Raw genomic sequence first — 51823 nt, 5'->3', positions numbered from 1 at the left:
CGGGTTCATCAAATTGGAAGACGGCGACCGCGCCACGCTTCTTCGCGTCGCCTCTGAGGTCAAATGCGTCTTGAAGGACACCGTGCACAAACAACTTATACCGCTCGGATGAAACATCGCCACCGTCTGTGTTGGGCCACGCCCCGGCGCTGAGCAATATTTCTCGAATGACCGGCGCGCCGCAATCCTGCCGTTGGCGCCCTGCCCTTCAATCCGGCACGCCTGCGCCGTAAACAGACTTTGACGGTCCGCATGTGCACTGCTACCTCCCAGTAATGGTGCAATCTAAGAGGCTTTCGAGAATAGGCGTAGCCTTGTTCGCGCTGCTGCTGGCCGCGACATGGATCATGCACTTGGGAGCGATTAGAGACCACGGAGCGAGTTACACATACCTCGAATTGGCGATGTTCACGGTATCCTTGGTGGCTGGTTCATTTCTGGCTATTCAATCTTGGGGACCGGCAGCGACGAATTTCGTCGTAGGTTCGATCGGCGCAGTCCTGTCCGCCACAATGCTTCACATCGCCTTTGATTGGTTTCTTTTCTCAGCCTCATGGAATGCGTCTTGGGCGGTTCATGCTTCAGGAGTTGTGATCGCCAACCTTCTTGGTGCGCTCACCGTTTACGCCCCCATTTTTCTAGCGCTGCTCGCTGGAGCTGCGTGGATATCACATCGCCTCTCGGTTTGGCATTTTGGCGTCTTCGCGCTGGCGGGCTCGGCCGCAATGATCGTGCCTTACTTCGCGTGGGGGATTGATATCGATTCATTGGCGTTGGCTTGGTGGCCATTCCGGGCGGCAGACGTTGCCTTCGGAGCGGTCGCGGGTGTCGCCTTCTGGCACCTTGCGCGTCCAACAAAGAGCGCGCCGCCGGTGTCCGCTTAGGGCAAGCGCCAGGCCAATCGCAATTTTTCTAGAATGACAGGCGCGCTCTAAACCCGTCACTCGTGCCCAACCTGTCAGTTCGGCGCGCTCTCGCCGATCGCCGACATTGCAAGTCTCTGACAGAATATCGAAGTGAGGGTCGTCAAAGAACTAGAACCCCGTTGAGTTCGCGCGCGCCATGCACCCGCTTTGCCGTGATCTATCCCCGCTAACTCAGCCTGGAAAAAAGTGTTTTGCGTTAGCGAGGTAAATGTTTCAGGGCAACAAGATGAGCGAACTCATCATTTGGACTTTGGACTGGGTGCCCGAGGGGCCCCGTGGCTTTGTGCGTGATCTTCGCCTGCGATGGGCGTGCGAAGAAGCTAACCTAAAATACAAGATCGCAACTGTCGCGTTCGACGATCGCGAGACCAATCATCTGGGGCATCAGCCCTTCGGTCAGGTTCCCTTCCTTCAAGATGGCGCCTTGGAAATATTCGAAAGCGGCGCTTGCTTACTGCATTTGGCGCGGAAGAGCGTACAGCTGATGCCGCCTGATCAAGTTGGCGAAGCACAAACGACGCAATGGGTGATCGCAGCACTCAACTCGATAGAAATGGTTTCCGTGCCGTGGTGGTTCTTGGACATGACCGGGGCGAAGGAGAATGGACTCACTGACTGGATGGAGAGTCGACTTAGTCACATCGAGCGCGTCCTGACCGAGCGGGAATGGCTGGCCGCTGACCGCTTCACCGTGGCGGATCTATTGATGGCAGACGTTCTGCGTATTCCGAAAGTTCGCTCTCTCGGAAATCGTCCGGCGACAGAGTCTTATGTCACCCGCGTCACGGCGCGACCAGCATTCAAGAAAGCGTACGCCGAGCAATTGGCGCACTTTGCCGCCGCCGACGCGGGGCGCGCCTAGCCCAATCGACTGACTGCTTTGGGCCAGCGCCTGTCCATTCGTAATATTTCAGGAGTGGCTTGGCCGCTCAACTCCTGTCGCCGGTAATGTTGCGGGCGCTTAGGCAGGCCGTCGCCGGGAGCGGTCACTTCTCAGTTGCACCACCCTCTTCTGCGGGCGCTCGCAATGGAAAAGCTCTGCGGGCCAAAAGCACCGCCCCGCAGAGCAGCGCACAAACGGCTGCGATGACAGGTGTGTAGATAAGAATGATAGAGATGGATGCACCATTCCAAATCGCGCCGAACAGCCAACACGCGACGGTACTACCTACAGCTACGTAGAAACCGCGCAACTTAGGCCAGACCCAAACAACTATCGCCGGTGTCGAAAAGAAACCTATGAGCGTGATCCAGTTTTGCGGCGTCATTTCCTGAAGCAGCGATCGTATGTCACCAAATAAAGCTGCCATGCCGCGCCCCCGAAGCCACCGGGTCGACGCTATCGAAATGTCTTTTGGCGAGTCAACGGAATGTCCGCTGCGGGCCAAGGCCCGGCGCTGAGCAGTATTTCTCGAATGACCGGCGCGCCGCAATCCTGCCGCTAGCGCCCTGCCCGTCAATTCGGCGCGCTCTCGCCGAATTCAGACCGTCGTCAGGTAAGCTCGGATGTCCTCTACCAGCTGCTTCGCGCCAACCGAGTTCAGCAGGAGGTTCGTGTCGGTGCTATTCCACGCGGCAGCAATCGTTTCCGGGCGCCTCAGCAGGAAGTCACAATAGCGGTGAAGCTCGGCTCGTTGTTCACGGGGCTCCTCGGAAAGAAAATCTATCAAGCCCGACATCAGATCGGGGAACTGCAGGAGGAAATCTTGATGGACGTAAGCGCCCATTCGCCCCCAGATTTCGGGTGCCTTCACGTCTCTTCTCACTCAAGCTGAAAGCAAATGGGGCACAGGCATATCTGCCCAGTCAACGACTGCAATGGGCCAGCCTAGGCCGTAGCGACAATTTCCGCGACTGACTTGACCTCTCCATTCCTGCCATCCTGAAGATTGGTGTTAAAAGGGACGCCATGAACAAGGACAAGATCGACGAGGCGGTCCTGGCGCTGCTCTATCTGAACCACTGGCTGGAGAAGCCAACCGACGTGACGCACGCTTGGAAATCACTCGACTGGGAGACCATGGAACGCCTGCATGAACAGGGATTGATTTCTAACCCGGTCTCCAAATCGAAGGTGGTCGCATTCTCCGACGAGGGATTGCGCAAAGCGAAAGAGGCGTTTGCCAAGTTGTTCGAGGACTAGAGCCGCTTGCAAACGGCGAGTTCGCTCGGAACCAGTCAGCCGCGCCCCGCCCGCGGATTCGGCTCACGCTCGCCGATTAACGACACTCACCCATCAAGCACCAACGCGGTCTGGCCAATCAAGGAGCGAAGCTCTGCCGCTGTCGCACCCGCAAGCAGAACACCGACGGATGTTGCAGGCGGACCGTGCTCTTGACCTACGACCTGCCATTCGCGCGAGCCGATGCGAACGATCTGTCCGCTCGCGATCCTGCCGGGTTCATCAAATTGGAACACGGCGACCGCGCCACGCTTCTTCGCGTCGCCTCTGAGGTCAAATGCGTCTTGAAGGACACCGTGCACAAACAAACTATACCGCTCGGATGAAACATCGCCACCGTCTGTGTTGGGCCAGTGGTGCGCCATTCGTTAATTTTTCCGAATGGCGGCCCTGCTCCAATGCAGCCGCTCGCACCCTATCCGTCAAATCGGCGCACGATCGCCGACAGCGGACGTGTTTTTCTCAGGAGATGGGCTAGTATCCAGCGATGCTAAGAGTCCTTGCAAGCTTGGCTGCATTCATGGCCATCGCTCACACGCCCGCGTTCGCCTGTCGGGTTGCGCCTCGAAATCCGCCCACAATAATCTTCGAACAAGCCCCCAGCGGCGTCCGCGCCGACTTAATTGTCCTGCAAGTTGTGTTCGAAGACGTAGATGCGTTTCCCTCGCGCAGTAGGCCGCGCGTGGGAAGAGCAAGAATAGAAAGGGTCTTGCAGGGTACCTTTCGTCCCGAGAGCGAGATACTTGTGCGACCAATGCCCTTTAGCGGCGCTTGCCAAGCGGAAGTGAGTGTCGGCCAACGTGGCTACATCGTCGGCAGGGTGCAGCGGGTCCTTATCACTGAGAAGCGACCGTTCGCGGAAGACTCTTCGCAGGACCCTGATGTCATTATCGCCCTTGAGCCCTTTTGGGTGGGCTCACCGGAAACATGGCGGCAGCTCGAATAGAAGACAAACGCAGGGTGCTTGGAAAGTCCGCATGGGGCCAGTCGTGCGCCATCGGTGAAATTTTTCGAGTGGCAGGCCCACCCCAAACAAGCCGTTGGCGCCCTACTCGTTAATTCGGCTCACGATCGCCGATTGCAGCCATTGGGGTGAATCGGCACTGTTTGCAGATGACGCCAAGAAATACCTTCAGGCTCGGCGCGCACGACGCGTCTTATTACCTCCGCCTTTTCGACTTAGCGCCGATTTCCTCGGTTCGACCGGAATTGTGTCGGCGGTTTGGATGGTCAGATCAGGCAAGTGCAAAGGTGGGCGAAGGCGATTTGGAGTTCGACATCTACATGAACGCCGCCAATGGCGTTGTCGCTCCCGACCAACTAGATGCTGCGAGGTCAGTTCTCTCGCAAATAGTGGAGATAGACGACGCGGCACGCGCTATTCCCACCGACCTCGATCACGATGAAGTCCTTGCCCGCATCAAATTGATCGACGCGAACAAAGTTCGCTTTCGATACTTCGCAACAGCCGTCAACACAGAGTGGGACGTGGACTTCACGCTGAACGCCAACGGCGCTTGGGAGTGCGCAGGTATCGTACCCGCAAAGCAATGACCGGATTGGGCCACGGCCCGCGCCTGTGGCGATTTTTCTCGAATGACCGGCGCGCCACAAACCAGCCGTTCCCGCCCTACCCGTCAATCCGGCACGCCGTCGCCGAATTCAGACGTTTGATCAGCCCGGACAAACACCAATGGAGTCGAAGGCTTCTCCAAGCCCGTCTACTCGCGCGGTGTATGTGCCCCAAGCAAACGCCCATCGAAGCGTTGAAGCCTCCATGACTCGCCGTTCCAGCTCAGGATCGTCGATGCGCATCAACACGAGCGGACCGACGGGATAACCCGTCAACGAAATCGGTTCGGTTCCGTCGATCGAAAGCGTCAAGGGAACGGAGCTTCCAGAGAGACTTTCAGGCGAATTTCCAACCATTAGCCCAATGTGATCATCGTTCGTTCGCACCAAGTAGACGTTTATCTCGGGCCCGGACATGACGGCTCGACAGGGCGGTGCACCTTCGCTTGGACTACGAAGCGTCCAACCGACGGTGTCATCTGCGAACGCTGCTCTCGGCACGGACCAGAAGGCCACAAGGCAAAACAGAAGTGAAACAGTGGCCTTCAACACGCAACTATCCCCGCGCTCGCGCCGACTATAGTGAACAAGGTGAATGTCGGAAATGGGCCAATCGTAGTCTGCTGGACAAATTGTTGCGAACGGCAGCCGTCCGGCGCGAACGGGCCACAGCCAATTCCGTGCAGCCGTGCCGGTGGTCGACATCTCTACGTCTGTCGCCGCGATGGCTCGCTTTAGCCGAACAAGTCGGGCTGCGCTCCGACCGGCTCCTGAATCGGCATTCGCCGAGCCTTTAAGCGGTCTAGGTAGTCCGCCCACCATTGCATCATCGTGACGCGCTCGTCCCAGTACTGAGAGCGATTATACGCCCGGCGGACCTTATCGGGCTCACCGTGAGCGAGCGCGCGTTCAATTGCTTCGGATGAGAAGGCGGAATGTTCGTTGAGCAGCGAGGACGCTGAACTGCGAAATCCATGCGCGACATGTACGCTGCCATCGATGCCCATCGCCCGCAACGCCGCATTTAGGGCGCCGTCGCTCAAAGGATTATCGAGTGACCGGATTGAGGGAAAGCACAGCCGACCTCCCCCAGTGATCTCGCGAAGCGCCTCAAACTTCTCGACCGCCTGGCGCGAGAGGGGAATGCGATGCTCGCGCCGCATCTTGGTGCGATGCGCCGGGATGATCCAAAGCGCCGCCTTGGTGTCCACCTCCGGCCATTCCGACTGACGAAGCTCGCCGGGACGCGGAAACGTCAACGCCAGCAATTGGAGCGCAAGCTTGATGGTTCGGTGGCCCTCATAGCCGTCGATCGCCCGCAATAGTGCGCCGAACGCTTCGGGATTGGTAACCGCCGATTGGTGCCGTGTTTCGGGGGGCAAAAGCGCGCCCTTAAGCGGGGCCGATGGATCAACCTGGATCACATCTTCAATGACCGCGAGGCGAAAGACGGAGGACAGCACCCCGCGCATGCGACGGGCGGTTTCGCGGTTGCCCTTGGCCTCCACGACCCGGAGCACACGCAGAACATCGCGAGGCGTAATATCAGTGAGCTGCTGAGACCGAAGGTCCTTTGCCAGGACCTCGACGATCCATCTCGACTTCTTGAGCGTGGGTTCCGATCGCCCCGCTTTGGCGAGCCGGTCGAGATAGATGTCGGCGTAAGCGGCGAAGGTGGTTTCTTCACGTTGCGCCGCCGCGACTTCTTCCGCCCTCTTCTCGGCCGCAGGGTCTTTCCCCTCAAGCAGCAGCTTGCGCGCCGCGTAGCGTTTTTCTCGGGCCTCAAGCAGGCTCACCAGCGGGTACGGGCCAAACGGCATGTCGCGCTGTTTGCCGGCGTGGCGATAACTCATGCGCCAGAGCTTCTTGCCGTTCGGATAGACGTGCAGAAAGAGCCCATCGCCGTCGCTCAACTTTATGAGCTTCTCTCCAGCTTTGGCCTTTCGGCATTTGAGATCGGACAGTTTCATCGGCGAACCAGTGAATCTGGAGGTGTTGGGAAAGCGCCGATCCCCTCCTTCGCTTGCGACTCTGTACGGGTCACAAGGTGGGAATCGAATGATCGGGGCTCGGCACGGGGAAAATCTCGGCTCGCGTTGAGAAAATGACTCCGTGTTGGGAAATCCAAATCCGGCGTTTTTCTTCCCAACGATTTCCCAACATGGCGTTGAAAATCAATGAGACGCCCCGCTTCGGGACGCCACGGGCGCAAGCACACCGCAGAGGCGCAAAAATCTTTGTGGTTCAAGGAGTTCGAGACGATTTGCGACGCCCTGAGACGCTCTGCAAATTTGCTCGAAAAAGAGGGGATGGTGCCGCCTAGGTGACTCGAACACCTGACCTACGCATTACGAATGCGCCGCTCTACCGGCTGAGCTAAGGCGGCTTCCGATCCCGGGCAAAGCCCGTTCAGGAGCGCGGTTCATTACGCGCGGTCGGGCGGGAGGGCAAGCGCCAAGGGCGGGATTTGGCGCCGGATTCCTAGGAGGACGGCGGGAGCGCGCGCTCTGGAATGGCGTCTAGCGGCACGCCTCGGGGCATGGCGCGGATCACCCACCCCCAAAACAGCGGCAGCATCAGTAGAATTACGCCCAGTTTCACGAGATTGGCGAAGGGCAGCGCGTCGAGGGGGGTCCGCACCGCCACCAAGGCGAACGCCAGCATGCACAGGCCAATCAGAGCCAGCAGGAGAAGGAAAAAATAGCGCTTCGGCGTCTCGCCGATCAGCGCTTGGACCTTGGGGTTTTCCACAGCCAGCTGGGCCAGCGCGGCTCGGACGAAAGGCGTGTAGGTCGCGGAGCGATCCTCAAATTTGCCCCCGCCGAGAAAGTGGCCGTTGTCGATCTCGATCTTGCGCTCATGTTTGGGCTGAAGCTCAAACACGTACCGCCACGGTTTGGCGCGCGTGGGCTCATGGCAGAGGCGCACGCTGACGATGTTGCGCCAAGGGTAGCGCCGCTCGTGACCTGATGCGCCGCGCGTCACCAAGGCGTCAGGTTCGACACGCCATTCGCGCTCGCCGCGCGACATTTGCCCCCACCGACTGACATAATTAGCTGATTGCATTCTAGGGCGATGGCCTCGTCATGGATCGTCCAATGCTCAAGAACCGCGCTTCGACGAAAGATTCAAGGAATCTCGCTTCATTCGTTCAGTGCAATGCGTTGCCTCGCGCGCCGGTTCGGTTCCATGGTCGCGCGACATGACGCTCGTTCACTTCGCCACAACGCTTTTGGCGGCGCTCTTGACGCTGGTGACGATCATTGATCTGCGTACGATGCGTATTCCGGATGTGCTTAACGCCGCACTGGTTGTGTCCGGTTTGGCGGTCAATTGGATATTGCACCGCACGATCGTAGACGCGTTGGTCGGCGCGGTTGCGGGCTATGCGGCGATCTATGCGTTGAACGCCGTTTACCGCGCGCTGCGCGGCGGCGACGGCATAGGCATGGGCGACGCGAAATTGTTGGCAGGCGCTGGCGCCTGGCTCGGCTGGGTGGGGCTGCCGTTTGTGGCGTTGCTCGGCTCGGCTGTGGGCATCATTTTCGTGGCGATCCAGCGCCTCCGCGGACGCACGTTGCACGCACGGGACGCCCTCGCCTTCGGGCCGTTCCTATGCGTCGGCATTTTCGTGGTGTGGCTGGCGCAGGCTTATGCCTAGCGCGGCGCGCATGCCGCCAGACCGCCGACGGGAATCACTGTCTCCCAGCCATTGTCATCGCGCACGCGGACAATCGCGCGGCGAACAATAGCGCCATCACGCATCGGACGGGCGTCATCGAACGTGACGTCGAGGCTAAGCGTGAGGCGCCCATCGGAGAAGGTTTGCTCTTCGAAAATGCCGCTGACGCGTTGACCGCCGAATTCTGTGCGCGGCAGGATTCTGTCGCGGCCATTGGGGCGCACCACCAGCTGCGCCGGATTGTCATAGGCAGCCATGATGAAGCGCGGTTGTTGATCGCCGGCGGCCCAGAGCGAAAGACTGCATTGGCCGGGATTGAGCTGCTGCGGCTGCAGCACGTCGAAACGGATCTCATCGGCAGGTCCACGCGGGGCGCGGCCATTGCCGCCGCCGCTGGCGCATGCGGTGAGCGCGATGGCGGCAAGTGCAAACGCGATTCCGCGCGCGAGCTTCAATTTGGAAACCATCTCAGTTCCTCATTCCGTACCAATTGGCCCGTGCCTGCATCGGGCTGAAACCCCGCGACCGCCAGGGCGGCTTGTACTTCGGGGCTGGCGCTCAGGATAGCAAAACGCCATTCGCCGCCACCATCGCCGCGCAACCGCATGACGATATTCACCTGATCGGCGCCTGGATTCTGACCGACCAGCGTAATCAGCGCGTCCTCGCCGTCGCAGCGCGCTTCGCCGGCGAGCGGCGGGCCGTTGATGCGAAGCGCTTGGCTGGATTGCTGCAGCACGTAGGAGCGAATGGTCCCGGTCGCTTGGCGGCAGGCGCCGCCGACGAAGAAGATGTCGAGCGCTTCGATCTCGGTCGTGCCAGCGAGCACCACATTGTCGAGCGGCAGGCCGTTGATGCGCAAATGGTCCGACATCAAGCGTCGGTCTTCCATGTTGGCGAGCAGGCGCATATCGCCTTCGACATCGCCGGTGAGTTGGAGCGGCGCAATCACCCTGCCCTGCAGCAGATCGAATGGCGAGATACGCCAACTGAGCGTGGTGATCTGCAAGCCGCGTGTGCGCACGCCTTCCAGACGCCCATTCCATACACTGCCTTGCGCGCGGGCGTAGGTGAATTCGGGCGGTGCGAATGAGGCGACGAACGCCGCCGGCGCGCTCGCCAGCGCAAAGCCGATCAGCAGCACGAGGAAGACCACGACATGCCAGATGCGAATTCTCATGGACCTTCGACCAATTCGAATTCGGCGTTGACCTGATCGCTGGCGCCAACGCGGGTGATGGTGGTGCGCGCCACCGCGGCGCCGCGGCGGCCCGCCGCTTCGATCCAGCGATAGATCGCCACGGAGTCCGCGGCTTCAAACACGATGCGCAAACGCCCGGCGCCAGCGTCCTCCAAGCGCGCTGGCGTGAGGCTGACGGCTTGCGCTGCCGCGAGTGCGCGTTCGCGTATCGAGCCTTGCGCGCCGCCGCCTTGGGCGCGCAGCGTCTCGGCAAGCTGCGAGACTTGCGCGCTGACTTGGCGCGCGTTGACGAGATCGGCGGCGGAATCTTGCCGGAATTTGGCGGCGGTCATGTAAGCCCAGCCGGGTGCCAGAATCGCGAACACCAGCACCGCCGCGATCTGCACTAAGAGACGTTCGCGCGACGTGCGGGCGCGCCACCAAGCCGCGAGCTGCGTCATTGCGGCGCCTCCACGACCAGTTCCAGGACGAAACGACCGTCGCGCAGCGGCAGATCATGCGAGTCGAGCGTGAGGCCGTTGCCGCGCAAGGTCGCCGCAACGGCTTCGAGCGAGGCGGCGTCCGGCCCGGACAATTGCACGCGCACGCTACGACCAGGCGCTTGATGGCGCACATCATCGATACGAACGAGTGGTTGCCGGCGCAACGCGGCGACGATGGGCTCGGACACCGCGAGCACCGGATGATGCGCGGATTGCTCCATCTGGTTGGTGAGCGCAGCGACTTGCGCACGAAGATTTACGACGCGCGTATTCGGATTGGCCTCGCGGAAGTCGCGTTCGGCCATTTGCATGATTTGCGCGGCGGCTTGTTGATCACGGATGCCGGAAATGGCCTGCGAGCCAATTTGCAGCAGCAAGGCGGCGGCGGCGAGAAGCGCCGCAAAGCGCCAGAGTTTTAGGGGAGCCGCGCGGCGCGAGGCGACGGCGAACTCGCCCTGGCGCAAATTTGGAATTGTCGACGCCGCCTCCACCGCGCCCTTGGCAAGCATCAGCACCGGATCGACTCCAGCGCCCACGTCGAGCGCATTCGCGTATTGGCCGAGTGCTGCGCGCCACGTCGTTTCATCGCCGCCAAACAAGGTCACGCGCGTGGGTGCGATGGCGGTGTCGCGGAGCCATTGCGCAAACACGGGCGGAGCGAATGCGGGTTCGATCGAGAAACCGCCAGCGGCGCCGGCGGCGACGATCACGCGATTGGGAAACGAAGCGATAACGACTTCGTCGGGCGCGACGGGCCAGATGGCGCAATCGAGCACAACGAGATGCGGATCGGCGCCCAGGGTTCGGCAGCGCTCCAGCCAGGCCTGCAGCCGCTGCGACGAGATCGCCGCGACCAGACGTAGGCCGGCAGCGTCCTGCGCGTCGCCGACAGCGAAGTGCGTGTCCTGATCGTCGGCGAGCACGCCTTCAAACAGGAACGGCGCACCCGCGCGCGCTTGCGCTTCGGTCCGCGCCGGCAGCTCTAGCCGCTTCAGGCGCGCTTCGGCGCCAGGCAAAACCAAGATCGTGCGTTGCGGCGGCATGGCCGGCGGCGGCGTTTGATGCGCAGCACCTTGCGCCACGACCCTGCCGTCAGCGCTTATACGCGCCCAAACGATCTGCGCGGCCGGATTGTCGCCAGCAATGAGGACGAGGAACTCGCTCAAAGCGGATGCTCCGCGTCACCTACGCCGAACAAGCGCCGCACGACGGCGCCGGACTCGCCTCGGACATGGATCAGCGCCGCTTCCGACTCGCTGCCCCCTTCCCGTTCGACGCGGGCCTGCATGACGTAATAGCTCGTTTCCATCGTAAAGCTCGCCCGGCGGTATTCGTTCATCTCGAGCCCGACAAGCCGGGGATGTGCAAAAAATGCATCCAGATCTTCCCAGCCGCCGCGCGGCCGGTCGCGGATGATGGCGCGAGCATCGTCCACGCTAATGTCCGGGATGATCGTGGCCAGTAGCGGCGCTTGGTCAGACAGAAGCGTGTTGGGGTTCAGCAGATTGGGCGCGCTGGTGGGGCGGACGCAGGTGTAGCGCGCGATCTGCGTGATGATGTCGTCATTGAAACCCAGCACGCGGCGAAGTTCACCGAAATCGGCCAAGAGCGTATTGGCGGGAAGATAGGGCGCGCCGTTGGCGTAGACGCCGTCTTCCAGTCCGCCGGGCGACGGCAGCGTGTCGCGATCGATCCAATCGGCCAGCGCAGCGCCAAGCGCAACGCGATCGGAGCGGACGCCGACGAGATCAAGCAAGCGGGCGAATTGCATGACGGCGCCGGCATTGGCTGCGCCGGATTCGGTTTCGTCCTGCTGCACGAGACTATTCAGATTGAAGCAATTGCCGCCGTCGCGCAGCGTGACCTGCATGAGCCCATCATCGAGCGGGAACGAGAAGGTGCGGCCCTGCCATTCGGATTGATCGACGCGGGTGGTTTCGGCGCGCTCGGCCAGTTCGCCGAGCTTGGACCGGGCGTAAGCCTCGGCGCCCATCAGATACCAACGCGTCTGCTCCATACCGGTCTGATTGGCGGTGCGGCGGATACTGGTGCTGGCCGCATCGACCGCGACGATGGCCAGCGCCGACATGATCGAGACCATCGTCAGCACGGTGATCAGTGCTGCGCCGCGATCCTTGGGAGGTTTTTGGCTCATGCGCCAAGCCCCACGAACGCTTCGATGCGCACTTCGCCGTAACGCGGCAGATCGACGATCAGGGCCACGGCGCGCGGCGCTGCGCCGCCGCCCGAACCGATGAGCCATTGCGGGGTCCATTGCGCGCCGTCGAAGAATTCGAAGCGCGCATTGGAGGCTTCGGCGAAAAGGATACGCTCACTCATCGGCGCATCGCCAACCGTTTCCAGATTGGCGCGATTGGCGCGCCGCACTTGACCATCGACGATCCGATACTCGACCAGCGCGAGCGCGGTCACGACGCCACGGGTTTCGTCCGGCTCAGCTGTTGCGCGTACAAAGCTGAGCGGCGCGTCGACGTCGCCGCCGATGAATGCGGCGCGGCGCTGACCATTCGCTTCACGCACGTCGCGCATGACGAGCTGGGCCATATCGGCGGCGAGCAAGGCCCGCGCGGTCTGCACTTCGCGCAGAGCCTCGTGCGCTTCGCCGACACGGCGCTGGCTATCGACACTCTGCATCAGCATCAGCACGCAGCCGCTGGCGATCAGGCTGAACACGAAGAGCGAGACGAGCGCTTCCACAAGCGTGAAGCCGCCGTCGCGGGGTGCGCGTTTGGTCATGACGCGCCCGCCGCGACGAAGGCGTGGGCTCGGGCGGCGGGTGTGGCGTCGGACGCGCTGCTGACGGCGACGCTGACGCGCAGCATGTCGCCAGCCGGCGTAACCTGCGTGACGATCTGCCAATCGCGGCCGGCGAAGGTTTGGGCCTCGGCCCGTTGCCCCGGCGCCGGCGGGACGGCGCCGGCGACGAGTTCGACCAGTGCGTTTTGCGCGACGATGTCCGCCAAAGCGCGGGTTTCGACTTGTGACAGGGTTTGCAGCGAATGCGTCTGCAGCTGCACCAGGCCCACGCCCGCCATCGCGAACACGGCCAGCGCCACCAGCGCTTCGATCAATGAGAAGCCAAGATCACTCGGCGCGCGCGACATGTGCCCCTCCTTGACCGTCCACAATGACGCGCCAGCGCGCGCCGCCGCCGTCGAGGACAATCGCCGCTGGCGTCGCGCCGCCCAAGGTGTCGAACCGCACGATGCGCGGATCGTCTGCACCGGCGCTGGATTGTTCGACGCGGATTTGCAGATCGTCCGGCCAGACGCGGAAGCCGAGCGGCGAGTTTGGCGCGGTAGAAGCCCAGCCAGCGGGCTCAAGCCGCTCGAAGCCATAGCCTTCGTGTGTGGCGACGAGCGACATCGGGCGGTTCACCAAGATGCTCTCTTCACTGGCGGCCGCGATACGCGCCGCCATGCGTTCGGCCTCGGTGCGAGTCTTGTTGTCGGCGCCCGGCGCGAGCAACAGCACAGCGCCAGCCATCAGGCCGACGATCATCATCGCCGTCATCGCCTCGACGAGGCTGAAGCCCGCATCACGCGGCAGGCGTTTATTGCCAGTTGCCGATGTCCGCATCGATACCCTCGCCCCCTTCCTGGCCGTCAGCGCCGAGCGTGTAGAGATCGAACGGGCCGTGTTCGCCGGGGATCACGTATTGGTAAGGCCGGCCCCATGGATCGTCCGGCAGGCGGCGGATATAGGCTTCACGCGCCGCGCCGGTCGCGTCGGTGGTTTGGGTAAGGCCTTCGATACCGACATCCATGGCGGGGTAGCGCGAATTATCGAGGCGATAGAGTTCAAGCGCCTGTTCGATGACGCGGAGATCGGCGCGAGCCTTTTCGATGCGCGCGGTGTCTTGGCTCGGCAGCACGTTGATCACGACGATCGCGGTGACAAGGCCGATGATGACGATCACCACCATCATCTCGACCAGGGTGACGCCGGCGTCTCTGCGCAAGCGTTTGCCTTCGCGCAGGCGGCGTAGGCAGCGCTGAAAGAAATTGGACGCCATATGCTTATCCTGTGGCCAAGCGGTTGAGTTGCAGAATGGGCAGCATGATCGCCAGCACGATCGAGGCGACGACGATGCCCATGAAGACGATGATCGCAGGCTCAAGCAGGCTGAGCGCGGACGCGGTGAAGCTCTCGAATTCCTGATCGAGATAGTCGGCGGCTTTATCGAGCATGGCGGGCAGCTCACCCGCGTTCTCGCCGCTTTGCGTCATATAGGCGACCATGGGCGGAATGACGCCGGAGCGGCGCATGGCTTGGCTGAGCGGCTCGCCCTCCTCGATGCGCGCGGCCATCGCGTCCACCGCCTTGGCGGCGTGGCGGTTGCCGACGGATTCGCGCGCGGCGCGGACACTCTCCAGCACGGGCATGCCGGCGGCGACCAAAGTGGAGACGCCGCGTACGAAGCGGCTGGCGGTGACGATCGTGGCCCAGCGCCCGATCAGTGGCGCGCGCAGGATAAAGGCGTCGAGCGCGTAGCGGACATGTTCACGCCGCAGCAGCACACGCAGGAAGAGACCGCCACCGATCAAGGCGAGCAAGATCAGCGGCCAGAAATTCACCAGGAAGCCGGAGACGCCGATCAGGATTTGCGTCAGCAGAGGTAATTGCTGGTCGAAGCGCTCGAATTGCTCGGTGAGGCTCGGCACCACGAAGATCATCAGGCAGATGACGACGGTGAGCGCGACCAGGCTGAGCGCGGCCGGGTAGATCATCGCCGTCGTGACTTTCGAGCGCATCGCGTGTGCGCGCGCGAGATAATCCGCCAACCGATTGAGCACGAAATCGAGACGGCCAGCGCGTTCGCCGCCGGCGACGGCGGACCGATACAGCGTCGAGAAGGTCGCAGGATGGCGGCCGAGGGCGTCCGCAAGGCGTTGGCCTTCAAGAACACCAGCTTGCACATCGCTGATGATGCGGCGCGCGGCGGGCTGCTCTTGCTGCACGGCGATCATCGCCAGCGCTTCGTCCACCGGGACGGCGGCGTTGATCAGCGTGGAGAGCTGGCGCGTGACCAGCATCAGTGTTTTTTGATTGAGTTTGACGCCGCGCGCCGGCGCGATCGGGCCGGACTCGCGGGCGCGCGGTTTGCCCGTCTCGGCCAAGTCGATTTGCACCGGCAGCAAACGGCGGCGAACCAGTAGCGCGCGCGCTGCCGCTTCGTTAGCTGCATCCACACCGCCGCTTTTGCGCTGGCCGTCGGCGTCCACCGCGAGGTATTGAAAATGCGGCATCGCGCTAAGCCGCGCTCGCCGCGCGCAGGACGTCGCTGAGCGAAGTGATCCCCGCCGCGACGCATTTGAGGCCGCTCTTCATCAGCGGATCGGCGGCGCGGAACGCGTATGCGCCCATCTCCTGCTCATTGGCGCCCACATGGATGAGACGGCGAATTTCGTCATCAACCGCAACGAATTCGTAGAGACCGATACGGCCGACATAGCCGGAGCCGCGGCATTGTGGGCAGCCGACGCCCTCATAGACAATCGTGTCTTCAGCGCCGACGCAGCGAAGCATCTCCCGCTCTTGCGCGCCGATTACGGCGGGCTTTTTGCAGACGTTGCAAAGCCGACGCACGAGGCGTTGCGCGACAATGGCGCGGAGCGTCGAGGCCAAAAGATACGGCTCGACGCCCATGTCCTTCAGGCGCGTGATCGCCGCGACCGCGTCATTGGTGTGGACGGTCGAGAACACCAGATGGCCGGTGAGACTGGCTTGCACGGCGATCTGCGCCGTTTCGGCATCGCGGATTTCGCCCACCATCACCACGTCCGGGTCTTGGCGCAGGATCGCGCGCAAACCGGCGGCGAACGTCATGCCAACCTTGGCGTTGACTTGCGTTTGGCCGACGCCGTCGATCGCGTATTCGATTGGATCTTCGACGGTGAGGATATTGCGGGTTTGGTCGTTGAGCAGATTGAGCGCGGCGTAGAGCGTCGTCGTTTTGCCGGAGCCGGTCGGGCCGGTGACAAGGACGATACCGTTCGGCGTACGGAGCGACGCTTTGAAGCGATCGAGCAATTCATGGCTCATGCCGAGCGCGTCGAGGCTCCGGAGACCTTGATCCTTATCGAGCAAGCGCATGACCACACGCTCGCCATAGCGCGACGGCAGCGTCGAGACGCGGACATCGACGCCACGGCCACCCAGCGTCAACGAGATGCGGCCATCCTGCGGCAGGCGCTTTTCGGCGATGTCGAGGCGCGCCATGACTTTGATGCGGGACACAAGGCGCGCGCGCAGACGTGACGGCGCTTGCAGCACTTCGCGCAACGCGCCGTCGATGCGCAGTCGCACGACGACCGTATTTTCGTAGGGCTCGATGTGAATATCCGACGCGCCTTGGCTGATGGCTTCGGCGATCAGGCCGTTGATCAGCCGGATTACGGGCGCGTCGTCTTGGCTGTCGAGCAGATCGGCCGTCGCGTCAGCGCTGTCGGCGAGCGCATCGAGACTAGATTCGGCTTCGAACGATTGTGCGATCGAGCGCGCGGCTTCGGAGCTGACGGCGTAGGCTTTGGACAGCGCTTCATCAAAGGCGGGCGGTGCGAGTTCGACCACTTCGAACGGCGCGCCGAGGACGCGACGTACTTCCACCAATGCGAGCGAATTCGCGCCGGAGCGCATGCCGACGCGCCAGGGCGCTTCGGCGCTCAGCAGAACGACGCCGTTTCCCTTGGCGTAGGCGTAATCTAGCCGCGGCGCGAGCGGGGCGACCGATTCACCACCTGCGAAATGCGCGGCCATTGTCGCCCTCCCGCCTCATTGCGCCGGCGCCGGCGCTGGCGCGACGACAGGCTCGTTGCGGCTCATTTCGGCTTCGAGCGCGCGCGCGACGAGCGGATCGAGGCCGTCATACGAGCGCACGGATTCGTATTGGCGGCGCGTGACCGCGCGGGCCTGCTCGCTCGTGTTCACAATCGTCGGCCGCAGGAACACCATCAAATTCGTGCGCTGGTGCGAACGGCCTTCGCTGCGGAACAGGCGACCTGCGATCGGAATGCGACGTAAGCCCGGAATGCCCTCGTCGCGCCGCTGGATGTCGTCCTGGATCAAGCCGCCGAGCACAATGATCTCGCCCGCATCCACTTGCACCACGGTTTGGATTTCGCGGCGGTTGGTGATGAGATCGGTCGAGTCGTCGATGATCTGGCCGAAGATGCTGGACACTTCCTGACGAATCTCAAGGCGAATGGCCCCGCCTTCGCTGATCTGCGGCCGCACTTCGAGCTTCACGCCGACATCTTCGCGGCTGATGGTGCGAAACTGATTGTCGAGATTGTCGCCCACCGCTTCGCCGGTCGTGATTGGGATTTGTTGGCCGACGAGGATCGATGCTTCCTCGTTGTCGAGCGTCATCACCGACGGCGTCGACAGCACGTTGGAATCTTCGTCTTGGGCGAGGGCATTCAGCAGCACGCCGAAAATACGACCGTCATCGTCCTGGCCGCCGCCGCCAAGCAAAAGGCCGCTGCTGCCGAGCAGTGAATTGATCGCGGCGCGGCGCAATTCGGCGATAGCTTCGGAATCTTCATCCTCGTCATCGTCGCCGTCACCGCGGAGCAACGCCGCTCCGGTGAGCGCCAGGATGTTCGGCGCAGAGCCGCCATACGACGTCGACATGAACGGCAGTGCGTTTTCGCCGCTCGCGCCGCTCGCGACATATTGTAGGCCGAGTTCGCGGGCGGTTTGGTCCGAGACTTCAACGATGATCGCTTCGACCAGCACTTGCTCACGGCGTACGTCGAGCGAGCGCACGACATTGGTGAGGGATTCCTGGGTTTCCGGGTCGGCGCTGATGATCAGTGAATTGGTGGCTGCGTGTTGCGCGATATTGGCGCGACGGCCCTGCGATTGCGCGGCGTCTTCCCCCGGTGCGACGCCCATGGAGGCCGACAATTGCTGCAGGATCGGCACCAGATCGGCGGCCACTGCATAGCGCAGCGGGATCACCGAGACACCGGCCTGATAATTGGCGCGCGTATCGAGCTCTTGGATGAGCGGCACGAGTTGATCGAGCGCGCGCTCGTCGCCGCGCAGCACAAGCATGTTGCTGCTGGCCACCGGCACCGCGCGGATCAGCGGACGCCCCTCTTCACCGATTGCGGTGGCGAGGTTTTGCGCGACGCGGGCCATTTCGGCGGCCGAAGTATTCTCGAGGCGCAGCGAGCGAACCGTCGAATTGTCGCGGTCGAGCGTGCCGATCACATCGCGCAGGCGGCCGATCGTCGATCCGAAATCGACGACGACAACCGAATTGCCGCGACGATTGACCGTGACTTGGCCACGCTCGGAAAGCATGGGGCGAATTGCAGCCGCCACCGTCTCCGCGTCGGCGAAGCGCAGCGAGAAGACCTGGCTGACATAGGTATTGTCGCTCGGTCCGGCGCCGCTTGTGGATGGCTCGCGCGCGGCCACCTCGGCCGGGACGATGCGGTAGGCGCCATTCGCGGTCGGTACGGCGACGAAGCCATTGACGCGGAGCGTGGACATAAAGACGTCCATCAGCTCGCGTTCGGACATCGATTGCTGCGACAGCACCGTGACGCGGCCGCTAACGCGCGGATCGATGATGAAGGTGCGGCCGGTGGCGTTCGACACATCCTCAATGAAGGCGCGGATATCGACTTCACGTAGCGTGACGGCGCCGTTTTGCCCAGCTGCGGCGCCCGGCGTTGTCGACGGTGTCGTATTCTGCGCCGTGGCGGTGGGCGCGAGCAGCGCCGCGCTCGCGAGGCCCGCGGCCACCGCGCGCGCTTTACGGGTGAAGGGGATCATGTGCGGTCGCTTGAATTGATCGTGAGCGTGAGGCGCTGACCGTCGCGCTCAACGGCGAGTTCGATCTGCTGTGTTGGTGGGGCGGCAAGCAGGCTGGCCGCTTGCGCGGGATTGGCGCCGTTAATCGCGACGACGACATCGCCGCCGCGGAGACCGGCGTCGAGCGCGGCTTGCGGCAGCGGCTCGGCGACACGCCAGCCGCTCGGCTGGCCGTCTAGGGTTTGCACTTGCGCCAGCGTGGCCTGCAGCCAGGCTACGTCCTGCGGCGACGCGCTCGTCGGTGCGATCAAGGCTGGCGCTTGCGGCGCTTCAACCGTTGCAAACGGCGAGGTGGTCACGCTGCTTGGCTCGTTCGACGCGACACTCGCAGCCGGCGCTGTCGTTTGCTCCTCGATCACCGGTGCGCCAGGCGCCGGCTCAAGGCCCATCATCGCGCGCGCGAAAGAATAGGACGGCGCGCTGGTCATTTCGATCTGACGCTGACCGCCCTGATAAGACACCAACACATAATCCGCGCCGACATCCGCGAGCATGATGCCCGCGCCAATGTCGTCGCCAATCGAGAATGCGCGTTGCGCGCCATCGGCGAGCGTGAGCACGGCGCCGCTGCGCATCGGCTCCGTCGAGACACGGACGCCGGTCAATTGCACACCGGACAAGAGCGCCGCCACGGCGTGTGATTGCGCATCGCTGGCGAGATAATCGGGCGCAAAGGGAGACACCACTTCGCTGACGTTCAGGCGATGGGTTTCGCGGTCGCCCTCGCCGCTCGCGCTGACGGCGCTTGCCGTGCTTGGCGTGAAGATGCTCCACCCCGCTTGCGCGCAACCCAGTGCGACAGCCGCAAGCAACAGAGCTTCAACGCTGGGACGCACGGCGCTTATCGCGCGCTCGCGCACATTCTCCGCGCTGGTCGACAGCAGATTCTTACGCGCTCTCGCCATTGGCCACCCCGATTTTTTAATCCATTGGCGAGCACGCTCTACACGCTCAAACGCTCGGTTTCAAAGGAGATTGCTGCACTCTCGCTGCCAATCTTCTCTCGCGTTGCATCGCCACACGCGTTTGTCACAAAAGGTGCAAACGACATTCACAAAACCGTCGCGCAACAGAGGAGTCGGACCTCATGTCGCGCGTTCGTCTTAGTAGCGCGCCGTCAGACTCACCGAGAACGTCTGACCACGATCATACGTGTTGTACTCGGTGCGACCGATGGCGGTCTGTTGATATTCCTCGTGCGCTTCGTCGAGCAAGTTGCGACCCGCGACGCCGAACGTCATTTCCGAGCCCATGACTTGGAAATTGTGACGGAACACAAGATCAAGATTGACGCCCGGGTCTTCGAACACGGTCGGCACACCCGATCCACTCGGCGTACCGCGGATCAAGATGCGTTCGGAGGTGTAGCCGACCAGCATCGTCAGTTCGGACTTTTCCGTCTCGAAGCCGAATTGCAGGTTGGCGATGTGCTCCGGCGTGCCTTGCAGCTGCGAGCCGTCGGCGACGAACTCGGTCGCGGGACGCGGGTTCGGCGTCTCGGGCGAGTTCGGGCTGATGACCGTGCCTTGCGCACTCACTTCGGAGTGCGTGTAGGTGTAATTGGCGCCAAAGAACAATTCCGGCGCGGTGAGGAAGGGCACTTCGAACGGTGCGTCGAAATTGATGCGATAATCCAATTCAGCGCCGTAGAGGGTCGCTTCGGGCGCGTTGATGAAGCGCGTCTGGGTCGACGTGCCGTCCTGGGTGACCACCACTTCCTCGATCGGGCGATCGATCTGCTTGTAGAAGACACCGAACGTCACGAACTGATTCGTGCCGAAATAATATTCGACGCGGGCGTCGTAGTTCTGCAGCTCTGTATCCGTCAGGTACGGATTGCCGATGAATTCGCGATCGGTGTCCGGATCAATGTACGGCGTGAACGCCAATTCGCGGAATTGCGGGCGCGCGATGGTTTGCGAATAGCCCATGCGCATCTGCAAATCGTCGGCGAAGTTCCAGGTCAGCGTCGCCGCCGGGAGCCAGTACGAGTTCTCCAGAACCGTCGTTGGCGCGCCGACGTCGGTGTAGCGCACGTAGGTGTCCACCACTTGCGCGGCGTCTTCGTAGCGCACGCCAATGGCGGCGCGGAGCAGCGGCATGATCTCGATGTCGGCCGCGACGTAAGCCGCGTCGATATCCAGCGAGCCGAGATAGTTGCGGTCAAGACCCGCGTCCTCGCGGATTTGGAAGCGGTCCGGATGGATGTTGTCTGGCGAGAAGAGATAGTCCGGACGAAGCTCAAGCACGTCCGCCGGCGTCGCCGGGCTGGTTTCGAACGCCAGCAGGATCGATTCGTAGGTACGATCGGTCTGCGAGCGCGAGAGACCAGCCGAGATCACCGCATCACGTTGCGCGCTCAGCGGCAGCGTGTAGGCGAAATCGATGCCGCCGCTGGCGACTTCGTCGGTGAGTTCCGAGAAGCGCGTGCCGTTGGCGTAGGCGAACGAGGCCGGGCCGCCGCCATCGGGTAGGACGTAGGTGATGCTGCGCTCGTAGGGCGCATCGCGGGTCGATTCCGCGAAAGCCACCCGCCAATCGACATCGAGTTGTCCGAACGTGTGTTCGCCGCGCAATTGCAGCGACGCGAGTTGGCGTTCGTACCAGGCGGTCGCCTCGTCGTAGCGATCGCCGCCGGTGAAGTTCTCGTTGAACCCTTGGCTAATCTGCGCGTACTTGGTCGAGCTGCGCACGAGCAGACCGGTGAGCGAGATTTCGTTCTCGTCCCAACCGATGCTGGCGGTGCCGAGCGCGTTGGCGACCACGTCCCACGAGCCGGTGCGGCTGGTGATGTCGCGGCCAACCGTGGCGCTGTTGTCGGCGCCAGAAATGACAACAGCGCGATCCGCTTCGCGCGCGCGCATCGTGCTGTCATAGCCGGCGACGCCCACGAGGCCGACGCTAAAGCGCCCAAGATCGAAACTCGTACCTGCGGTGACCTCGCCCTCGAAGTCCGGATCCTGTTCGGCGGATTGCACGACGGTCAGCGGTGAGTTCGCGAGACTTTCGCCAATCTCTTCCAATTCGGCGTCGGTGAAGTTGGCGTCGTCGATACGCAAATTGCGCGAGATCGCGTCCGCCAATGGGCCCGGAATTTCGCGCAAGCCGTCGCTGATGGTGCTCCAATCGCTGGATTCGCCGTAATAGGTTAGCCCGTCTTGGCCGGTCGATTCAGTGTTAAAGGCCGTGCCGACCTTGAGCGTCAGGAACGTCTCCTGCGGCATGCGCAGCGTGTTCAGATCGATGATGCCGCCGCCGAATTCGCCGGGATAGTTCGGCGAGAAGGTCTTTTGCACCGAGGCGCCATCTAGAATATTCGACGGGAAGAGATCAAGCGGCACTTGGCGACGCAGCGGCTCCGGGCTCGGCAGCGGCGAGCCGTTGAGCAGCGCGGACGAGTAACGGTCGCCGAGACCGCGGACGTAGACGAAGCGGTTGGAGACAACCGAAAGGCCCGTCAGACGGGTAAGCGCGGCGGCGGCGGTGTCGTCGCCCGTGCGCGCGAGGTCTTCCGCGGAGAGGAATGTCGCGACTTCCGATGTCTCGCGCATGGGTTCGGGAATGTTGCGGCCAAGGACGACGATTTCTTCGTCTTCGGCGTAAACGTCAGCTTGGTCTTGCGCATCTTGCGCCGCGGCGATCGCGGGCGTGAAGAGCATCGTTGTCAGAAGCAGCGCGAGCCTCTTCAACATGGGATTAGACGATTTCATCGGACTTCAGCCCTCAAAGATTTATGCAGCAGCAGACGGTCGCGGGCGGCGGTGTGAACCGCCGCCCGCGCCGCGCGATTAGCAGGACGTCGCGTCCAGTCTGCAGGTCCAGCCCTGCCACCAGGTGTCCGTCGTGCTCACCGCGCCGATTTGCGTCGTGGCGGTGAAGAACGTGACGCCCGAGGGGTTCAGCGTGGTCGCATCAAACACCGGACGACCGGCTTCGGTGGCGCCGTTGATGAACGGACGCCCACCCACGGTCGCCGTCGCCAGCGAGTTCGCTGTCGCCGTTGTGTTGTTCGAACCCGCATTGATCAGGTTCGTTGCGGCCGCCGCGTTGGCGCCGGGGCAATCGAACAGGACCGAGTTGAACACCGGAACGTTCGGCGCCGTCGTGTTCGCCGCGTCGGCCACCAAACATGTGGTTGAGCCGATCACGACACCATTGACGAACGTGCCCGAGCTGCCCGGCGTACCGCCGGTGGCGTTCAGCTCGATGCCGCGGATGTTGGCCGAGGCAATGTTTTGCGGCAGGCCGACGAAGGTGAAGTTGGCGATCGTCGGGTTGGTGAACAGATCGTCGCCCGTGGACGAGACGCGGCGGTTGCTCGCCTCGATCTGACGGTCGCGATCTGTGTCCGGGCCCTGTACGATGATCAGGTTCTGCACGAGGCCGCGCCAACCTTCATCGTAATCCAGCGAGTCGTCCGTCGCGCCCGTGATGACGACGCGCTTCATACGCACCGTACCGCCGAACACTTCGATGCCGTCGTCGCCCGAATTGTGGACTTGGACGTTTTCGATGACCGTCGCCGAACCCACGCCGCCGAGTGTCAGACCATTGAGGTCGTCGCCAGCGGCGGCCGAGGTCAGGAACGCGCCCGGATAGCGGATTTGCAGATAGGCAAGACGGCCGCTGTTGTCGTTGGCCGTCGCGCCGCCATAGAGCGCTTGCGTGCCCGTCGCGACCGTGACGCCTTCAACCGCGTTCTCGCACGTCGCCCCGCCCTGCGCGACCGCGGCGTTGCAGCCACGGATCGGCGCACGGCCGAGCACGATGAGACCGGCCCATTCGCGCGTCGCCGCACCTTCGCTGGCGCGACCCGGATTCACGACATCGGCCAGCGAGGTCATGATCACCGGCGCGTTCGAGGTGCCGTTGACGAAGATCTGCGAACCACGGTTCACGATCAGCATGTCAGCGGAATTCTTGCCGAACACCGTGACGCCCGGATCGATGGTGAGCGCAGCCGCGACACCCCCCGTACCGGCGGCGCCGCGATCGACGCCGACGTTCACACGACCCGAGAGCTCATAGATGTTGCCGGCAACGAGACGCAGACTCGCCGGCACGCCGCTGACGCCAACGGTGCCCGAGAGTACGCAGCGACGCAGACCGCCGAGCGTGCCGTTTTCAGCGGTACCCGTGGGGCAGGCCGAAGCGCCAAACACTTGGAACGACCAGCCGCTCGCCCAATTGGCGGCGATCGTCTCGGAGCCCGAGAAGGCGCCGATATAATTGGCCGCGTCAAAGAACGAATTGACCGTCGCCGGGTTCACAGCCGTGCGGGCGAGTTCGTTTGCGCCCGGGAGCAAACCCGCAAGCGTGTTCGGAGTCGCCGTGGAATTGTTGGCCCCCGCATTGATGATCGTGGTCGCGGCCGAGCCATAAGCGCCGGCGCAATCGAACAAGGTGGAGTCAAAACGCGGGACGAGCGTTGTATTGGCGGCGCTGGCGTTTAAGCACTCAGTCGAGCCCGTCACGACGCCGTTGAGGTAACGTCCCGAGCTGCCCGGCGTGCCGCCTGTGGCGTTCATTTCGATGCCGCGAATGTTCGCGTTCGAGCTGTTCACCGGCAGACCAACCATCGTGAAATTCGCGATCGTCGGGTTGGTGAAGAGCGTATCGCCCGTCGACGAGACGCGGCGGTTGCTGGCTTCGACCATACGGTCCGGACCGCCGACAAGCGCCGACTGACGGATCACGAGGTACTGAACCGCACCCGTCCAACCTTCATCATAATCGAGCGAATCATCGAGCGCGCCGGTGATGATGACGTGCTTCATGTTCACCGTGCCGCCGAACACTTCGATGCCGTCGTCGCCCGAATTGTGGACTTGCACGTTGTCGATCACGGTGCCCGAGCCGACGCCGCCGAGGGTCAGACCGTTAAGGTCATCGCCGGCCGCGGCCGAAGTCAGGAATGCGCCCGGATAGCGGATCTGCACGTATTGCAGGCTGCCGCTGTTGTCGGTCGGCGTCGCGCCGCCGTACAGCGCCTGCGCCCCGGTCGCCGCGGTCACGCCTTCAACAGCGTTTTGGCAATCGACGGTGCCCTGCGCCACGGCCGCGTTGCAGCCGCGGATCGGCGCACGGCCGAGAAGAATGATGCCGCCCCATTGACGGCTCGCCGTCGCCGGATCGTTTTCACCACGCAGGTCGTTTTCGCTGGTGAAAATGATCGGCTGGCTCGCACTGCCATTGGCGACGATGCGCGAGCCGCGGTTCACGATCAGCATGTCGTCGGCCGAATTGAACATCACGGTGACGCCCGGCTGGATCGTCAGCGTCGTGCTGACGCCACCCGTGCCCGCGGCGCCCACGTCCGTGCCCACGTCGACGCGGCCGTTGATGCGATAGACGCGGCCAGCAACTGCAGAGAGCGTCACATTGCCCGCGCTGGTCGCTGCGTCGCTCACGTCAACGATTTCGGTGACAGGTACGCCGCTCGGCAGCGTCAGACCCGTCGGCGTGCCGCCGCCGCCGCCCGGCGGCGTGCCGCCATCCGTGCCGCCAGGCGATTCAATGCTTGAACCGCCGCCGCTGCAGCTTGCTGCGCCAAGCGCGAGCGCGAGCAACAGCCCGCGCCAAATATTTCGAGAGGCCATCAGGGATCCCCCACTCTGCCGAAAGAAATTGGCGTTCGCGGGAGTCGCCCAATCGATCCCCGCTCAATGGGGGTCGATACGGACTGGTCTTAATGGTTTGATGGCACGCAGTTTACACTTTTGTGAAATGGGCCGTTTCGTGATCGACGCGTGTGACGCGCGCCGCGCACCGCCGCCGCGCAGCGCGCTTTCGCCATGCATCGGCGAACGCCGACAAAGACAAATGACACAGGAAGGCGCGCCGAGGATGCCGCTGGGCAAGCGCGTCAAAACCGAACAACTGACAGGAATTGGCCGCACTGGCGCACCCGACAGGCGGATTTTCGCCTACATATACAGCATCATGGAAGCGCGACATCGAGTCCGCTCAAACGGTCAGGCGCACACGCCGAATCGGCCGTTAGCGGACACCGCACCCGTGCTCTCAGGCAAACGACTAGCGAACTTCTTCCGGCCAATAGAGCCGCATGGGATTGTCGATCAGCATCTTTCGCTGCGCCAACTCACTGATCGCAAGGCGCGGTAGAAGATCAACGAGCGCGCCGTCGTCTGGAATTGCATCCTGCATGTTGGGATGAGGCCAATCCGTGCCCCAGAGGATACGATCTTCAAAAGCTTCCACCAAAGGGCGAACGGCGGCGACGAAATCATCGAACGGCGGGCCTTGCCTGCTCAAGCGCTCCGCGCAGCTCACCTTCGTCCAGATATTGGGGTGCGTCTCAAGCAGATTGTGAAAGGCGATCATGTCGGGCCCCCGCGGCCCCGCACTCACGTCGGGCCGGCCCATGTGGTCGACCACAATAATCGTGGGAATGGCTTCAAGAAACGGGATGAGTTCCTGGAGCAAGTCGGCTTCGAAATAGACCACGACGTGCCAGCCCAGCGGCGCGATGCGCTTGGCGATGTCGAGAAATTTGTCCTTCGGCGCGTCATCGACGAGACGCTTCAAAAAATTGAAGCGCACGCCGCGCACGCCGGCCGCGTCGAGGCTCAGCAATTGCGTCTCCGCGATGTCGGGATCCACGACCGCGACACCGCGTGCGGTCCCATTGGATTGGGCGATCGCGTCAACCAACGCCCGATTATCGGCGCCATGACAACTCGCCTGCACAATCACGCTGCGCGAGAAGCCAAGCCGGTTGCGCAACGCAAACAACATTTCTGGGGTGGCGTCTTCAGGTAGATATTTTGCCTTGTCGCTGAAGGGAAAACGCGCCTGCGGCCCAAACACATGGCAATGCGCGTCGACCGCGCCTGGCGGGGGACGAAAGCGCGGCATTGACGGGGTGTCGGTCCAGCTCTTGATGCGCGTCACGCAAACACCTCCCCGTCCATGAGTTTGCGCGCGGTGCGCAAGAGCGCCGCACTCGTCACCTGCCCCGCCTCATCGGTCTCCATCACGCATGACATCTCGCCCGTGGGGTGCTCGATCGCGAGTGTCTTGCGTTTTCCGCCGGGCGTCACCGCCACACCGGCCGCGGGCGTCCCCGGAATGAGACACGCGCTCGCCACCGTCACCGCGCCCAAAACGCCAATGCTCGCATGCGCACGATGAGGAATGAAGCTGCGCACACAGATCGCCCCGCCGGCGCGCGGGGGCGCAACCAGCATCATTTTCGGCACGGATTTCTGCGCGACATCGCCCAAATTCATCATCGGCCCGGCCTTGAGACGAATAGCTTCGATGCGCGTCTTGAGCTCGGTGGCCGCGTCCAAGTCCTCGCGCGTCTCGTAGCCTGTCGCGCCAAGAGCGGCTGCGCTCATGATTACGCACGGCATGCCATTGTCGATGAGCGTGCAAGCGACGCCATCGATAATGTCAATTGCATTGCCCGTGGGTAAGAGCGCGCCGCAACTGGAGCCGGCGGTGTCGCGAAATTCGACGGGCGTCGGCGCGTGCGTTCCGGGCACGCCATCGATCCGCGCATCGCCTTCATACGTCACCCTACGGCCTGGCGTGCATATTTGTGCGACCGCAATCTGGCCGGTGTTCTCCATGAAGATCGTCACTGGCGTTTGCCCATCGCGCGCCTCGACCAAGCCGCGTTCGATCGCGAAGGGCGCCACACCCGCCAGGATGTTGCCGCAATTCTGCGCATCGCTGACCAGCGCTTGGTCGACGAACACTTGGAGGAAGAGATAATCCACATCGACGCCCGGCCGTGCGGAGCGAGAAACCACCGCCACCTTGCTGGTCAAGGGATCGGCGCCGCCCATGCCGTCGATCTGGCGCACATCGGGCGAGCCCATAATGCGCAGCAAGAGCGCATCACGCTGGGCGGTGTCGGCCGGCAGATCATGTTTCAAAAAATAGCCGCCCTTCGACGTGCCGCCGCGCATCCACATGCAACGGATCGCCTCAGACATAACGCAGACCCATATCGCGGAGCCGCTCGCGCATGCGATAGATATCCAAGCCAAGTTCGCCTGCCGCCAGCCGTGCGCGCTTTTCGGCTTCCGCGGCGTCTCGTGCTTGCGCTTTAGCCAAAACCTCCTCGGCTTCCGCGCGCGCCACCACGCACACGCCGTCGTCGTCGGCGACAATCACGTCGCCCGGGTCGATGAACGCCCCAGCGCAAACGATGGGGACGTTGACCGAGCCAAGCGTGGCTTTGACCGTACCCTGAGCGCTAATGGTTTTTGACCAAACAGGAAAACCCATCTGCGTGAGGTCGCGCACATCGCGCACGCCGGCGTCAATGACGAGCCCCAAGCAACCCCGCGCCATCGCCGACGTCGCCAGCAGATCGCCGAAATAGCCGTCGTCACTCGGAGACGTCGGCGCAAGAACGAGAATGTCGCCGGCCTGCAATTGTTCGATGGCCACATGCACCATCCAATTGTCGCCAGGCGGCGCCGATATCGTCACCGCCGATGCGCCAATGCGTGCGCCGGAATAGATGGGCCGCAAACGGCTGGAGAGCAGCCCTTTTCGCCCCTGCGCCTCGTGGACAGTGGCGACGCCCAATTCCCCCAAAGCGCGCACCACCGCTTCTGGAGCGCGTTGGATGCGCTGCACGACCACGCCGCTCATGCCTCTGCTCCCTTGTTAGCGCATTCGTGGCGCATCAGCCGGCAAACAGCGAATTGAGAGTTCAAACCCGCTATAAGATTATGCTAATGGTCTATCATGACACCTTGGGAGCTTAATCTCCGCCATCTCCAGGCGTTCGCGCGCACGGTCGAATTGGGCGCGCTCATCAGTGCGGCGCAGGCCGTCAACATCTCCCAGCCCGCGCTCACCCAGGCCATTGCGGGTCTGGAAGCTGCCTTGGGTGTGGACCTCTTCGTACGCCATAATAGCGGCATGAAGCCCACTAGAGCGGCGCTCATGTTTCAGCCCCGCGTGTCGACCGCCCTTGCTCTCATCGGCGCGCCACGCGCTACCCACACCCAGCTCAAGGCGTTCTGGGCGCTCGCCCGCGGCGGCTCCTATGTTGAGGCCAGCCAGATCACCGGTTTGGCCGCAGCGTCTCTGCATCGGGCGGTCTCCGATCTGGAGCTCGCGCTCGGCCAAGACCTCTCGCACAAGGTTGGACGCAAACTTGAGCTTACGTCGTTCGGCAAATCGTTCGCGCGTCGGATCAAGCTCGCCCATGCGGAATTGAGCGCGGGACTTTCCGAACTTGAGGCGCTTCGCGGATTGGATTCCGGTCGGATCGCCGTGGGCGCCATGCCTCTGTGTCGAGCGCGCATATTGCCGTCAACCGTGGTCGATTTTCAAAAAAGTTTCCCGCAAAGCTCGATCCTTGTGGCGGAAGGATCCCATGCCGAATTGGTCGAACCGCTACGAGACGGCGAATTGGATGTCCTCATCGGCGCGCTGCGCGAGCCCGCACCCGGACGCGACCTGGTCCAGGAGCCGCTCTTCATCGATCGACCTATCGTACTGGGCCGCGCCAACCATCCCTTGTCGGGCAAACGCAAACCACCAAGTCTTCGTGAGCTCGCCGCCTATGATTGGTGCCTGCCCCAGCGCGGCGTCCCGTTACGCGACCGCTGGGAAGCTCTGTTTCGTGCGGAAAACCTCGAACCGCCGCCCGTACGGGTCGAGATCGGATCAGGCATCGCGATTCGTCAAATCCTGCTCAGCACCGATGCGCTGACGCTTCTCTCTCCCGATCAAGTCGCGCTCGAATTGAAGGCGGGCTGGCTCGCGATCGTCGCCCGGACAGAGCTTACCCGCACGATTGGTCTCACCTATCGCGCCGATTGGCGCCCAACGCCGCTGCAACGCCAATTCATCACCACGCTCAAATCCCATTGCTAAGGTTTATTCGTATGGGCTTATAGCGCCGGGGGACTTCCGATTAGCCCAGCCCTGCGATGTCGGGCCACATCTTCCCCATGTCGAACGCCGTCGCGATCATGGGCTTTGGGGAATCCGCGCAAACCTTTGTCGGCGACCGACGCTGGCGGGGCCAAGCGTTCGCCTATGACATCAAGACCGATACGCCGGCGACACGCGCCGCCAAATTAGCCGATTACGCGCGCCTGCGCGCGACCCCGTGCGAAAATGCGGCCCAAGCCGTGCACGAGGCAGCGACGATTTTGAGCCTGGTCACCGCCGACCAAGCCGCGATCGCAGCGGCGGCGGCGGCGGCACATCTCAAGACCGGCGCCCTGTTTCTCGACATGAACTCCGTTGCGCCTTCGACAAAGAGAAGCGCCGCCGCTCATGTGCGCGCCCAGGGTGGGCGCTATGTCGATGTCGCGATCATGGCGCCCGTGCGTCCGGCGGCGCTTGAGGTTCCCGTGCTGGTCAGTGGCCCCGATGCGCCTGAGGCGGTCGCTGCGCTTCAGGCTCTGGGCTTTGCCCAAGTGCGCGAGGCGGGCGACGAAATTGGCCGTGCTTCACGCATCAAAATGGTGCGCTCTGTTTTGATCAAATGCGTCGAGGCCGCCGCCGCTGAATGCCTCCTCGCCGCTGATGCAGGCGGCGTCACTGAGGACGTTTTGGCCTCGCTTTCGCCCGCGTGGCGCGAGCAACTCAATTACAATCTCGAGCGCGTTCTCGCTCACGGCCTGCGCCGCGCCGCCGAAATGGAAGAAGTCGCGCTCACTTTGCGCGATCTCGGCGTAGAGCCGCTTCTCACCGAACGCGCCGCGGCGCGGCAACGCGAGTTGGGCGCGCTTCAAATTTCGCCCGCGCCCGAGGCGCTCGCCGACAAGCTCGCCCGCATCCGCACCGCCACGAAAGCGAACCACACATGAGCTTGGTGATCGATTGCCACGGCCATTACACGACCGCGCCCGGCCCGCACAATGATTGGCGCGACGCGCAGAAATCTGCGTTCAAGCAGGGACAATTGCCCCCGCCCTATCCTGATATTTCCGACGACCTCATCCGCGAGACGATCGAAACCAATCAACTCAAATTACTACGCGCGCGCGGCGCCGACATGACCATCTTCAGCCCACGCGCTTCGGCCATGGCGCATCATGTCGGCGACGCCTCGGTCTCGCTTGAATGGGCGCGGCGCTGCAACGATCTCATCGCGCGCGTGGTCGACCTCTATCCAGGGAGCTTCGTTGGCGTTTGCCAATTGCCGCAATCGCCGAAGGCCGACCTCGCCAATTCCATTCTCGAGCTTGAGCGCTGCGTTCGACAATTGGGCTTCGTTGGCTGCAACCTGAACCCCGATCCGGGCGGTGGCCACTTTCAGCATCCCGCCCTCACCGACAAGTATTGGTATCCATTCTACGAAAAGATGGTCGAACTCGACGTCCCGGCCATGATCCACGTGTCGGGTTCGTGCAATCCGTGCATGCATGCAACGGGCGCCTATTACATCGCCGCCGACACCATCGCCTTCATGCAATTGATCGAAGGCGATCTCTTCCGTGACTTTCCCGATCTGCGTTTCATCATCCCGCATGGCGGGGGGGCGGTCCCCTATCATTGGGGACGCTATCGTGGTCTCGCCGACATGCTGAAGAAGCCTGCGCTCGACACGCATGTGATGAAGAACGTCTATTTCGACACCTGCGTCTATCATCTGCCCGGCGTCCGGTTGCTCTTCGATGTGATCGATCACCGCAACATTTTGTTCGGCTCGGAAATGGTTGGCGCCGTGCGCGGAATCGATCCAACGACCGCGCATCATTTCGACGACACCAAGCGCTATTTGGATGCGCTCGAACTAACCGACCACGTGCGTCATGCGGTCTTTGAGGGCAACGCACGACGCGTCTTTCCCCGTCTCGATCACAAACTCAAAGAGCGCGGCCTGTGACCTTCATACGCAATCGCTGGTATGTCGCCGCCTGGGATGGCGAGGTGAGTTCAGAACCGCTCGCCCGCACAATCTGCGGCGAGCCGCTCGTGCTCTATCGCAAGCTCGCCGGCGATGTCGTGGCGTTGCGCGACGCGTGTCCTCATCGCCTCCTGCCCTTGTCGATGGGGTTGCGTGAAGGCGACAACCTACGCTGCACATATCATGGCTTGCTCGTAGGCCCTGACGGCAAGCCGCGTGAGATGCCGATTGTGCATGAGCGCGTCAACGACAAGGTTTGCACGCCCGCCTACGCCGTAGTCGAGCGGCATCGCTTCGTCTGGGTGTGGATCGGCGATCAATGGCGCGCCGACCCAGGCCTCGTGCCGGACTTTTGGCCCTGCTCGCGCGAGGGATGGGTGTTCGATGGCGGCTATTCCTATGTCAAATGCGATTACCGGCTGTTCGTCGACAATCTGATGGACCTCACCCACGAAACCTATGTTCACATGGGTTCGATTGGGCAGGCCGAACTCATGCAGGCGCCGCTCGAGACCGCTGTCGATGGCGATCGCGTGACGCTTTCGCGCTGGATGCCGGCTGTGTCGCCGCCGCCATTCTGGCGTCAAGCGCTCAAACGCGATTGCACGGTCGACCGTTGGCAAATTTGCAGCTTCATCGAGCCATGTTCGGTGCTGATTGATGTCGGCGTTTCGCCCGTGGAGGCGGGAGATACGCTTGAGCGCCACGATTCCGGCGTGCGCGGCTTCGTCATCGATTCCATGACGCCAGAAACGGAGACGACGTGCCACTATTTCTGGGGCATGGCGCGCAATTTCGAAATCGATGACGCGGGCCTCACCGCGCGGCTCAGGGCCGGCCAAGACCGCATCTTCGGCGAAGACGTCGAAATCCTCGAACGCCAACAACTCTCCATCGCCGCCAACCCCGACATGGCCTTGCGCGTGCTCTCGATTGATTCAGGCGGGGCGCACGCGCGCCGCGTCATTGAAAGACTGATGAAGCAAGATGCCTGATCGCCTCAAAGACTACCTCGCCGCCTTCGACGACATACCTGGAACGCGGGTCTACACGACAGAGCGCGCGCGCGAAGGCTATTGGGTCAATCAATTCTGCATGAGCCTGATGAAGCCCGCGAATCGCGAGCGCTGGCGCGCCGATGAGCGCGCTTATCTCGTCGATTGGCCCATGACCGACGCACAAAAGGAAGCGCTGCTCGCGCGCGATTATAATCGCCTGCTCGATCTGGGCGCGAACATCTATTATCTCGCCAAGGTCTTCTCCACCGACGGATTGTCGTTCGTGCAAGCGGTCTCCACCATGACCGGCATGAGCGTGGACGAATATCAAGCCATGATGCTCGCGGGCGGTCGGTCCCCAGAGGGCGTGCGCTCCATCAAGGAGGGAAGCTGATCATGGCGCGCATCAGTGCAGGCATCGCCACCAGCCACGTTCCTCTCATTGGCGTCGCCATCGATCAAAATCGAGGGCACGAACCCTATTTCAAACCGATCCTCGCCGCTTACGATTGGACACGCCACTGGATCTCACGTCCCGAAAACAAGCCGGACGTTGTCATCCTCGTTTACAATGACCACGCATCCGCGTTCGATATGAACATCATTCCCACCTTCGCCATCGGCTGCGCGGAGCGCTTCGCGCCAGCAGACGAAGGATGGGGACCGCGCCCGGTGCCGATGGTCGAGAACCATGCGCCGCTCGCCTGGCACATTGCGCAAAGCCTGATCCTCGACGATTTCGACATGACCATCATCAATAAGATGGATGTGGATCATGGTCTGACCGTGCCGCTCTCGGCCGTGTTCGGACAACCCGATGCGTGGCCCACGCGCGTTATTCCGCTCGCAGTCAATGTCGTCACCTACCCCGTGCCATCCGGCAACCGCTGTTGGCTGTTGGGCGAAGCCATCGCGCGGGCAGTGGAGAGTTTCGACGAAGACCTCACCGTGCAAATCTGGGGCACCGGCGGCATGTCGCATCAATTGCAGGGCAAGCGCGCGGGGCTCATCAATCAAGCTTGGGACCAGCGCTTCCTGGACGACATGGTCGCTGACCCCGCACGCCTGCGCGCCATCCCGCACATCGAATATCTGCGCGAGACCGGCTCGGAGGGCATCGAGATGGTCATGTGGCTCATCATGCGCGGCGCGCTTGGCCCAAACGTGCGCGAACTCCACCGCGCCTATCACGTGCCCGCGTCGAACACCGCTTTAGGCCATCTCGTTTTGGAGAAGACATCATGAAAGTGGCCCTGGCTGGCGCAGGCGCCTTCGGTGAAAAGCACTTGGACGCGCTCAAATTGATCGAGGACGTTGAAGTGGTGAGCCTCATCGGGCGCAGCTTGGAGAAGACACGCGCAATCGCGGCCAAATACGAGGTGGCCCATGTCAGCGACAAGCTCGAGGATGCGCTTGCGCTGCCAGGGGTCGAAGCGGTGCTCTTGTGCACGCCAACGCAAATGCACGCGGCCCAAGCGATTGCCTGCATGGACGCGGGCAAACATGTCATGGTGGAAATTCCGCTGGCCGATTCCTGGGCCGACGCCCAAGCCGTCGCCGCCAAACAGAAGCAAACCGGTCTTGTCTGCATGGTGGGACACACGCGCCGCTTCAACCCCTCCCACCAATGGGTTCACAAGCGCATCGCGCGCGGGGAATTGTCGATCCAGCAGATGGACGTGCAGACCTATTTTTTCCGCCGCACCAACACCAATGCGCGCGGCGAGGTCCGCTCTTGGACTGATCATCTCCTATGGCACCATGCGGCGCACACAGTAGATCTTTTCCAATATCAGACTGGCGAAAAGATCGTGAAGGCCAACGCGCTCGCAGGCCCACTTCATCCCCAACTCGGCATCGCCATGGACATGTCGATTCAATTGAAGACAGCGTCTGGGACAATCTGCACGCTCTCGCTGTCGTTCAATAATGACGGCCCGTTGGGCACATTCTTCCGCTACATTTGCGACAACGGCACCTATATCGCGCGCTATGACGACCTCTTCACCGGCAAGGACGAGAAGATCGATGTTTCCAACATCGATGTGTCGATCAACGGCATCGAGTTGCAGGATCGCGAATTCGTCGCCGCTATTCGCGAAGGCCGCGAGCCCAACGCCTCGGTTACACAAGTGCTGCCCTGCTACGAGGTGCTGCATCAATTAGATGCGAGCATGGGCTGATGAAGGCCGATGTCGCCATCATCGGAGCCGGCCCCGCGGGCTTGATGTTGGGCCACAAACTGGTCCAGGCGGGAATCGATGTCTTGCTCATCGAACGCCAGTCGCCGGACTATGTCTTGAGCCGCATTCGCGCGGGCGTTCTCGAACAGGTGACTGTCGATCTGCTCGACGAATTGGAATTGGGCGATCGGCTGCATCGCGAAGGGTTGCCGCATCATGGCTTCAATCTCGCAGACGGCGAGCGGCTCATTCGCATTGATCTCGAAGAGCTCACCAGCAGGTGCGTCACCGTCTATGGTCAAACGGAAGTCACGCACGATCTGATGGCCGAGGCGCCCCGGCGTGGCTTGTCTATTGTCTACGAAGCCAACGATGTCGTCCTTCTTGACCTCGAGAGCGAGACGCCCGGCGTGCGCTATTTGAAAGACGGCGCCGAGCATATCGTGCGGGCGCGGTTTGTTGTGGGTTGCGACGGCTTCCACGGGCCATCGCGTCAAGCCATCGCTAAGACCGGCAAAGCCTATGAGCGCGTCTATCCGTTCGGCTGGTTGGGCCTATTGGCCGACGTGCCGCCCTGCAATGAAGAACTCATATACGCCAACCATGAGCGTGGCTTTGCCCTGGCTTCGATGCGTTCGCCCACGCGCAGCCGCTATTACATCCAAGTTGCTCTGAACGAAAAGCTTGAGGACTGGCCGGACGAACGGATCTGGGACGAGCTCGCGCTGAGGCTTGGCCCTGAAGCGGCGGCGCGCATAACGCGCGGACCATCGATTGAGAAGTCGATCGCGCCGCTTCGATCCTTCGTGTTCGAACCGATGCGTTTCAATAATCTTTTCCTTGCAGGCGACGCCGCCCACATCGTACCGCCGACCGGCGCCAAGGGATTGAACCTCGCCTCCTCGGATGTGGCCTATCTCGCGCGCGGTCTCATTCAATGGTTCAAGAGCGGTCGGCGTTCTGGGATCGATTCCTATTCCGAGACGGCTCTGAAACGCGTTTGGAAATCCGAGCGCTTCTCCTGGTCACTCACCTCACTCATGCATCGCTTTCCTGAAGCAGGCGCCTTTGGCCGCCGCATGCAAGTCGCGGAGCTCGATTACATTGCCGGTTCCCGCGCGGCTCAGACGAGTATCGCTGAAAACTACGTTGGTCTTCCCTTGTAAGTCCGCTGTCCATAATCGCACCTGCGACCGCGCCGCGACTTGCGGACAGCGCCTCTTCCCCCTAGCCCCAACCTGAGGCTCAATAGCGCCCTTCCGCTATAGCCGATAGGAAAGGCCAAAGGGACGTGACGACCAACCCTTTAAAGCAATTGCCAGGCTATCTGCTGCGCCGCGCCTCCGCTGCGACCATGGGAGCTTTGGCAAAGCGGCTTGAGGAAATCGAACTGACGCCCTCGGAGGCGTCAGTGCTTCTCATTATCCGCGAGAACCCCGAAATCATTCAAAGTGAGATCGGACGCATGCTGGGCATCGTCAGCGCGAATATGACACCGCTTGTGGCGCGCCTTGAGGAACGTGAATTCGTCAAGCGCATGCCAATCGATCGGCGTTCATTTGGTTTGAAGACCACCCGACGCGGCGCGCAGGCCGCCGAGCGGGCGTTTGCAGCAATGCAAGAGCAAGAGGCGCTCCTGATCGAGGCCGTGCCGGCCAAACATCGCGCCGCCTTCCTACAGGCGCTCAACGATCTCAACGCCGCGCTTGAAGACTAGCCTTCCCCGCGCCCTAGAGGCGCGGGGAAGAGCTGTCCGGCTTAGAAGTCCGCTGTGAAGCTCAAGGAGAAGCTGCGCGGTCGGGCGTAGATGATCTCAGCGTAGCCCGACGACGTCGTAAGCGAGGACGTGCCGGCCACGGGATAAAGTTCATCCGTCAGATTGTCGCCGCGCAAAGTGATGCGCCACCGACTGGCCTCATTAGCCAGCACCAGCGAACCATTGACCAATGTGACGGCCTCCAATTGGGCGATCTCCGGGGAATTGCCCGCGTCGAAGTATTGTTGGTCTGTGTAACTCACATCGATGCGCGGCGTGAGCGACAGATTGTCTGAGAGCGCGAACTCATAGCCAACTCCCAAGCTCGCCTGCCATTCAGGCGTGAATGGCAGAGTGCTGCTGAGTGTTGCAACCGAAGTCGGCACCACCGGTCCGAAAGGCGGAGGATCGGTAATCGAGTCAAAGCCATCGTCGAGATACCCCAGGCTCGCATCGATGCTTAGCCGTGCGGTCGGCGACCAGGACAATTCAAGCTCGGCGCCATCAATCGTGGCGACGCCCGCGTTGAACAGGAGCGGCACGACGCCCAAGCGATAGGTCATTTGAATGTTGTCGTACTCGGTGCTGAAGACAGCGCCATTGATGCGCAGCCCGGGTGCGGGATTGGATTTGAAGCCTAGTTCGTAGGTCTCCGCGGTTTCCGCATCAAAGCCGATCGGGGCGTTGCCGGGCGGCGCATTGTTGTAGCGCTGATTGAAGCCCCCGCTCTTGAAGCCCTGCGACCAGCTCGCATAGGTCATGAGCGCTTGGTTCCAGCGATACTGGATGCTGGCCGATCCCGTCGTCGAATTGAACGATTGTGTGTAAGGATCGCGCGTGATGAAGAGGCAACCAGTCTGCGTCGGCGGCGCCCCGCCAAAGGGGCACAGTCCCGCCGGCGGGGCCGGCTCCGGCGTTGCGGCGCCGGCTACATTGAACATCGTACCCTGAAGCGACTTTTCTTCGTCAGTGTATCGAACACCTGCCGAAAGCGACAGGTTCTCGGTGAGGTCGAAAGACCATTCTGTGAAAGCCGCCCAGGCTTCGGTGCCAAGCTCGACGCGCTGCGTATCGTAAGACGTGCCGGGATTGCCCAGATAGACAAGCACCCGATCATTTGTCGTCTCATCGAAATAATAGGCGCCGAGGACGCCTTGCACGCGGCCGAGATCAAAACTTGCCTGCAGTTCCTGACTGAATTGTTCGCTCTCGCTGGCGTAGCTCGTGTGCAGGATGAGTAAAGGCGTGTTGTCGGCGTCGCGCGATCCGTCCCACTCGAGCTGACGGCTCGATGTGATGGATTTGAGCGTGATGGCCTCGTTGAGCTCCCACTCGCCCACGAGCGATACGCCGAAATTCTCAAGCGAACTCGACGCGGGGAAAGTGCCGCCATTGGTGAAGGAACCAAGCGCCTGGGCGTTGTTGCCACAACGATCGTCGTCGAGCGGTCCCACCAATACAGGCGGCGGCAGACCATCGAGAATGTTGGGACACCCAGCCGCGATGCTGGCGGCGCCAACGAAGAGCGCCGCTGGGTTCATGGCGCGGAAGACGAACGGTGAACCGTTCTCATCCTCATTGGCGTAATCAACGCGTGCAGTGAGCGTCATATCGGTCGTCGGCGTCCAGCGCAGCGCCGCCTGTCCGGAATAGGTATTCTCATCGCCCAAGTCGACGCCGTCATAAGCGCGCGTCACGTAACCGTCGCGTTGCCGGAAGCCGAGCGAGGCGCGTGCGGCCCAATTCTGCGAGAGGGGAATGTCGAAGGCGGCGAAGCCTTCGTACATATTGTCTTCACCCACGCCCAAACGCAGCGTGTTGCCCGCGCCTTCTCCCGGCGCATTCGTGGTGATCAGGACCGCACCCCCGATCGTGTTGCGCCCAAAGAGCGTGCCTTGAGGACCGCGCAACACCTGAACGCTCGCGATATCGCGGAAATCCATCGCGCCGCCCACCGAGCGGCCCATATACACCTCGTCGATATAGATTCCGACACCCGGATCGACCGCAGGCGTTGCGTCGGTTTGACCAATGCCGCGGATGAAAACTTGCGCTGCCGAATTGTTGCCTGTCAGCGTGCCATAAGAAGTAAATTGAAGGTTGGGCGCGACCTGATCAAGATCCGTGGTCGAAGCAAGACCCCGCTCCTCCAACGCCGCCGCCGTAATCGCGGTGACGGCGATCGGGGTGTCCTGCAAATTCTCGGCGCGGCGGCGCGCAGTCACAACGATCTCGTCGCTGGCTCCACTGGCCTGCGGCTGCGTGTCCTGGGCCAGCGCAGGCGCACCAAACATGCTTGCCCCGACCAGGGCCTGAAGCGCAATCACGGACGCGCGGCTCAACGCCGCCTTTGGCGACCTTCTCATATTCTCCTCCCCTTCACCGCTCTCTCGGAGGAGAGCCTTTTGCTATTCTTTATTGCTATCTTTCATAACAAACGAAATGACGCAATATATTCGCGTCGCTTACGACGAAGTTCAGATTGCCTGTGGCTTGCGCAACGCAATCAATGCTGCGAGTGCGAGCACCGACCCGCCCGCCATCGCCACCGAGACTTGCAGCAGATCGGAGCCTGCCGCGAACATAACGCCCGCTACAACAGGGCCAAGCGCGGCCCCGCCTCGGCCCATGCCGATGACAAAGCCAGTGCCGCCGGCGCGCACTTCAGTCGGCAGATAGCTTGCCATTAGAGCGTAAAGTCCCACCACCGCCGCATTGGTGCAAAAGCCCGCAGCCGCAGCGACGAATGATAATTGCGCCAACGTCTCATAACCCAAACCAAACACGGTGAGCATGCCCGCGGAGGCGACCAACGCGCCAGCGACAAGCCATTTCACGTCGAAGCGCTGACTGAAAAGTCCGAGTACGACGGCCCCAATTGCGCCGCCCACATTGGCCCACACCAGCACGCCGCCCGCCAAAGGAGGCGAGAATCCCATGTCCGCGACGATTTTCGGGATCCATTTGAGAATGTAATAGAACGCCATGATGTGCGCGAAGTACGCAATCGTCAGCAGCGCCAGGAGGCTGCGCCAACGCTTCGAGAAGAGCCCCTCCGCTTTCACTGCCCGCGCCTCGATTTGAGGCAGTGCATCCACTGTCGGATGGCCCATGCGCTTCAGCGTGGAATTGATGCGCTCGAGCGCCCGCTTCGGGCGCGCCTTCGCAAGGTAGGCCACCGATTCCGGCAGCATGAAGAGCACGACGGGCAAAAGCGCCAGCGTGAACCCGGCGCCGAGAAGAAAGACCGCGTGCCAGGAATAATGGTTGAGCATCTGCGAGGCGACAGCGCCGCCGGCGACAGCGCCAATGGGAAAGCCTGCCGCCATGATCGTTACACAAAGGTGGCGACGCTTATCGTTCGAATATTCCGCGACGATCGCGTTGACGGAGGCCAGCATACCGCCAATGCCCAATCCCGTCGCCAACCGATAAGCCGACAATGAGACGACATCATGGGCGAAGGCTGCCGCAATCATGCCCGCGGCCATGATGAGCAAGCACAAGATGATGATGGGTCGTCGCCCGATACGATCGGCCAGTCCGCCAATCAGCACGGAGCCCAACGCCATGCCGATCAATTCCATGGATAGGACCAAACCGAGCGCCGCCCGATCGACACCCCAATCCGCGGCGATCCCTGGAGACGCAAAGCTTATCGACAAGACGTCGAAGCCATCCACCGCGTTCAACAGAACGCAAATGACCACGGCCGCGATCTGAAATGCGCCCATGCGCTCTTCGGCGATGATCTCGCTCGGATCGCGGTTCATGCTTTCCTCTCCCCTCTCGTGCGCATGCCGTCTTTGCGCGGCTCCACGCTGCCTGCTCAACGCGCTATCGTGGACCCTCCAACGACATCAATGCATCAAGCACGCTTATGCCCTGCCCCCGCGGATGGACCACGACGGGATTGAGATCGATCTCGGCGATACGCGGCTCTTGCAGCATCAACGCGCCAAGCCGCACGGCGAGCGCCGCCAAGTCCTCAATCGCGGCCGGCGGAGCGCCGCGGAAGCCCGTGAGCAGAGGCGCCGCGCGTAACTTCAATATCTCGGAGACGAATTCGCCATCCGAGAGATCGGGCGCCAGCACCCGGAAATCGCGAAGCGCTTCGGCCTGTACGCCGCCGAAGCCAATCAACAGCACCGGCCCCCACGCAGGATCGCGCCTGGCGCCCAGAATCATCTCAATGCCGCGCGCGCCCATGCGCTCCACCAGCACGCCATCAAGTTTGATGGAGGCATCGTAGGCCTTGACGTTGGCGAGGATACTCTCCCACGCAGCCACAGCCTCGGCGCGCGAGGCGATATTGAGCGTGACGCCCCCCGCATCGCTCTTGTGCGAGAGCGCCGATGACTGCGCCTTGAACACGACGGGAAAGCCAAGCGCCTCGGCGGCGTCCGCCGCCGCTTCGGCGCTTGTCGCGAGACGGCCCTCCGGGCAAGGCAGTCTGATTGCGCGAAGTATTGCCTTGCTTTGGTGTTCGGCGATGACGCCGCTGCGGGCGGGTAGATTGATGGCGATAGATTTTGCGGGTTCGCCAGCGCGCACCGTCGGCTTTTGCACAGCAAGACGCGCCAGTGCCCGGATCGCGCGCTCGGCGCTCGGCAGAGCGCTCGCGCCCAGTGCGCGCAGGCGGGCCAAATAATGCGCTGGCGCAGGCGCGCCATCATCAAGGCCAGAATAGATAATTGGCTTTGTAGGCTTGGATCGCTCAAGCGCGTCTATGATGGCTGGCAGTTTGAGGTCACAGGTCGGCGTGTCGGTCTGGATGATGCCAAGAACGATGGCGCCGATGCGATCATCGCCACATAGGGCGGCGATAGCGCGGCCATAGAGGCCGGGATCAACCAAGGCCTGCGCCGTCAAATCAACAGGATTACTGACGGGGACAAAGCCAGGCAGCGCCGCGCGCAACGCCGGGGCATCCGCGTCGCTGAGCGCCGGCAAAGAGAGGCCAACGCTTTCCGCCAAGTCCAGAGAAAGCGCCTTGAACGCGCCAGATTCGGTCAAAATCGCAACGCCAGACGACCTGAGCGAAGGCCCTCGCACAACGATCTCGATGAGGTCCGATAATTCCTCTACGGTCTCTGCGACGATGATGCCGGCGCGCTCAGTCAAGGCGCGCATGACGCTATAATCGCCAGCCATGGCGCCTGTATGTGTGGCCGCTGAAAGACGTGCGGCGGCGCTGCGTCCAGGGTGAAGCAGCACAATGGATTTGCCCGCGGCGCGCGCGGCGCGCGCAAGTTCGAGAAAGCGCGGCGGATCGCGGAATTGCTCGACGATCATCCCAATCACGTCGGCGCGCCCGTGCTCCAGGACATAGGAAAGGTAGTCTTCAACGCCGCTCGATGCTTCGTTGCCGGTGGAAACAGACAGAGTGACGCCAACGTCCTTCGCCGCCAGATTGGCGCACAGGACCGCCGCCATCGCGCCGCTTTGCGAAACCAAAGCCGCGCATCGCCCCTCTTTCAGCTGCGCCGCGGGTGTCTGCACGAAGGTGAGTGCAACCCCAGCCACATTGTTGACGAAACCCAGGCAATTAGGGCCAAGAAGCGCCATCCCAGCATCGTCAGCAGTCGTCGCAAGCGACTTTTGCTCGCTGAAGCCCTCCGCGCCGCCTTCGGCAAAACCCGCCGAGAAAATGACGGCGCCGCCAACACGTTTGCGCGCCAGCGCCTCCACCGCCTCCAGAACGCCAGCTTTGGGGATAGCCAATACAGCTGCATCCACCCCGTCGGGCAGCTCATCAATGGAGCCGATACAGAGACGGCCGCCAATCTCGGCGCGTTTGGGGTTTATGAGATAGATCTCACCCTCGAAACCACCGCGCACGAGATTGTCCAAAACGCTTGCGCCCAACGCGCCGGGAGACGCCGACGCGCCCACGATCGCCACCGATCGCGGCGACAGCAGCCGATCCAGATTCAAGCTCACCGGGCCCTTACGCATCTTTGGACTCAGGTGCGCTTCTTATCATAGGCGCCGAGACCCGGTTTATAGGTCTTATCATCTATGAATTGCTTGATGCCTTCCTTTCGACCATGGTCGTCGAAGGAATTGGCCGCCTCTTGCGCGCGCACCAGATAATCTTCGGCGTTGTCGTACGTCATCTCGCCAACGCGGCGCATGGCGTCCTTGGCCGCCTTGAGCGCCACGGGATTCTTTTGAGAAAGCACCTTGGCCACTTCCTCGACGCGCGCGCGCAACCGCTCGCCCGGATGGGCTTCGTTGACGAGCCCCCACTCGACGGCCGTCCGGCCATCGATGTTTTCCCCCATCAAGGCGTGATACATCGCGCGGCGAAAAGGCATGAGCTCCCGCGCCACCTTGGTCGCGCCGCCGCCCGGCAAGATACCCCAATTGATCTCGGAGAGACCAAATTGCGCATCATCTGCCGCAAAGGCTAAGTCGCATGCAAACAAAGGCCCATAGCCGCCGCCGAAGCACCAGCCATTGACCATCGCAATCGTCGGCTTTTGATACCAACGAAGTCGACGCCACCAACCATAGGCTTCGCGCTGCGCCTGGCGCACCGCACCCAGTCCGCCAGCTTCGGTCTCTCGGAAATATTCCTTGAGATCCATCCCCGCCGACCACGCAGCCCCTTCGCCTGTAAGCACAAGCACCTGCACATCATCGCGAAACTCAAGCTCATCGAGCACGCGCATCATCTGGCGATTAAGCTTGGGGCTCATGCAATTGCGTTTTTCCGGGCGATTGAACCGAACCCAGGCGATACCCTCGACGACATCGAAAGCCACCGTATCGACCTCTGCGCGTTCGCTGGGTTGCGCCGCGCTCGGTTTGGCGCGAGCCGATTTGCTCGTCATGCGTAAAATCCTCTATTTCTTAGATAGGAAATTGCCCACTCTGCGTCTCGATCGTGATCCAACGCAGTTCAGTGAATTGATCGATGCCCGCTTTGCCGCCGAAGCGGCCGTAACCCGAGGCGCCTACGCCGCCAAACGGCATCTGCGCCTCGTCATGCACCGTGGGTCCATTGACGTGGCAGATGCCGGAACGAATTTGGCGCGCGATACGCAAGCCCCGCGCGATATCGCGCGTAAATACGGATGCCGAGAGGCCATAGGCGCTGTCGTTGGCCAGGGCTACGGCGTGCGCCTCATCGCGCGCGCGGATGATGGCCACAATCGGCCCAAAACTTTCGTCGCTGTAGATCTTCATGCTCTTGTCGACGTGATCGACGACGCTGGCTGGCATCAGCACCGTCTCGGCCTCCCCACCGGCCACAATGCTGCCGCCCTTTGCGCGCGCGTCAGCGATCAACTCGTTGACATGTCGCACCGTGCGTTGATCAACCACTGCGCCCAGCGGTGTCTTGCCCTCGCGCGGATCGCCGACCGCAAGCGATTTTGCCTTGGCCCCAAACCGCTCCACGAACGCGTCGGCGATCGCGTCGACAACGATAATGCGCTCGGTCGACATGCAGATTTGGCCTTGATTCATGAAGGCGCCGAAGGCGGCGGCTTTCACCGCTTCGTCAAGATCGGCGTCCTCCAACACCAAAAGCGGCGCCTTGCCGCCGAGTTCCAGCAGGCATGGCTTCAGTTGCTCGGCGGCCTTGCGCGCGATAATGCGGCCGACGGCAGTCGAGCCGGTGAAATTGATCCGCCTTACGGCCGGGTGATCGATGAGGGCGCCCACGATCTCGCCTGCGTCCTTCGGCGCGTTGGTGACGACATTGACCACGCCTTCCGGAAAGCCAGCTTCGCCAAACGCCTCCACAATCAATTCATGCGTCCGCGGACACGTCTCGGACGCCTTCAAAATTACGGCATTGCCGCACGCGAGCGGCACCGCGATCGCACGGACGCCCAGAATGATGGGCGCATTCCAAGGGGCGATCCCTAGGATGACCCCGACCGGCTCCCTAAGCGCCATCGCCAGGCAGCCCGGCTTGTCGGACGGAATGACTTCACCCGCAATCTGCGTTGTGATGGAAGCCGCTTCGCGCACCATGGACGCGGCCAGCATGAGATTGAAGCGCGCCCACCCCTCGGTTGCGCCGATCTCGTCCATCATCGCGCGAACAAAATCTTCAGCCCGCGCTTCCAGAGCCGCCGCAGCTTTCATCAAGCAGGCGCGCCGCACGTTCGGACCTGTCGCGGCCCATACCGCCGAGGCGGCTTCCGCCCGTTCTGCAACAGAGATCGCTTCAACGACGCTCATCGCCCGGGCGGTGCTCGCAACGTTCTGAGTCAGCGGATTAAGGCGTTGGAATTCCACGCGCAGCCTCCCTGGTTCTTATGCTTATTGCCTTCCGCCATAGCGGAGGTTATTGCTATATTCAATAGCTTTTTCGGATTGGCTGCATGGTGCATTGCGAAATAGCGGCGCCGCCATGCTCATCCTGGAATGCACATAAGCCGGGAGGAAGATTTATGACACGCCGATCACCGCCGTTTCGCGCAGACCATGTGGGCAGCTTGCTTCGTCCCCCTTCTTTGCTCGCCGCCCGGAAGAAGACCGCCGAAGGCGCCATGACTCTCGCGGAATTGCGCGAGATCGAAGATGTTGAGATCAAGCGCGTGATTGCGGCGCAGGAGGCGATCGGCCTTCGCGCCGTGACAGACGGCGAGCTCCGGCGCGCCTACTTCCACCTCGACTTTCTCGAACGTCTCGACGGCGTGAGCGTCGAAGGCGCGATCGCCGCCAATTCCGATGCGGAGAAAACCGTGCACTTCACGCCGCCGCGCTTGAGCGTCACAGGGCGCCTCAGACATGCGCGGGACATTCAGGTGGAGGATTTCAAGTTCCTCAAAGCGCATGTCGCCCATACGCCCAAAATCACGATCCCCTCACCTACCATGGTGCATTTCCGCGGTGGTCGCGCAGCGATCGACATTCATTCCTATCCCGATCTCGATCTTTTCTTTGAAGACCTCGCCCAATGCTATCGCGACGAGATCGCCGCCCTCTACGCAGCGGGCTGTCGATACATGCAGTTGGACGATACTAATCTCGCCTATCTGTGCGATCCGAAGATGCGCCAAGGTGCGCGCGAACGCGGCGATGATCCCGATCAATTGCCGCGCACCTATGCCGCGCTGATCAATGCGGCGCTGCGCGACAAACCCAGCGATCTATGCGTCTGCGTGCACCTCTGCCGCGGCAATTTTCGCAGCGCCTGGTTCGCGGAGGGTGGCTACGAGCCCGTCGCCGAGATCCTCTTCAACGAGATGAATGTCGACGGGTATTTTCTTGAGTACGACGATGAACGCTCTGGCGACTTCTCGCCCTTGCGGTTCCTTCCCAAGCACAAGATCGCCGTGCTAGGCCTCGTCACCTCGAAGCGGGCGGCGCTTGAACCGCAGACAGAACTGCTCGCGCGGATCGACGAGGCCGCGCGCTATGCGCCGCTGGAAAACCTTTGCCTCAGCCCGCAATGCGGCTTCTCCAGCACAGAGCACGGCAATGACATTACAGAGGCCGAGCAATGGAAGAAACTCGCACTCGTCGCCGACACGGCGCGCCGGGTTTGGGGCGAACCATGAACCCGCCCTTGCAGTAAGGGAGGCTGCGCCCCGGCGTACGCACCTTCCCGGTGGCGGCCTTTACGGCTTGACCGCCGTAAACAGGGTGGCGGCTGTCTGTTGATCGGCGAAACCGGTCGCCTATCCCCTCCGCTCTGTCGATCTTTGATTGCTCCTCAGCGCGCGCGGGGCGCCCCCTACGCGCCGCGATCATGGGGAGAAACATCACAATGGGCGCAGCATCGACACGCCGGACGCTCTTGAAGCAAGCGGCCGCCCTAGGCGCTGCGCTCGCTTTCGGTCAAAGCTGCGCGCACGCGCCGTCGGGACCCCGTACCGAACGGCGCGACCTCTACCCTCAGGGCGTGGCTTCCGGCGATCCTGCGCCGGACAGCATCATCTTGTGGACGCGCCGTGAGCCGGATGAAGGCGTGAGCGCACACCGCCTTGTCGTCGAGATTGCGAGCGATGAGGCGTTCTCCCGCGTGGTCGCCCGTGGCGATGTGGAGGTGAACGCGGCGACCGACTGGACCTGCCGCTTCCTTGCCGCGGGTCTGCGGCCCGCGCGTGAATATTGGTATCGCTTTGTCGACGAGGCGGGAAACATGAGCCGCGTCGGCCGCACGCTCACCGCGCCAGCGGAGCATGACGATCGCCCGGTGCGCTTCGCGTTCGTGAGTTGCCAGGACCCGACCATCGGCGCCCTCAATGCCTACAGGCGAATGATCTACGAAGACGTGCGCCGTCCGCGCGCCGAGCAGCTCGGATTCGTGCTGCATTTGGGCGACTTCATTTATGAAATTGTTAAATACCCAGAAGACGCACCCGACGGACGAGATCGCGGCCGTCGCCTGCGCGCGCTCTTCCGGTACCCGAACGGCAAGAAGGTGCGCAACTTCCACTTCCCGACCGATCTTGGCGATTATCGGACCATCTATCGCGCCTATCTCACCGATCCCGATCTACAGGATGCGCGCGCACGCTGGCCGTTCGTGCCTGTGTGGGACAATCATGAATTTTCGTGGAACGGCTTCCAAAGCCAGTGGCAAATCTTCAACGATCCGCCGGAGCCGGCGCAAACGTTGAAGGTCGCTGCAAGCCAAGCCTGGTACGAATACCAGCCGGCGCGCGTCGCCAAACCAGGGGTCGGCGATGCGTTCGAGGCGCCCGCCGTGACGGATACGCCGCCATCAGACTTTGACGCGCGCGGCCTCAGTCGCGAACCCAACAATCTCACCGCGATCCAGGCGCTACGAATTCACCGCGCATTTCGTTTCGGCAAGAACGCCGAACTGATCCTCACCGACAACCGTTCCTATAAGGCGGGACCAAACCCGCAAAACACTTGGTTCGAAGCGAGCTTGCCGCCCAACATGTTGCCCGAAACGGCGCTCGACATCATTGACCAGGGACGCGAGTACAATGGCGGCGCGCCCCCAGCGACCATACGCTTCGGCGCCGAGGAAATTCCGAACGAGTGTATCAACGCCACGCCAGATGCGTATCTGGGCCTCGATCAAATCGCGTGGTTCAAGGATCGCCTGCGCGCCTCGTCCGCGCCCTGGAAGATATGGGGTCACTCCTTGGGCACGCTCACTTTCCGAGCCGACCCACAGAACCTTCCTGCGCCGCTCAACGAGCGTTGGCCCGATGACGGGTACGCCGTGTTCAACGCGGGATATGCTGTCGAGCACGGCGAAATCTTCGACATGGTCCGCCAAGAAGGCATCACCGGCTTTACGGTCGTCGCCGGCGACAAGCATTCGTTTTGGGCAGGCTATCCCTGCAAGACCTTGCCGCCACGCCCGTTCGACCCCGTCGGCGTGGAATTCATCACCGGCTCGATCACGGCCCAGGGTCACGCCGAAGTGGTGGCGAATGGCATGCGCTCGGATCACCCCTACCGCGCGCTCTACATCCGTGACATGCCCGATGGCGCGAAGCAGTGCGCGACCAACATGACGATATTGCACGGCGTGCGCTCGTCACTCACGCTTCAGGAGACTGGCGATGTTGCCGCCGCCCGCGCTGTGCGAAATCCCGACGTCTCACCAAACCTCACATTCGCCGATTACGGCGGATACGGCTACGCCACAGTGCGCGCTTCGCCGGATGAGTTGGAGACGGAGTTCGTCTGCATTCCGCCGCCCTTTGAGCGCGCCGAGACAGAAGACGGCGGCCCGCTGCGCTACCGCGTCGTGCACCGCGTCGCGCGCTGGGCGCGAGGCGAGCGGCCTGCGTTGCGGCAAGAGGTGGTTGAGGGGGACGTAGAGCTTTCGATTTGAACTTCGATACTGGACGCAGGCGAAGTTGGGCTAGCTGCCTCGCCTGCGCCGTCGACCGAAGAATCCCAAAAGGCGACATTGCCTCCGTGCTGCGAGGCAAGCCTCAATATGTGTAGGTGAGATCCACGCCCCACATACGCGGCTCGGTGATGCCCACAAAAGGCGTGCCGAGGCTGGCGGCCGTAATGTTGTTGATGCCCGTCACATATTGCTCGTCGAACAGATTGTTGACGAAGAGGCCAAGCTGAATCCGTTCGCTCTGATCGCGCCAATAGGCGCGGAAATCGGTGCGGTTCTGTGCTTCGCTCGGGTCGAACATTGGGTTCGGACTGCAATTGCCTTGCGCGATCGAGTCGTCATTGCAGCGCCCTTCGCCGCGATAGGCGTGCACCAACGACAGATCGAGCGTGCCGGCGTTCGCAAAGTCGAATTGATACGACACCCCGCCCGACCATGACCAATAGGGCTCGCCCGTCGGCTGGCCCGACAGATCGTCGCCGCCGCCGGTGACCTTGTTCTTGAACGTCGCGTCGATGTATTGGGCGTTGACGAAGAGGTTGAACGCCTCGGTGGGCGACCAATTCAATTGCGCATCGAGCCCCCATGCCTCATCGTCGCTCGTGGTCGTCACATATTGCTGGATTGTGCCGACGGTCTCCAGACTGATCGATTGCTTGCCTTCGTAGAGATAGCTGAAGGCAGAGAGGTTGAAGATCAGGCCGTTGTCGAATTCGGACTTCACGCCGATCTCGATATTGTCGACGTCCTCATTGTCGAACCGCGAGCCAGGCTGGACGCTGTTGAAGCCGCCGGCCTTGTAGCCCCGCGCATAGGACGCAAACACCATCACATCGTCGCTGATGCGATAATCCGCCACGAAGCGTGGGCTCACATTCTCCCACTCGTCCGACAGTTCGCACGTCACCCCCTCCGCGACGGTGACGCCATTATCGCAAGCGACGCCGGCGAAGCCATTCATGTCGAAGACGACATCGAATTGGAACGCGTCGGCGGTCGCCTGGTCGATGACCGCCAGATCCACGAGCGCCGCCAGTGTGGCGTCAAGTTCGGGCGCGACGCGCGGATTGTTCAGCCATGCGAAGGTCTTCTCATCGCGCGTGTAACGCAGGCCGAAGGTCAGATTGAGCCGATCAGTGGCGTGCCAAATCACGTCCGCGAACGCGGCGGTGGCGCCGAACTCGCCGCGATTGATCATATCCTCGCTCCAGCCCAGCCCCATCACCGTCGCCGGCACGCCAAAGAAGATCAGCGCGTCTTCGAGGTCTTGGAATGGCGTGATGCCAACGGCATTGGCCAACGTATTGTTGATGCTGCTCGTGTTCGCGAACGTGTCGCTGCGCTGGCGCGCGGTTTCATCATAGTACGACACGCCGGCGATCCAATCGATCGCCTCCGTCCCGCCCGCCAAGCGGAATTCCTGGTAGAAGGAATCGTTGTCTTCGCGATTGTTGGTGTCGAAATAGAGATCGATGCGATTTGTGCCGTCCTCGTCTTCGCGGTTCTCGGTTTCGAAATGGCGCGCCGAGGTCAGCGATGTGAACGTCATGTCCCCAAATTCGTGGGTGATGTTCAAAGTCACTTCGTCCAGCTCGCGCGTTTCGTGATTGTCGATCGCGTCGTTGAAAATCGTGCTGGTGAACGGATTTGTGTAGGCGTTGGGATCGGCGGGCACGGGCGGCAAGCCGGGGCCTGACACATCGACGATGCCAATCGCCGGGCGCGCGTCCTGATCGACGTCATCGTGCGTGTAGGACAACGTCGCCTGCGTCGCCGGCGAGATCTCCCAACGGAGCGCGCCGCGCACAGCCCAATTTTCCTCGCGATCATAATCCTCGCCGGTGACGCCGTCGGTCAGCCACCCGTCGCGCTGATTGACCACGCCGTTCAGGCGCAGCGCCAAGCTCTCGCCGAGCGGCAGATTGATCAGGCCCTCGAGACGGCGCTTTTCATACTCGCCGAAGCGTACGCCCAGGCGTGCTTCGAATTCATCGCTGGGCTGGTTGGTCGTGATCGACACCGCGCCAGCCGCGCTGTTGCGGCCAAACAGCGTGCCCTGCGGCCCCTTCAACACTTCGATGCGCGCCACGTCGGAAAACGCGAGCAATCCGGCCCCGGAGCGCGCCGCATACACGCCGTCGACATAGACGCCGACGGCCGGATCAGTGCCGACGCCGAAATCGGAGGTCGTCACGCCGCGAATGGAATAGCGCGCTTGCGTGGGGCTGCTATTGGACACCGCCAGGCCCGGCACGAACGCCGACATATCGCCGATATCGTCGGCCGCGAGCTGATCGATCGTCTCCGCCGTCACCACTTGCAGCGTGATCGGCACATCCTGCAGCGCCTGCTCGCGCCGCTGCGCGGTCACGACGATCTCTTCCGACGCGTCTTGCGCATACGCCAAGCCCGTGGGCGCCGCGGCGACGGCTGCGCCAGCCAGCAGAACAAGCTTCAGATAATTGGTGCTCACGATGGACCCCCGCCCGGCGTTAATCCCCCCGTGGCTGCCGGTCCGGCGTCGGCCGCCATGAGCGACGCTGAAATAGCGCGCGCTACAAATGATGAAACGGAATATTTTTCTGTTTGGCAAGCGTGACGGTCGCGCTAGGTTCGATTATCTGGCTGCCGTAGGGATTTTGGCGCATCTCGCCCAGCGTTGTGCGCCCGCTGGTTTGAGATCGGAATTGGAGAAGTCGTGACGCAACGCCCGACGCAGGACGCGACCTCCCTGGAGCGCCGCACCTCGCCGACGCAGAAACGCGCGCGCGAGCGGATCCAACGCATCCTGGAGGCCACCGCGCATCTGCTGGCCAACACGCCTCTGGAAAGCATCACCACAAGCACGATCGCGGCCGAAGCTGGCGTACCGGTGAGCTCGATCTATCGCTACTTCCCCAACGTCCAAGCCATCTACAAGGAGATGTTTGAAGGCCTGGTGAGCCAGCTGCATCTCAAAGTGGCCGCGATATCAGACGACACCAAACGCTGGCCGTCCTGGCGGGCGCGCCACCGAGAAGTGATGCGCGCCATGCGCGCGGTAATGGGCGAAAATCCGGCCTATCCGCCGCTCTTCTACCTGATGGCCTCCACGCGGGAATTGCGCGCGCTGAAGGACAACGCCAACGCCCAAATCGCGGCGCATCTGGCCGCGCGCTGGGCGCGCGGCGAAGATGGCTTTCACGGCGGCGATCCGCTCATCGTCGCGCGCATGGCCACGGAAATCTTCACCGCCTTCGAAGTGCTCGCCAGCGGCGGCGACGCCGACCTCGCTGAAAAGCTCTTCGCCGAGACATCGCTGGCGCTCGAGAGCTATCTCAGCCTTTACC

46 protein-coding genes and 1 tRNA gene are annotated in these 51823 nt (G+C 62.3%); 17 read left to right on the top strand and 30 right to left on the bottom strand.

Features of this window, described 5'->3' with window-relative positions:
- Positions 1 to 314: 314 nt before the first annotated feature.
- Both VF769_RS13135 and VF769_RS13130 read left to right on the top strand, forming a co-directional pair.
- Positions 315 to 884 (top strand): hypothetical protein, encoded by a 570-nt coding sequence (locus VF769_RS13135; protein ID WP_331008871.1) that lies wholly within the window; start codon positions 315 to 317, stop codon positions 882 to 884.
- Positions 885 to 1152: 268 nt separating this feature from the next.
- On the top strand, positions 1153 to 1788 hold the full coding sequence (locus VF769_RS13130; RefSeq protein WP_331008870.1) for a glutathione S-transferase family protein: 636 nt from the start codon (positions 1153 to 1155) through the stop codon (positions 1786 to 1788).
- A gap of 124 nt (positions 1789 to 1912) precedes the next feature.
- Here the strand turns inward: VF769_RS13130 and VF769_RS13125 are convergent, their stop codons facing one another.
- The gene (locus tag VF769_RS13125; RefSeq protein ID WP_331008869.1) at positions 1913 to 2236 is read right to left on the bottom strand and encodes a hypothetical protein; all 324 of its coding nucleotides are present in this window, start codon (positions 2234 to 2236) and stop codon (positions 1913 to 1915) included.
- A 171-nt stretch (positions 2237 to 2407) separates the two neighbouring features.
- Positions 2408 to 2680, bottom strand: coding sequence for a hypothetical protein (locus VF769_RS13120; RefSeq protein ID WP_331008868.1), 273 nt, complete (start codon positions 2678 to 2680; stop codon positions 2408 to 2410).
- A gap of 155 nt (positions 2681 to 2835) precedes the next feature.
- Between VF769_RS13120 and VF769_RS13115 the strand changes: the two genes are divergently transcribed.
- Positions 2836 to 3069, top strand: a complete 234-nt coding sequence (locus VF769_RS13115) for a DUF6429 family protein (RefSeq protein WP_331008867.1) — start codon at positions 2836 to 2838, stop codon at positions 3067 to 3069.
- Positions 3070 to 3155: 86 nt separating this feature from the next.
- Here VF769_RS13115 and VF769_RS13110 read toward each other — a convergent pair whose 3' ends face one another.
- Positions 3156 to 3473: a hypothetical protein gene (locus VF769_RS13110; RefSeq protein ID WP_331008866.1), complete on the bottom strand. Its 318-nt coding sequence runs from the start codon at positions 3471 to 3473 to the stop codon at positions 3156 to 3158.
- Between the two features lie 886 nt (positions 3474 to 4359).
- Here VF769_RS13110 and VF769_RS13105 point away from each other — a divergent pair.
- Positions 4360 to 4662 carry a hypothetical protein gene (locus tag VF769_RS13105; protein ID WP_331008865.1) on the top strand — a complete coding sequence of 101 codons (303 nt, stop codon included), beginning with the start codon at positions 4360 to 4362 and terminating at the stop codon, positions 4660 to 4662.
- A 752-nt stretch (positions 4663 to 5414) separates the two neighbouring features.
- Here the strand turns inward: VF769_RS13105 and VF769_RS13100 are convergent.
- The 3 genes from VF769_RS13100 to VF769_RS13090 all read right to left on the bottom strand — a co-directional run bounded on the left by VF769_RS13100 (position 5415) and on the right by VF769_RS13090 (position 7710).
- Entirely contained in the window at positions 5415 to 6650 is a 1236-nt protein-coding gene (locus tag VF769_RS13100) for a tyrosine-type recombinase/integrase (RefSeq protein ID WP_331008864.1), read from the bottom strand.
- A gap of 340 nt (positions 6651 to 6990) precedes the next feature.
- Positions 6991 to 7066, bottom strand: a tRNA-Thr gene (locus VF769_RS13095).
- A 95-nt stretch (positions 7067 to 7161) separates the two neighbouring features.
- The gene (locus VF769_RS13090) at positions 7162 to 7710 is read right to left on the bottom strand and encodes a hypothetical protein (RefSeq protein ID WP_331008863.1); all 549 of its coding nucleotides are present in this window, start codon (positions 7708 to 7710) and stop codon (positions 7162 to 7164) included.
- A 172-nt stretch (positions 7711 to 7882) separates the two neighbouring features.
- Here VF769_RS13090 and VF769_RS13085 point away from each other — a divergent pair, with 172 nt between their 5' ends.
- Positions 7883 to 8341, top strand: a complete 459-nt coding sequence (locus tag VF769_RS13085; RefSeq protein ID WP_331008862.1) for an A24 family peptidase — start codon at positions 7883 to 7885, stop codon at positions 8339 to 8341.
- Here VF769_RS13085 and VF769_RS13080 read toward each other — a convergent pair.
- The 18 genes from VF769_RS13080 to VF769_RS12995 form a co-directional block, all read right to left on the bottom strand.
- A complete protein-coding gene (locus VF769_RS13080) occupies positions 8338 to 8829 on the bottom strand; it encodes a hypothetical protein (protein ID WP_331008861.1) in 492 nt (163 codons plus the stop codon). The genes VF769_RS13085 and VF769_RS13080 overlap by 4 nt on opposite strands.
- A complete protein-coding gene (gspN, locus tag VF769_RS13075) occupies positions 8814 to 9542 on the bottom strand; it encodes a type II secretion system protein N (protein WP_331008860.1) in 729 nt (242 codons plus the stop codon). Before gspN ends, VF769_RS13080 begins: the two co-directional genes overlap by 16 nt.
- A complete protein-coding gene (gene gspM / locus VF769_RS13070) occupies positions 9539 to 10003 on the bottom strand; it encodes a type II secretion system protein GspM (protein ID WP_331008859.1) in 465 nt (154 codons plus the stop codon). The genes gspN and gspM overlap by 4 nt, the downstream gene beginning before the upstream one ends.
- Complete coding sequence (gspL, locus tag VF769_RS13065) at positions 10000 to 11211, bottom strand: type II secretion system protein GspL (RefSeq protein WP_331008858.1); 1212 nt, start codon at positions 11209 to 11211, stop codon at positions 10000 to 10002. Before gspL ends, gspM begins: the two co-directional genes overlap by 4 nt.
- A complete protein-coding gene (gene gspK, locus VF769_RS13060; protein WP_331008857.1) occupies positions 11208 to 12200 on the bottom strand; it encodes a type II secretion system minor pseudopilin GspK in 993 nt (330 codons plus the stop codon). The genes gspL and gspK overlap by 4 nt, the downstream gene beginning before the upstream one ends.
- Entirely contained in the window at positions 12197 to 12802 is a 606-nt protein-coding gene (gene gspJ, locus VF769_RS13055) for a type II secretion system minor pseudopilin GspJ (protein WP_331008856.1), read from the bottom strand. Before gspJ ends, gspK begins: the two co-directional genes overlap by 4 nt.
- The gene (gene gspI / locus VF769_RS13050; RefSeq protein WP_331008855.1) at positions 12799 to 13170 is read right to left on the bottom strand and encodes a type II secretion system minor pseudopilin GspI; all 372 of its coding nucleotides are present in this window, start codon (positions 13168 to 13170) and stop codon (positions 12799 to 12801) included. Before gspI ends, gspJ begins: the two co-directional genes overlap by 4 nt.
- Positions 13151 to 13645, bottom strand: coding sequence for a GspH/FimT family pseudopilin (locus tag VF769_RS13045; protein ID WP_331008854.1), 495 nt, complete (start codon positions 13643 to 13645; stop codon positions 13151 to 13153). Before VF769_RS13045 ends, gspI begins: the two co-directional genes overlap by 20 nt.
- Positions 13620 to 14081 carry a type II secretion system major pseudopilin GspG gene (gene gspG, locus VF769_RS13040; RefSeq protein ID WP_331008853.1) on the bottom strand — a complete coding sequence of 154 codons (462 nt, stop codon included), beginning with the start codon at positions 14079 to 14081 and terminating at the stop codon, positions 13620 to 13622. The genes VF769_RS13045 and gspG overlap by 26 nt, the downstream gene beginning before the upstream one ends.
- Before the next feature lie 4 nt (positions 14082 to 14085).
- Complete coding sequence (gene gspF, locus VF769_RS13035) at positions 14086 to 15315, bottom strand: type II secretion system inner membrane protein GspF (protein ID WP_331008852.1); 1230 nt, start codon at positions 15313 to 15315, stop codon at positions 14086 to 14088.
- 4 nt (positions 15316 to 15319) lie between these two features.
- Entirely contained in the window at positions 15320 to 16825 is a 1506-nt protein-coding gene (gspE, locus tag VF769_RS13030) for a type II secretion system ATPase GspE (RefSeq protein ID WP_331008851.1), read from the bottom strand.
- A gap of 15 nt (positions 16826 to 16840) precedes the next feature.
- On the bottom strand, positions 16841 to 18856 hold the full coding sequence (gene gspD / locus VF769_RS13025) for a type II secretion system secretin GspD (protein WP_331008850.1): 2016 nt from the start codon (positions 18854 to 18856) through the stop codon (positions 16841 to 16843).
- Entirely contained in the window at positions 18853 to 19800 is a 948-nt protein-coding gene (locus VF769_RS13020; protein WP_331008849.1) for a type II secretion system protein N, read from the bottom strand. The genes gspD and VF769_RS13020 overlap by 4 nt, the downstream gene beginning before the upstream one ends.
- A gap of 198 nt (positions 19801 to 19998) precedes the next feature.
- Entirely contained in the window at positions 19999 to 22587 is a 2589-nt protein-coding gene (locus tag VF769_RS13015) for a TonB-dependent receptor domain-containing protein (RefSeq protein ID WP_331008848.1), read from the bottom strand.
- A 96-nt stretch (positions 22588 to 22683) separates the two neighbouring features.
- The gene (locus VF769_RS13010; RefSeq protein ID WP_331008847.1) at positions 22684 to 25494 is read right to left on the bottom strand and encodes a hypothetical protein; all 2811 of its coding nucleotides are present in this window, start codon (positions 25492 to 25494) and stop codon (positions 22684 to 22686) included.
- A gap of 436 nt (positions 25495 to 25930) precedes the next feature.
- Positions 25931 to 26773: an amidohydrolase family protein gene (locus tag VF769_RS13005; RefSeq protein ID WP_349258143.1), complete on the bottom strand. Its 843-nt coding sequence runs from the start codon at positions 26771 to 26773 to the stop codon at positions 25931 to 25933.
- Between the two features lie 32 nt (positions 26774 to 26805).
- Positions 26806 to 27861 (bottom strand): 4-oxalomesaconate tautomerase, encoded by a 1056-nt coding sequence (locus tag VF769_RS13000; protein WP_331008845.1) that lies wholly within the window; start codon positions 27859 to 27861, stop codon positions 26806 to 26808.
- Entirely contained in the window at positions 27854 to 28528 is a 675-nt protein-coding gene (locus tag VF769_RS12995) for a 4-carboxy-4-hydroxy-2-oxoadipate aldolase/oxaloacetate decarboxylase (protein WP_331008844.1), read from the bottom strand. Before VF769_RS12995 ends, VF769_RS13000 begins: the two co-directional genes overlap by 8 nt.
- Before the next feature lie 96 nt (positions 28529 to 28624).
- Between VF769_RS12995 and VF769_RS12990 the strand changes: the two genes are divergently transcribed.
- The 9 genes from VF769_RS12990 to VF769_RS12950 all read left to right on the top strand — a co-directional run bounded on the left by VF769_RS12990 (position 28625) and on the right by VF769_RS12950 (position 36649).
- A complete protein-coding gene (locus VF769_RS12990; RefSeq protein ID WP_331008843.1) occupies positions 28625 to 29764 on the top strand; it encodes a LysR family transcriptional regulator in 1140 nt (379 codons plus the stop codon).
- 77 nt (positions 29765 to 29841) lie between these two features.
- Complete coding sequence (locus VF769_RS12985) at positions 29842 to 30708, top strand: NAD(P)-dependent oxidoreductase (protein ID WP_331008842.1); 867 nt, start codon at positions 29842 to 29844, stop codon at positions 30706 to 30708.
- Positions 30705 to 31730, top strand: a complete 1026-nt coding sequence (locus VF769_RS12980) for an amidohydrolase family protein (protein ID WP_331008841.1) — start codon at positions 30705 to 30707, stop codon at positions 31728 to 31730. The genes VF769_RS12985 and VF769_RS12980 overlap by 4 nt, the downstream gene beginning before the upstream one ends.
- Entirely contained in the window at positions 31727 to 32746 is a 1020-nt protein-coding gene (locus tag VF769_RS12975; RefSeq protein ID WP_331008840.1) for an aromatic ring-hydroxylating dioxygenase subunit alpha, read from the top strand. Before VF769_RS12980 ends, VF769_RS12975 begins: the two co-directional genes overlap by 4 nt.
- On the top strand, positions 32739 to 33143 hold the full coding sequence (ligA, locus tag VF769_RS12970) for a protocatechuate 4,5-dioxygenase subunit alpha (protein ID WP_331008839.1): 405 nt from the start codon (positions 32739 to 32741) through the stop codon (positions 33141 to 33143). The genes VF769_RS12975 and ligA overlap by 8 nt, the downstream gene beginning before the upstream one ends.
- 2 nt (positions 33144 to 33145) lie before the next feature.
- The gene (locus tag VF769_RS12965; protein ID WP_331008838.1) at positions 33146 to 33994 is read left to right on the top strand and encodes a class III extradiol dioxygenase subunit beta; all 849 of its coding nucleotides are present in this window, start codon (positions 33146 to 33148) and stop codon (positions 33992 to 33994) included.
- Positions 33991 to 34932: a Gfo/Idh/MocA family oxidoreductase gene (locus VF769_RS12960; RefSeq protein ID WP_331008837.1), complete on the top strand. Its 942-nt coding sequence runs from the start codon at positions 33991 to 33993 to the stop codon at positions 34930 to 34932. The genes VF769_RS12965 and VF769_RS12960 overlap by 4 nt, the downstream gene beginning before the upstream one ends.
- Positions 34932 to 36098 (top strand): 4-hydroxybenzoate 3-monooxygenase, encoded by a 1167-nt coding sequence (gene pobA / locus VF769_RS12955; protein WP_331008836.1) that lies wholly within the window; start codon positions 34932 to 34934, stop codon positions 36096 to 36098. The genes VF769_RS12960 and pobA overlap by 1 nt, the downstream gene beginning before the upstream one ends.
- 125 nt (positions 36099 to 36223) lie before the next feature.
- On the top strand, positions 36224 to 36649 hold the full coding sequence (locus VF769_RS12950) for a MarR family winged helix-turn-helix transcriptional regulator (RefSeq protein WP_331008835.1): 426 nt from the start codon (positions 36224 to 36226) through the stop codon (positions 36647 to 36649).
- Between the two features lie 41 nt (positions 36650 to 36690).
- Here the strand turns inward: VF769_RS12950 and VF769_RS12945 are convergent, their stop codons facing one another.
- The 5 genes from VF769_RS12945 to VF769_RS12925 all read right to left on the bottom strand — a co-directional run bounded on the left by VF769_RS12945 (position 36691) and on the right by VF769_RS12925 (position 44944).
- A complete protein-coding gene (locus VF769_RS12945; protein ID WP_331008834.1) occupies positions 36691 to 39054 on the bottom strand; it encodes a TonB-dependent receptor in 2364 nt (787 codons plus the stop codon).
- 111 nt (positions 39055 to 39165) lie between these two features.
- The gene (locus VF769_RS12940) at positions 39166 to 40461 is read right to left on the bottom strand and encodes an MFS transporter (protein ID WP_331008833.1); all 1296 of its coding nucleotides are present in this window, start codon (positions 40459 to 40461) and stop codon (positions 39166 to 39168) included.
- Between the two features lie 64 nt (positions 40462 to 40525).
- A complete protein-coding gene (locus tag VF769_RS12935) occupies positions 40526 to 42646 on the bottom strand; it encodes an acetate--CoA ligase family protein (RefSeq protein WP_331008832.1) in 2121 nt (706 codons plus the stop codon).
- 8 nt (positions 42647 to 42654) lie between these two features.
- On the bottom strand, positions 42655 to 43527 hold the full coding sequence (locus VF769_RS12930; RefSeq protein ID WP_331008831.1) for a p-hydroxycinnamoyl CoA hydratase/lyase: 873 nt from the start codon (positions 43525 to 43527) through the stop codon (positions 42655 to 42657).
- A gap of 19 nt (positions 43528 to 43546) precedes the next feature.
- The gene (locus VF769_RS12925) at positions 43547 to 44944 is read right to left on the bottom strand and encodes an aldehyde dehydrogenase (protein ID WP_331008830.1); all 1398 of its coding nucleotides are present in this window, start codon (positions 44942 to 44944) and stop codon (positions 43547 to 43549) included.
- A gap of 155 nt (positions 44945 to 45099) precedes the next feature.
- Between VF769_RS12925 and VF769_RS12920 the strand changes: the two genes are divergently transcribed.
- Both VF769_RS12920 and VF769_RS12915 read left to right on the top strand, forming a co-directional pair.
- Positions 45100 to 46212, top strand: a complete 1113-nt coding sequence (locus tag VF769_RS12920; RefSeq protein ID WP_349258142.1) for a 5-methyltetrahydropteroyltriglutamate--homocysteine S-methyltransferase — start codon at positions 45100 to 45102, stop codon at positions 46210 to 46212.
- A 209-nt stretch (positions 46213 to 46421) separates the two neighbouring features.
- Complete coding sequence (locus tag VF769_RS12915; RefSeq protein WP_331008828.1) at positions 46422 to 48476, top strand: alkaline phosphatase D family protein; 2055 nt, start codon at positions 46422 to 46424, stop codon at positions 48474 to 48476.
- Positions 48477 to 48579: 103 nt separating this feature from the next.
- Here VF769_RS12915 and VF769_RS12910 read toward each other — a convergent pair whose 3' ends face one another.
- A complete protein-coding gene (locus tag VF769_RS12910) occupies positions 48580 to 50967 on the bottom strand; it encodes a TonB-dependent receptor (RefSeq protein ID WP_331008827.1) in 2388 nt (795 codons plus the stop codon).
- A 225-nt stretch (positions 50968 to 51192) separates the two neighbouring features.
- Here VF769_RS12910 and VF769_RS12905 point away from each other — a divergent pair.
- Positions 51193 to 51823 (top strand): TetR/AcrR family transcriptional regulator (locus tag VF769_RS12905; protein WP_331008826.1); only part of this gene is annotated, 631 nt, incomplete at its 3' end.

The sequence above is a fragment of the Vitreimonas sp. genome (genome assembly GCF_036392335.1).
In the GTDB taxonomy this organism is placed as follows: Bacteria; Pseudomonadota; Alphaproteobacteria; order Caulobacterales; family Aquidulcibacteraceae; genus Vitreimonas.
This window is presented reverse-complemented; position numbering and strand designations above follow the sequence as displayed.

What these genes read in the sequence shown, in the direction of transcription:
- VF769_RS13130 (WP_331008870.1), top strand. Translation starts at nt 1,153, where the DNA reads ATGAGCGAACTCATCATTTGGACTTTGGACTGGGTGCCCGAGGGGCCC.
- VF769_RS13125 (WP_331008869.1), bottom strand. Translation starts at nt 2,236, where the DNA reads ATGGCAGCTTTATTTGGTGACATACGATCGCTGCTTCAGGAAATGACG.
- VF769_RS13115 (WP_331008867.1), top strand. Translation starts at nt 2,836, where the DNA reads ATGAACAAGGACAAGATCGACGAGGCGGTCCTGGCGCTGCTCTATCTG.
- VF769_RS13110 (WP_331008866.1), bottom strand. Translation starts at nt 3,473, where the DNA reads ATGGCGCACCACTGGCCCAACACAGACGGTGGCGATGTTTCATCCGAG.
- VF769_RS13100 (WP_331008864.1), bottom strand. Translation starts at nt 6,650, where the DNA reads ATGAAACTGTCCGATCTCAAATGCCGAAAGGCCAAAGCTGGAGAGAAG.
- VF769_RS13090 (WP_331008863.1), bottom strand. Translation starts at nt 7,710, where the DNA reads ATGTCGCGCGGCGAGCGCGAATGGCGTGTCGAACCTGACGCCTTGGTG.
- VF769_RS13085 (WP_331008862.1), top strand. Translation starts at nt 7,883, where the DNA reads ATGACGCTCGTTCACTTCGCCACAACGCTTTTGGCGGCGCTCTTGACG.
- VF769_RS13080 (WP_331008861.1), bottom strand. Translation starts at nt 8,829, where the DNA reads ATGGTTTCCAAATTGAAGCTCGCGCGCGGAATCGCGTTTGCACTTGCC.
- gspN (WP_331008860.1), bottom strand. Translation starts at nt 9,542, where the DNA reads ATGAGAATTCGCATCTGGCATGTCGTGGTCTTCCTCGTGCTGCTGATC.
- gspM (WP_331008859.1), bottom strand. Translation starts at nt 10,003, where the DNA reads ATGACGCAGCTCGCGGCTTGGTGGCGCGCCCGCACGTCGCGCGAACGT.
- gspK (WP_331008857.1), bottom strand. Translation starts at nt 12,200, where the DNA reads ATGAGCCAAAAACCTCCCAAGGATCGCGGCGCAGCACTGATCACCGTG.
- gspJ (WP_331008856.1), bottom strand. Translation starts at nt 12,802, where the DNA reads ATGACCAAACGCGCACCCCGCGACGGCGGCTTCACGCTTGTGGAAGCG.
- gspI (WP_331008855.1), bottom strand. Translation starts at nt 13,170, where the DNA reads ATGTCGCGCGCGCCGAGTGATCTTGGCTTCTCATTGATCGAAGCGCTG.
- VF769_RS13045 (WP_331008854.1), bottom strand. Translation starts at nt 13,645, where the DNA reads ATGCGGACATCGGCAACTGGCAATAAACGCCTGCCGCGTGATGCGGGC.
- gspG (WP_331008853.1), bottom strand. Translation starts at nt 14,081, where the DNA reads ATGGCGTCCAATTTCTTTCAGCGCTGCCTACGCCGCCTGCGCGAAGGC.
- gspF (WP_331008852.1), bottom strand. Translation starts at nt 15,315, where the DNA reads ATGCCGCATTTTCAATACCTCGCGGTGGACGCCGACGGCCAGCGCAAA.
- gspE (WP_331008851.1), bottom strand. Translation starts at nt 16,825, where the DNA reads ATGGCCGCGCATTTCGCAGGTGGTGAATCGGTCGCCCCGCTCGCGCCG.
- gspD (WP_331008850.1), bottom strand. Translation starts at nt 18,856, where the DNA reads ATGATCCCCTTCACCCGTAAAGCGCGCGCGGTGGCCGCGGGCCTCGCG.
- VF769_RS13020 (WP_331008849.1), bottom strand. Translation starts at nt 19,800, where the DNA reads ATGGCGAGAGCGCGTAAGAATCTGCTGTCGACCAGCGCGGAGAATGTG.
- VF769_RS13015 (WP_331008848.1), bottom strand. Translation starts at nt 22,587, where the DNA reads ATGTTGAAGAGGCTCGCGCTGCTTCTGACAACGATGCTCTTCACGCCC.
- VF769_RS13010 (WP_331008847.1), bottom strand. Translation starts at nt 25,494, where the DNA reads ATGGCCTCTCGAAATATTTGGCGCGGGCTGTTGCTCGCGCTCGCGCTT.
- VF769_RS13005 (WP_349258143.1), bottom strand. Translation starts at nt 26,773, where the DNA reads ATGCCGCGCTTTCGTCCCCCGCCAGGCGCGGTCGACGCGCATTGCCAT.
- VF769_RS13000 (WP_331008845.1), bottom strand. Translation starts at nt 27,861, where the DNA reads ATGTCTGAGGCGATCCGTTGCATGTGGATGCGCGGCGGCACGTCGAAG.
- VF769_RS12995 (WP_331008844.1), bottom strand. Translation starts at nt 28,528, where the DNA reads ATGAGCGGCGTGGTCGTGCAGCGCATCCAACGCGCTCCAGAAGCGGTG.
- VF769_RS12990 (WP_331008843.1), top strand. Translation starts at nt 28,625, where the DNA reads ATGACACCTTGGGAGCTTAATCTCCGCCATCTCCAGGCGTTCGCGCGC.
- VF769_RS12985 (WP_331008842.1), top strand. Translation starts at nt 29,842, where the DNA reads ATGTCGAACGCCGTCGCGATCATGGGCTTTGGGGAATCCGCGCAAACC.
- VF769_RS12980 (WP_331008841.1), top strand. Translation starts at nt 30,705, where the DNA reads ATGAGCTTGGTGATCGATTGCCACGGCCATTACACGACCGCGCCCGGC.
- ligA (WP_331008839.1), top strand. Translation starts at nt 32,739, where the DNA reads ATGCCTGATCGCCTCAAAGACTACCTCGCCGCCTTCGACGACATACCT.
- VF769_RS12965 (WP_331008838.1), top strand. Translation starts at nt 33,146, where the DNA reads ATGGCGCGCATCAGTGCAGGCATCGCCACCAGCCACGTTCCTCTCATT.
- VF769_RS12960 (WP_331008837.1), top strand. Translation starts at nt 33,991, where the DNA reads ATGAAAGTGGCCCTGGCTGGCGCAGGCGCCTTCGGTGAAAAGCACTTG.
- pobA (WP_331008836.1), top strand. Translation starts at nt 34,932, where the DNA reads ATGAAGGCCGATGTCGCCATCATCGGAGCCGGCCCCGCGGGCTTGATG.
- VF769_RS12945 (WP_331008834.1), bottom strand. Translation starts at nt 39,054, where the DNA reads ATGAGAAGGTCGCCAAAGGCGGCGTTGAGCCGCGCGTCCGTGATTGCG.
- VF769_RS12940 (WP_331008833.1), bottom strand. Translation starts at nt 40,461, where the DNA reads ATGAACCGCGATCCGAGCGAGATCATCGCCGAAGAGCGCATGGGCGCA.
- VF769_RS12935 (WP_331008832.1), bottom strand. Translation starts at nt 42,646, where the DNA reads ATGCGTAAGGGCCCGGTGAGCTTGAATCTGGATCGGCTGCTGTCGCCG.
- VF769_RS12930 (WP_331008831.1), bottom strand. Translation starts at nt 43,527, where the DNA reads ATGACGAGCAAATCGGCTCGCGCCAAACCGAGCGCGGCGCAACCCAGC.
- VF769_RS12920 (WP_349258142.1), top strand. Translation starts at nt 45,100, where the DNA reads ATGACACGCCGATCACCGCCGTTTCGCGCAGACCATGTGGGCAGCTTG.
- VF769_RS12915 (WP_331008828.1), top strand. Translation starts at nt 46,422, where the DNA reads ATGGGCGCAGCATCGACACGCCGGACGCTCTTGAAGCAAGCGGCCGCC.